This window comes from Streptomyces lothianensis, from assembly GCF_047779955.1.
GTDB lineage: Bacteria > Actinomycetota > Actinomycetes > Streptomycetales > Streptomycetaceae > Streptomyces.
The window spans coordinates 57,672-115,342 of the sequence record NZ_JBLMKT010000041.1; the positions used below are offsets into that span (position 1 = coordinate 57,672).

Here is a 57,671-nt window from a genome sequence, read left to right on the forward strand (position 1 = left end):
CGATGCTATGCGGGCGAATGCGGCCGGGGCGCTCCGGTTTTGGTCGCGTACTACGAGCCGGATGTGGCCGCGGGGTACGCCATGACCGGTGGCGACGTACGCAGTCGGCGACGACCCGAGGTTCGATCTGCCCGAGCACTGGACGTAGAGGGCGGCGCTTGGCGGCACGACGACTGCCCGGAGCGGGAGAGCTGAGCCGGCGACGCGATGAGGGCCTTCCCCCGCGGGACGGGCAGAGGCCCTCATCGCGCAGGTTCACCGAGGGCTCAGGTGCCGGGGAGAAGGCTGCCGTTGAGGTGGTCGAGAACGACGTGGGCGTGGAGGCGCACGCCGGTGGCCAGGGTGTCGTCGTCGACGTAGAAGTGCGGGTTGTGGTTGAACGCCATGCCGCGCCCGCCCTCGGTCGGCGTCGGTACGCCCTCGCTGTCGAACTCCAGGTCCTGGACGCCGAGCAGGACGTACAGGCCGCCGTACTCGTTGACGAACTCGGAGACATCGTCGTAGCCGAGTGTCGGCGGGGTCCGCGCCACGTTGTGTTCGCCGACGACGCGACGGAAGGTGGGAAGCGCGGCGGCCACCCACTCCCGGTGGTTGTGCACGGCGGGCACGTCCTGGAGGTATTCCGTGGTGCCGGTGCAGCGATATGCCTGCGCGGTGTGCTCGACCAGCGTGGAAAGCCGCTTCTGCACCTGCGTCATGTCCGCCTCGACGCTGCAGCGGACGGTGCCCCACAGTGTGACCGTCTGCCCGATGATGTTGAAACGGCCGACGTCCTCGATGTGGCCGATGGTGACCGTGATCGGGTCGAACGCGGTGATCTGCCGGTAGAGCTGCCCGATGCCGGTGAGGACGGCGCCGACCGCGGGCATCGGGTCGATGCCCTGCCACGGCGTGGAACCGTGCACCTGCCGACCGGTGATCACGATCTTGATCAGGCAGGAGGCGCCGAACTGGTTGCCGACCCGGTAGCCGACGGCCCCCTTGGGGAACGGGGCCACGTGCATGCCGAAGGCCATGGTCGGTACGGGGTCGTCGCACGCGCCCTCCTTCAGCATCTGGAGGGCGCCACCCTGTTCGTCGACGGGCGGTCCTTCCTCGGCGGGCTGGAACACGAACAGAACGGTTCCCGGGAGCCGGTCGCGCACCCCGGCCAGCACGGTGGCCGCGCCCAGCAGCATCGCGGTGTGCGCGTCGTGACCGCAGGCGTGCGAGACCGGGAAGGGACCACCGGGGTAGTCCTGGTCGACCGTCCGGGAGGCGAACGGCACCCCGCACAAATCCTCGACCGGCAGCGCATCGATGTCGGCCCGCAGCGCGACGACACGGTCGCCCGGTGCACCGCCGCGCAGGACACCGACCACGCCGTGACCGGCGAGACCGGTGCGCACCTCGTCCAGGCCGAGCGAGCGCAGGTGGTCCTCGATGAGCTTCGCCGTCGCACTCTCGCGGTTCGGCAGCTCCGGATGGCGGTGCAGGTGTTGACGCCAGGCGATCACCTGCCCCGCCACCTCCGTGACCCGGCGGTCCAGCTCGTCAGGGCCGAGATCGGGCATGCGGGCCTCCGTGGTCATCGACGAGGCTTCGAACGTAGCCGTGGCGGTGACCGTCCGGCCTGCCGCATTCGTACGAACGGGCGGTGCAGATCGGACGGAGTCGATGGAGCCGTGCCGATGGGGCGGTGCCGATGGAGCCGTGCCGATGCGGCGGGTGGAGGGCGGGCTGGTCGTAGGGGGGTCGCGGTCTCTGTCGGAGTGCCTCGCCTGCCGGGATCGCCCCGGTCCCTCGCGACGGCCTCACTCCCCCTCGGAGCCCAGCGCCTCCACAACCCCCGCGAACGCCGGATGCCCCACGACCTCGCACGACAGGCGCAGTTTGCGGCGGACGGTCGCGTAGCGCTGGGCGAGTTGGATGCCCGGTTCGCCGTTGTTCTCCCATGCCTGCACGACCACCGCGTCGGAGCGTTCCTGGTCGACGGTGAAGTACCCGTCGTGTGCCAGCGCATAGCGCAGACAGTCCGTACCGGCCTTCCGCAGCTGCTCCCGGGCGATCTCCGCCTCCCGTTCGAACGTGTCCGCCCGGCAGCGCACGAGCTTGCGGCCGTCCGCGTACTCGATCAGCACGAATGTCGTCAGACTCTGCCCCTTGGTCTCCCGCAGGGATTCGACGGCGTGATGGATGGCGGCGAGAGCGAGGGCGAGCAGCTCCTCGGGGGCGTCGTCGAGTGCAGACGTAGACATGCCCCCAGCAAACCACGCGGCGAGCGAGCGCCTTCCCGGCCCCCGCCGCGGGGCGGCTGCAGGACGGCCACTGGGTTCATACGGCAGTGACCGTGCTCGATCAACTACGGGAGTACGGAGCGGTCGGCGTGAGCGAAGGGCGCGATCCCGCCGGCCTGATGCCGCATGGGTCGCGTAGCTGATCGGCAACCGTGCATCGAACGGCCGTGGGCCGTGGCCTCCTCCTCGACGGGGAAGGACACGGCCCACGGCTCACGGCCCGCATGCGGCGCAGAGCGTTGGAATCCGGCGCCGGCCTGTGCGTTTTTTAGATGTCGAAGTACAGCTCGAACTCGTGCGGGTGCGGGCGCAGCTGGATCGGGGCGATTTCGTTCGTGCGCTTGTAGTCGATCCAGGTCTCGATCAGGTCGGAGGTGAACACACCGCCGGCCTGCAGGTACTCGTTGTCCGCCTCGAGGGCGTCGAGGACCGCGGGGAGCGAGGTCGGGACCTGCGGGACGCCCGCGTGCTCCTCGGGGGCCAGCTCGTAGAGGTCCTTGTCGATCGGCTCGGCCGGCTCGATCTTGTTCTTGACGCCGTCGAGGCCCGCGAGCAGCAGCGCCGAGAAGGCGAGGTACGGGTTCGAGGACGGGTCCGGGGCGCGGAACTCGACGCGCTTGGCCTTCGGGTTCGAGCCCGTGATCGGGATACGCATGGCCGCGGAGCGGTTGCGCTGCGAGTAGACCAGGTTGACCGGGGCCTCGAAGCCGGGGACCAGGCGGTGGTACGAGTTCACCGTCGGGTTCGTGAAGGCGAGCAGCGACGGGGCGTGCTTGAGGATGCCGCCGATGTAGTAGCGGGCGGTGTCCGACAGGCCCGCGTAACCGGCCTCGTCGTAGAAGAGCGGGGAGCCGCCCTGCCACAGCGACTGGTGGACGTGCATGCCCGAGCCGTTGTCACCGAAGATCGGCTTCGGCATGAAGGTCGCGGTCTTGCCGTTCTGCCAGGCGACGTTCTTCACGATGTACTTGAAGAGCATCAGGTCGTCGGCCGCGGCGAGCAGCGTGTTGAACTTGTAGTTGATCTCGGCCTGACCGGCGGTGCCCACCTCGTGGTGCTGGCGCTCCACCTGCAGGCCCTGGCGGTCCAGCTCCAGGGAGATCTCGGCGCGCAGGTCGGCGAAGTGGTCGACCGGCGGGGCCGGGAAGTAGCCGCCCTTGTAGCGGACCTTGTAGCCGCGGTTGTTCTCGACCGCGCCGGTGTTCCAGGCGCCCGCCTCGGAGTCGATCTCGTAGATCGACTTGTTGGCGGAGGTCTCGAAGCGCACCGAGTCGAAGACGTAGAACTCGGCCTCGGGGCCGAAGTAGGCGGTGTCGGCGATGCCGGTGGAGGCGAGGTAGGCCTCGGCCTTCTTCGCCACGTTGCGCGGGTCGCGGGAGTACTGCTCGCCCGTGATCGGGTCGTGGATGAAGAAGTTGACGTTCAGCGTCTTGTCCCGGCGGAACGGGTCGACACGGGCCGTCGACAGGTCGGCGCGCAGCGCCATGTCGGACTCGTGGATCGCCTGGAAGCCGCGGATCGACGAACCGTCGAAGGCCAGCTCCTCGTCCGGGTCGAACGCCGCCGCGGGCACCGTGAAGTGCTGCATCACACCCGGCAGGTCGCAGAACCGGACGTCGACGAACTTCACGTCCTCGTCTGCGATGAACTTCTTGGCGTCGTCGGCGTTCTGGAACATCCAGCTCCTCCTACTCCCGGTCCGGGGTGGAGCCGGGGCTGTCTTCCTCGTGGTGCGGCCGGTGCGGTGGCCCACGTTGGACCCGACCATAAGGACGGCGGATTTCTCAAGCATGACCCATTTGTTTCGCCCAAGTTAACCGGCGCAGGGGTGACGGGGGGCTCACACGGGGTGACAGGGGCGTTGGCAGGGCGGTGACAGGGTGGTGACAGGGGTGCCGTCGCGGTCCCGATCGGCACCCGACCGGGTCGCGACGAATCGGGGCGCAGTACCGTTGTCGCGTGGACAACAGGCAAGCAATCGGATCGTGGCTCTCCGGCCCCCGGCAGACCGCCGAGGACATGGGTGTCGACTTCGGCTACCGCGGCCAGCAGCTCGGCCTGCCCGAAAACGGACCCGGGTCGATCGCGCGGCCCGGCCGCAGGATCGCGGCGCTGTTCATCGACTGGGCCCTGTGCATGCTGATCGCATACGGACTGCTCGCGCGCGGTGAGGCCCAGACCGCCGGGAACTGGGCGGTCCTCGTCCTCCTGGTGATGAGCGTCCTGACCGTCGGCACCATCGGCTCCACCCCGGGCAAGCGGATCATGGGTCTGCGGGTCCTCGCCGAGGACGGCGACCGGCTCGGCTTCCTCCGTGTGATCGTCCGCAGTGTGCTGCTGTGCCTGGCGATCCCGCCGCTCGTCTGGGACCGCGACGGCCGCGGGCTGCATGACCGGCTGGCCCGGGCGGTTCAGGTCCGGATCTGAGGAGGGTCCGGTCCGGTTCGCCCGAGGTGGGGCGCGGACGGTTCAGGGGCCGAAGGTCTCAGGCGTGCGCCGAAGGTCTCAGGCGTGCGCCGAAGGTCTCAGGCGTCCAGCGTCCGCCCCATCAGTACGTCGTCCACGTACGTCCCGCCGAGCAGGAACTCCTGCGGCAGCACCCCCTCCACCCGGAACCCCTCCGACTCGTACAGCCTGCGCGCCGGAGTGTTGTGGCCGAGGACCCGCAGGGTCATCCGCCGGGCGCCGCGGTCCAGCGCCCAGTCGCATGCCGCGCGGATGAGCGCGCGGGCCACACCCTTGCCGCGGGCGGAATCGGCGACGGCGATGCCCTGGATCTGGCGGACGTGGGCGTTGCTGGGCAGCGGGGTGGGCGGCACCACCCTGATGTAGCCGGCGACCTCGCCGTCGACCTCCGCGACCAGGTACTCGTCGGTCCCGTGCCGCTCGTCGAAGAACGGCTGGTCCGGCGAGGGCCGCGGCGCCACCGCGTGCAGCGTCGACCAGGTGGCGTGGTCGATACGGGCGAGCGCGGACTCGTCGGTGCGGCGGGCGGAGCGTATGAGAGGCGAGGACATCGGATCACTGTACGACTCGCCCACGGCCGGGCGCCGCGCCTTTTCGAGGCGTGACCCGGAGGGTGCCGGGCGGGCAGGATGGCGGCATGACGCAGCCCTCGCAGCAGTCACAGCCCTCGCGGTCATCACAGCCCTCGCAGCCCTCGCAACTCCGTGTCGCCGTCGCCGGGGCCTCCGGACTCATCGGCTCGGCCCTGACCCGCTCGCTGCGGGCCGACGGCCATGAGGTCGTACGCCTGGTGCGCCGCCCCGCCCGTACCGCGGACGAGGCCGAGTGGGATCCGAAACGGCAGTACGTGCAGGCCTCCGGCCTCGTCGGCTGCGATGTGGTGGTCAATCTGGCCGCGGCCGGTGTCGGCGACCACCGGTGGACCGCCGCGTACAAGAAGGAGCTGCGCGACAGCCGCGTCCTGGGCACGGCCGCGCTGGCCGAGGCCGTCGCCTCCCTCGACGAGCCGCCGCGGGTCTTCGTGAACGGCAGCGCGATCGGCTACTACGGCGATACGGGGGACCGTGCCGTGGACGAGAACGCGCCTGCGGGGGAGGGGTTCCTGCCCTCGCTCTGCGTGGCCTGGGAGGAGGCGGCGGGCGCCGCGGTCGAGGCCGGGGTCCGTACGGTGTTCACCCGCTCGGGGCTTGTCGTGGCGCGGCGCGGTGGGGCGTGGGGGCGGATGTTCCCCCTGTTCAAGGCGGGGCTCGGGGGGCGGCTCGGCAGCGGGCGGCAGTACTGGAGCTTCATCGCGCTGCACGACGAGGTCGCCGCGCTGCGGCACGTCATCGACACGGAGGAGCTGTCGGGGCCGGTGAATCTGACCGCCCCCGAGCCGGTCACCAACCGGGAGGCGACGGCTGCGATGGGGCGGGTGCTGCGGCGGCCGACGGTGTTCGCGGTGCCGCGGGTGGCGTTGCGCGTGGTCCTCGGGGAGATGGCCGGGGACGTGCTGGGCAGTCATCGGGTGCTGCCGGGACGGCTGAGCGAGTCCGGGTTCAGGTTCGCGTTTCCGACGATCGAGGAAGCGGTGCGGGCGGCGGTCGCGGAGAAGGGTTAGCGGTCGATACTCAGCGGGCGGACGGGCGGACGGGCGGACGGGCGGACGGGCGGACGGGCGGACGGGCGGCGGTGGCGGGGGAGGGGTGGCGCCCCGGCATCCGACGGGGGCGGCTCGTTCCGTACGGGCTGATCGCGCGCCCCCATGCGACCACTCCCCGCACCCGCGGGACTACTCCCCGAAGCCGGGCGCGCCTACCCTTCGAAGCCGAACTCGGGTATTCCCCGCCGGAGTTGCGGAAGAACCCTGGTGGGCAGGAGTACTCCGGTCACGACGCTTCCGGGAGGCACACGTGCTGGACCGCGCGCACCACGCCGACGTCATCATCGTGGGGGCCGGAGCCGCCGGCCTCTCGGCCGCCCTGCGGCTGACCGGCGCGGGGGTGCGCACCCTCGTGGTGGAGGCGGCGCCGGACGTGGGCGGGCGGATGGCGACCGAGCAGGTCGACGGCTTCCGGCTCGACCGGATCGGCCGGCTCCTGTCCACGTCGTATCCGGAGCTGCGCCGTACGCCGGGCCTCGGCGCACTCGAACTGCGCCCCTTCTCGTCGGGCGCACTCGTATACAACGAGGGCCGTCTTCAGCGGGGTTGGGAGCCGCCGTCCGCACTGCGGACGGGCGCACGGCCCCGCCGGAGCGCGAGGGGCGCACTGACGGCTGCGCGCGCCCTCGCGAGCGCCCCCCGGGTCCGCTCCCGCGCGGCACGGCCCCCGCTCGGCGGAGCGCTCGACCAAGCGCGGCTGGGCGCTGCCCTGGCCCGTCTCGCCGGCACGTCGACGGAGCGCGTCCTGGCCCGCCCGGAACTCCCGGCCCTGGAGGCCCTGTTGGCCCGCGGCCTGCCCGCACGCACCGTCGAAACGTTCCTGCGCCCCCTGCTCTCCGCCCTCCTCTGCGACCCCGCGCTCACCGCCACATCGAGCCACTGCGGTGATCTCGCCCTGCGCGGCTACGCCCGCGGCCGCCTCTGCGTCCCCGCGGGCGGCGCCCGCAGCCTGCCGCGGCTGCTCGCCGCCGCACTGCCGCCCGGCACGGTCCGTACGGGGGTGAAGGCAGTCGACATAGCGACGACCTCCGTGCGCACCGCGGGCCACGGCGAACTCACCTGCCGCGCCGTCGTCCTCGCCACCGGCGCCCGCCAGGCCGCCGAACTGCTGCCCGGCCTGCGGATGCCGGACTTCCACCCCGTCACCGTCCTGCACCACACCGCCGAGCAGTCCCCGCTCGCCGAACCCGCGCTGGTCCTGGACGCCGAGCGCTCGGGACCGGTCGCGCACACCGCGGTGCTCAGCGAGGTCGACCCCTCGCGCGCCCCCGCGGGCCGCCCCCTGATCACCTCGGTCGTCCTCGGCCCGCCGCCCCCGGAGCGCGAGGTCCGCACCCACCTCGCCCGCCTCTACGGAACGTCCACCGCCGGCTGGGAACTGCTCGCCGTCCACCACGACCCCGAGGCCGTGCCCGCGATGCCCGCCCCGCACGATGTCCGCCGCCCGGTGCGGCTTCTGGCCGGCCTGTACGTCTGCGGCGACCACCGCGACACCGGCACGGTCCAGGGCGCCCTCCACTCCGGCCGCAGGGCGGCCCACGCCCTGCTCCGCGACTTCGGCATCGAGCCCACCGCGGAGACCGCCCCGGCCGCCGCCTGACCCCGCGACCACCGCCGCCCGCCCCGCCGTCCCGTCCCCCTGGCGTCCCGTCCGTCCCAGGCCGGCTACCCGAGCGCCGCCACGCGGTCCCGGTACCCCCGTACGGGAGTGGCATCGCGGTACGGCTCAAGACGGCGCTCGAAGTCCCGTACGTATTCGAGAGCCCGCACCGAACGCATCTCCGAGGCCTGCTGGGCCGCCTCCGCGCCGAGCGCGCAGGCCTGGTCGAGCTCGCCGAGGCCCAGGCGCGCGGTGGCAAGCACGACCCGGCAGAACAGGCGCGAGCGCGCGAAACCGGGCGCGCGCAGCTGCAGCGAGCGCTCCGCGTTCTGGGCGGCGGCACGGAACTGCTGCAGATCCCGGTGGCAGTGCCCCAGATCGTCGGCGAGCTGCGCCTCGTCGAAGGAGCGGGCCCAGTACGGGACGTCGTCGCCGGGCCGTGCCGCGTCGAGCGCGCGCTCGGCCCGTACGAGGGTGGCTGTGCAGGCCCGCACATCGCCGAGCACCCCGTGCCCGCGCGCCTCCACCGCGTGCAGCAGCGCCTGGACGGCCGGCGGCGCGGAGGGGCCGATGCCCTGCTGCGCGACCCGCGCCAGCTGCACCGCCTCCCGGCCGTGCCCGAGATAGACGGCCTGGCGGCTCATGGTCACGAGCACATACGAGCCGTACGCGCGGTCCCCGGCCGCCTGCGAGAGCCGTAGGGCCTGCACGAAGTACCGCTGGGCGAGGCCATGCGCCGCGATGTCGTACGAGGTCCAGCCGGCCAGCCGGGTCAGATCGGCCGCGGCGGCGAACAGGCGGCGGCCCGCGGCCTCGCCGTAGACGCCGCGCAGCATGGGCTCCGCCTCGTGCTCCAGATAACGCACCAGGGCCTGGCGGGCGTGCCCGCCGCCGTAGGCGTGGTCGAGGGCACGGAAGAGCTCGCCGACCGAGCGCAGCGCCGCGATGTCGCCGCCGCTGACCTTCAGGCCGGGGCTGCGCTCGGACTGGCGGCGCTGCTGCGGCACGTTCTGGCGGCCCTGCTCGGGGACACGCGGCGTCTCCGTGTCGAGCCGGCCGACGCGTTCGTCGGCCCGGCCGATCAGCCAGTCACGGCTGGGCACGACGAGTCCCGCCGGGGTGAAGGCGATCTTCCGTAACTCGGCGTGGCTGCCGGAGTCCTTGCGCCACAGACCGCTGACGATGTCGACGGCCTCCTGCGGGGTGGCGGCGAACTCCAGGCCCGCGTAGACGGGCGCGCAGGCGTCGAGCCCCAGGTCCTGGGCGGTGAGGCGGCGGCCGAGGCGGCGCGTGAACACCTCGGCGATCAGCGCGGGCGTCGTGCCGCGCGGCTGCTGGCCGCGCAGCCAGCGGGTCACGGAGGTTTTGTCGTAGCGCAGATCGAGGCCGTGCTCCAAGCCGAGCTGGTCGACCCTGCGGGCCAGCCCGGCATTGGAGAACCCGGCCTCGGCGATGAGCGCGGCGAGCTGGCGGTTGGGCGTGCGCTGCTGAGGTCGTTCCGTCATCAGCTCTGCGGTCTCCTGCCGTTCGGGTCCGGCGGCAAGGGGCTGGGTGGGCTGGTGGGCTAGGTCGGTGGGCCAGCCGCTGGACGGCGCGAATGTAACGGGGTGAGTGGGGTGTGTTGGGCTGATCCGGGCGCATTCATCCGATCGTGTGAGCACGGGTCCCTCCCGGGGCGGGGCGCCCTCGCCTTCCGGCAGGCCGCGGGTGCACGCGGCCCGTGGGGCAACTGCCAGCCCGTCCAGGGGGCACCTCCCACGCCCTTGAGGCAGTGGGGGGGGAGTTTGAGGACGAGCGCGTTCAGCGCGATCGGGGGCAAGGGGCGAAGCCCCGGAAGGGGGTCCAGGGGCGAAGCCCCGGGTGGCCCGCTCATCCGTGGGTTCCCGCGCAATCGGGCCCGCCCACCCTGGGCCCCCACCCCGTTGGGTGCCCGAACCGACGCACACCGGAGGCGTCGTACAGTTGCACGGTAGGCGAAGCGTGCATCGTGCAGGCAAGGCGTGCCCTCAGAGGGGCAGGCAAGATCGTGGAGGCACCGACGTGAGCGAGTTCCAGTTCGTCCGGATGGGATTCGGCGAGGACAGGGTCGACTACCAGGTCGCCTGGGACGAACAGCGCCGCGTGCACGCCGCCCGCTTCGCGGACGAGATCCCCGACACCTGTCTGCTCCTGGAGCACCTGCCCGTCTACACCGCGGGCCGCCGCACCGCCCCCGAGGAGCGCCCCCTCGACGGCACGCCGGTGATCGACGTCGACCGCGGCGGCAAGATCACCTGGCACGGTCCGGGCCAGCTGGTCGGCTACCCGATCCAGAAGCTGCCCCGCCCGGTCGACGTGATCGCACACCTGCGGCGTCTGGAGGACGCCATGATCGCGGTCTGCGCCGAGTTCGGCATCGCCACCTCGCGCGTCGAGGGCCGCGCGGGCGTCTGGGTGCTCGGCGACCCCGTCGAGGACCGCCCGAGGTTCGGCGGCCTCACGCTGGACTTCGACCCGCGCTCCACGGACCCCGAGTTCGATCCGCGCCTGAACGGCCCTGAGTACGCGCCGTCCAACGCGGGTCAGCGCGCCGAGGACCGCAAGATCTGCGCGATGGGCATCCGCGTCGCCAAGGGCGTCACCATGCACGGCTTCGCCCTCAACGTGAACCCGGACACCTCCGAGTTCGACAAGATCATCCCGTGCGGCATCCGGGACGCGGGCGTGACTTCGCTCTCGTACGAACTCGGCCGCGAGGTCACGATCGAGGAGGTGCTGCCGTTCGCCGAGAAGCATCTGCAGGCCGTTCTCGGGGAGGCGGAGCTCAGGCCGCGCGAGGTCGAGCCCGCCGTGTGAGGCCTTACAGGCCGCGCAGCCGCTCGGGCGGCATCCCGGGCGCGGGATGCGATCCTCCGTACGGGGGAATGCGGGATGGCAGCCTGAGGTTGCCCTCGACGTACGGCCGCACAGAGCCTGTTTCCGTACCCCCGTCGTTCGCGCGAAGCGCGGGCGCAGCGGCGGTCGGAGTGCGTGCCGGGCGTCGGGGCGCAGGCGGGGGTGCGGAAACAGGCTCGGAAGCACGGGCGTACCCTGGTGTACGCCGAAGAATCGAAGCTGTAGGGAGCCCGACGTGTCCGCAGTTGCACCCGACGGACGCAAGATGCTGCGCCTGGAGGTCCGGAACTCCCAGACCCCCATCGAGCGCAAGCCCGAGTGGATCAAGACCCGGGCGAAAATGGGCCCCGAGTACACGAAGATGCAGAACCTCGTGAAGGGCGAGGGTCTGCACACCGTGTGCCAGGAGGCGGGCTGTCCCAACATCTACGAGTGCTGGGAGGACCGCGAGGCAACCTTCCTCATCGGCGGTGACCAGTGCACGCGGCGCTGTGACTTCTGCCAGATCGACACCGGCAAGCCCGAGGCCCTCGACCGCGACGAGCCCCGCCGCGTCGGAGAGTCCGTGGTCACCATGGACCTGAATTACGCCACCATCACCGGCGTCGCCCGCGACGACCTGGAGGACGGCGGCGCCTGGCTGTACGCCGAGACGGTCCGCCAGATCCACCAGCAGACCGCCGAGCGCGCCGACGGCCGCACCAAGGTCGAACTGCTCGCCCCCGACTTCAACGCGGTCCCGGAGCTCCTGAAGGAGGTCTTCGAGTCCCGCCCCGAGGTCTTCGCGCACAACGTCGAGACCGTGCCGCGGATCTTCAAGCGGATCCGTCCCGGTTTCCGCTACGAGCGTTCCCTCGGTGTCATCACCGCGGCCCGCGAGTTCGGCCTGGTCACCAAGTCGAACCTGATCCTCGGCATGGGCGAGACCCGCGAGGAGGTCAGCGAGGCGCTGCAGCAGCTGCACGACGCCGGCTGCGATCTCATCACGATCACCCAGTACCTGCGTCCCTCGGTGCGCCACCACCCCGTCGAGCGCTGGGTGAAGCCGCACGAGTTCGTGGAGCTCAAGGAGGAGGCCGAGCAGATCGGCTTCGCCGGTGTCATGTCGGGTCCGCTGGTGCGTTCCTCGTACCGCGCCGGGCGTCTGCACCAGATGGCCATCGAACGGCGTCATTCAGCTGCTCCGCAGCGGGGCGGCTCCATCGTCACCGCGCAGGCGGTCTGACGGACCAGGGCGCACGCGCGGGCCCCGGAGGGTTGTGAGTTCGCGCACAAGAAGTTACTCATACGTAGGACCGTGTGGACGCGGCCCGTACGATCCCCGCAGGCAGGGGCGCCGTACGGGCCGCGCCCGGTTCCCGGCCCGGCCCGACAAGGCTTCATACGTGTTTGACCGACCGGTCACGCGCTGGTAACACCAGTCAGTGAGCCTGAACTCACAGCACGTCATCGCGTCAGGTGATTCACAGCTTGTGATCACGGCACGTGACCGACCCGAGGGGGAGCCACCACCATGCAGGCCGCGCCCGTCCGCGCCACCGCCATCCCGTCCCTGACCGGCGCCCTGCGCGCCATGGAGGCCCTGCTGCTCGGCAGCGGCCAGCGCACCGCACGCCGCAACGCCTGGACGTCCGTGCTCGAGGACCGGCGCCGCGCCAAGGACCGCGTGGAGGCGCAGCGGGTCATGGAAGCCGCGGGTCCCCGCCGCACGGCCCGCCCGTCGTAGTCTCCCCGGCGGGCACGTAAACTTCCCGGTATGGCGAGGAAGGACGACGCAGCGAGCGCTGCGAACGCAGGGCGACTCAAGCAGATCGCCCTCACTTACAAAATGACCCGACGGGCCGATCCGAAGATCGGTCTGATCATTGCCGCGGTGGGAATCGTCACCCTTGGTGTCTTCCTCGCGATCGGCTTCCTGATCGGACACCCGGTCTATCTCGGCATCCTGGGCTTCGTGCTCGCCTTCCTTGCGATGGCGATCATCTTCGGGCGCCGGGCCGAGAAGGCCGCGTTCGGACAGATGGAGGGCCAGCCCGGCGCCGCGGCGGCGGTGCTCGACAACGTGGGACGCGGCTGGACCACCACCCCCGCGGTCGCGATGAACCGCAGCCAGGACGTGGTCCACCGGGCCGTCGGCAAGGCCGGCATCGTGCTGATCGCCGAGGGCAACCCGAACCGGGTCAAATCCCTGCTCGCCGCCGAGAAGAAGAAGATGGCGCGCATCGTCGCCGACGTGCCGGTGCACGACTTCATCGTGGGCAACGGCGAAGGCCAGGTCCCCCTCAAGAAGCTGCGCACCTCGATGCTGAAGCTTCCCCGGGTCCTGAGCGGACCGCAGGTCACCACCACCAACGACCGGCTGCGCGCCATGGGCGACATGATGAGCCGGCTCCCCATCCCCAAGGGGCCCGTCCCCGGCAACGGCAAGGGCTTCAAGATGCCGCCGCGCGGCTGACCTCCCCTCGCCCACAGCCGCTCCGGAGCCGAGAACCGGAGTCAGGGAAAGGCCCGTACCGGCGCATCCAGGCACCGAGCAGACCGCCAGGATTCGCCGGTACGGGCCTTTTGCCGCAGGGTTACTGGTGTGATCCGCCGCGCCCACGACCCCGAGCTGCCCGGGGCGAGGCCGCCCAGGCCGTCGCCGTGGTTCAGGGCGCTGCCCGTCCTGCTCATCGTGCTCCTGGTGATCCTCCAGGAGGTCACGCCGCCCGGCATCGAGCTCGGCTTCCTGCTCGCCGCCACCCCACCGCTCGCCGCTCTCGCCTACGGACCCCTCACGACTTCGCTCTTCGGCGGACTTGTCGTGGTGCTGCTCATGCTGCCCGGCCTGAGCTGGGAGCACCCCGGCAACGGGGACGCCCTCACCGTCGCCTTCGTCGCGGCGCTCAGCGTGGCCATGTCCTCCGTACGCACCCGCCGCGACGCCCAGCTGATGACCGTGCGCTCGGTCGCCGAGGCCGCCCAGCTCGCCGTGCTGCCGCCGCTCGCGCCCCAGGTGGGGCACGTGCGGTGCACGGCGCTCTACCGGGCCGCACAGCGCGGCACCCTGCTCGGCGGCGATCTGTACGACGTACGGGAAGGGCCCCACGGCGTACGGGCGCTGGTCGCCGATGTGCAGGGGCACGGGCTTGCGGCGGTCGGGACGGTCGCGTCGCTGCTCGGGGCGTTCCGCGAGGCGGTGCTCGACGAGCCCCGGCTCGAAGGGGTCGCGGCCCGGCTCGACCGGCGGCTCGTCGTGGACTCCGAGGATTCCGCGGACGAGTACCGCCGTGAACTGTTCGCGACCGCGACGCTCCTGGAGTTCCCGCCCGGTGGGTCGTCGGCACGGATCCTGTCCTGCGGGCATCCGCCCCCGCTGCTGCTCCGCGGCGGCTCGGTCCGGGAGGTCCCCGTACGGCCCGGGGCGCCGCTCGGGCTCGCCCTGGCCGCCTACACGCCCCCGCCCGTGCTCAGCCTCACCCTGCTGCCGGGCGACCGGCTGCTCGCCCACACGGACGGGGTGACCGAGGCACGCAACACGGCCGGGGCGTTCTACCCGCTCGCGGCCCGGCTCGCCGAGCTGGCGGAGACGGGCGACGAGGACCAGGAGGTGCTGGCGGAAGCTGTCTGGCGTGACGTGTGCGATTTCGCGGACGCGATTCGCGACGACGTGGCGCTGCTGCTGCTGTCGCGGGCCCGCCCGAAGGACTGAGCCGGGGCCCGGTCCGCCAAGGGCCGAGCCAAGGCCCGCCCGGAGGACAGAGCCGCGGCCTGTTCCGGGGCATGATCCGCAGGACGGGCCCCCGCGGGCCCTATTCCTCCGCGAACCGCTCCCAAAGCCGCGGGAAGTAGCGGGCGAGCGCCGCGTCGTCCTCGAAGTCGATCGGCGTGCCCTCCGGCTCGGCCCGGGCGGGCGAGATCCCGAGGTCCGGTGCCACGGTGCCGGTGAGCTGTTCGTAGGCCTCGTCCGCCGCGTAGCCGAGTTCCTCGCCGTCGCCGTCGATCTCCTCGTCGAACTCGCCGAGGAGATCCGCGAGCGAGTCCGGATCGTGCAGCGCGCCCTCGAAGACCTCACGTCCCTGGCCGATCAGCCAGCAGCGGAAGTAGTCGAAGGCATCGTCACTGGCACCGTCCAGGAGCACGGTGGCTGCGCCCCACAGATCCCAGCGGTACGCGCGGTTGTAGCGGGCCTCGAAGTGGCGGGCGAAGTCGAGTACGAGATCCGGGTCGAGGCGGAGCAGCCGTTCGACGAGCAGGTCGGCCTGTTCCTCGGGGTCGCCCTCGGCGTCCTCGCGGGTGGAGTCGATCAGCTCCCAGAACTCCGTCTCGTCCATCACGGGTCAAGCATCGGCCCTGCGGACAGCGGGCGCACGCGGAGTGCGTGAACTGGTCCGGAGGTGTCCGGATCGCAAGCGGAACTGCCCCGCTCGAAATGCGTCCGGAGCGACCGGGGAGACCGGAGAGAGGAACCCCGCTCGAAAGACGCCCGGAAAGCCGGACAGAAGATGTCGGGATTGGCTGAGACGGTCGTAGGCATGCAGACGAACAAGGAAGACCTCAGCGCGAAGACCGTCCTCGTGGCCGGGGCGACCCGGGGCGCGGGCCGGGCGATCGCCGTCGAACTCGGACGGGCCGGAGCCACCGTCTACGCCACCGGCCGCACCACCCGGACGCAGGTCAGCGAGGTCGGCCGCCCCGGCGAGACGATCGAGGAGACCGCGGAACTCGTCACCCGGGCGGGCGGCAAGGGCATCGCCGTGCCCACCGACCACACGGACCCCGACCAGGTGCGCGCCCTCGTCGAACGAATCGACCGCGAGCAGGGACGGCTCGACATCCTCGTCAACGACATCTGGGGCGGCAACCACCTGCTCGACTTCGACACGCGGATGTGGGACGTCGACCTGGAGCGCGGCCTGCGGATGATCGAACTCGGGGTGCGCACCCACATCATCACGGCAAGCCTCGCGCTTCCGCTCCTGGTCAGGAATCCGGGCGGCCTGGTTGTCGAGGTCACCGACGGAACCGCCGAATCGAACCGCGGCTTCCGTGAGAACTTCTACTACGACCTCGCCAAGAACGGCCCGATCCGCATGGCGTACATCCTCGGCGAGGAACTGAAGGGGGTCGACTGCAGCGCGGTCGCCCTCACCCCCGGCTTCCTGCGCTCCGAGGAGATGCTCGACATCTTCGGGCTCACCGAGGAGACCTGGCGCGAGGGCATCGCCGAGCAGGAGCTGTGGGACCTGTCCGAGACGCCCGCGTATCTCGGTCGTGGTCTCGCCGAGCTCGCGGCGGATCCGGAGCGGGCGCGATGGAACGGGAAGTCGCTGTCCAGCGGCGATCTGGCGCGCGAGTACGGCGTCACGGACACGGACGGCAGCCGGCCGCACGTCTGGGCGTTCATGGCGGCCCAGAAGCGGGGCGAGAAGCCGCGGGCGGAGGACTATCGCTGAGGGTGGCGGGGCGGCAGGCCAGAGGGCGGAGGGGTGGCGGGGTGGCGGGGCAACAAAGGGGCGGTTGCTCAGCCGCCGCCACTCTCCCGGTCGCTCAGCCGCCGCCACTCTCCCGGTCGCTCCCCCGGGTTTCCCCCCGGTCGGTCTCCGGGCCGCGCTCCCCGCGCCCGTACAGCCGCAGCAGCTCCCGGGCCTCCGTCACGAACCGCTCCCGCAGCCCGGCCGGGGCGAGGATCTCCGCCTCCGGGCCGAGAACGACGAGCTGGCTGTACGCGACCTCCGGGGACTCGACGGCGAGCGTCACCGTCACCCAGCCCTCCGCATCGGGCTCATCGGCGCCCTGCAGCGCCTGTGCGGCCGCTTGCCGGTCGGTGACGTACGGCAGCCTCCGTACGCCCCGCTCGGAGAGCCTGAGCACCACCTCGGCCCGCAGGATCGAACGGGCGAACTGGGCCGCCCGCTCCTCCCAGAAGCCCGGCAGATCGAAGGCTTCGTCGCGCTCGAAACGGTCGTCCTCGGTGGTGATCCGGGTGAAACGGTCGATGCGGTAGACCCGGAAGCCCGAACCGGGGACCCGTGCGCACAGGTACCAGACGCCCGCCTTGAGCACGAGCCCGTACGGCTCCAGTTCCCGCTCCACCTCGGCAGCCTCCGCCACCTCGGCCGCCTCCGCCGCCTCGGTGCCGCGGCGGCCGTAGCGCGCCGTGAGCCGGCGGTCGTCCCAGACCGCCTCGGCGATCGCGGGCAGCAGGTCCGGGGTCTGCGGCTCCTGGTACCAGCCGGGGGCGTCCAGGTGGAAGCGCTGGGCCGCGCTCTGCTGCGCATCGCGGAGCGAAGGCAGCAGGGCGGCGGAGACCTTGAGGCGGGCGGCCGACGCAGTGTCCTCCAGGCCCATCTCCCGCAGCGCGCCCGGCACGCCGGACAGGAACAGCGCCTCCGCCTCGGAACGGCCGAGCCCGGTGAGCCGGGTCCGGTAACCGCCGATCAGGCGGTACCCGCCGAGGCGTCCCCGGTCCGCGTACACGGGGACACCGGCCTCGGCGAGGGCCTGGGCATCCCGGGTGACGGTCCGCTCCGAGACCTCCATCTCCTGGGCGAGCTCGGCGGCGGTCATGCCGGGGCGGGCCTGCAGCAGGAGGACCATCTTGATGAGGCGGGCGGCGCGCATGAGGGCATTCTGCCGGGTGACCCACCCACCGCCCGGACGGGCTGAGAGTTGCCCCGGTGGGCAACTCTCAGCCCGTCGGGGGCTCAGAGCCCGTAGCGCTCCCGGGCCTCCTTCACGGCGGAGGCCGGGACCTCGCCGCGGCGGGCCAGCTGGGCCAGCGCGGCGACCACGATGGACTCCGCGTCGATGCCGAAGTGGCGGCGCGCGGCGTCACGCGTGTCGGACAGGCCGAAGCCGTCCGCGCCCAGCGAGGTGTAGTCCTGCTCGACCCACTGCGCGATCTGGTCCGGCACCTGCCGCATGTAGTCGCTGACCGCGAGCACCGGGCCCTGGGCGCCGTCGAGCGCCTGACGCACGTACGGGACGCGCTCCTCGCCGCGCAGCAGCGCCTCGTCGGCCTCAAGGGCGTCACGGCGCAGCTCGGTCCACGAGGTGGCGGACCACACGTCGGCGCCGACCCCCCACTCCTCGGCGAGCATCCGCTGGGCCATGAGGGTCCAGTGGATGGCCGTACCGGAGCCGAGCAGCTGGATCGCCGGCGCGTTCGCGGGGACCGTCACACCGGCCGACTCGGCGGTGTTGAAGCGGTACAGACCGCGCACGATGCCCTCGTCGACGCCGGCCGGCTTGGCGGGCTGCGGCATGGGCTCGTTGTAGACGGTCAGGTAGTAGAAGACGTCCTCCGGCTGCTCGCCGTACATTCGCTCCAGACCGCTCTTGACGATCGCCGAGACCTCGTAGGCGAAGGCCGGGTCGTAGGTGAGCGCCGCCGGGTTGGTGGCCGCGATCACCGGCGAGTGGCCGTCGGCGTGCTGCAGGCCCTCGCCCGTCAGGGTCGTACGGCCCGCGGTGGCGCCGATCAGGAAGCCCTTGCCGAGCTGGTCGGCGAGCTGCCACATCTGGTCGGCGGTGCGCTGCCAGCCGAACATCGAGTAGAAGATGTAGAAGGGGATCATCGTCTCGCCGTGCGTGGAGTACGCGGTGGCGGCGGCGATGAAGTCGGCCATCGAGCCGGCCTCGGTGATGCCCTCGTTGAGGATCTGGCCGTCCTTGGCCTCGCGGTAGTACATCAGCTGGTCGCGGTCGACCGGCTCGTAGGTCTGGCCCTTCGGCGAGTAGATGCCGAGCGAGGGGAAGAGCGACTCCATACCGAAGGTACGGGCCTCGTCCGGGACGATCGGCACCCAGCGCCTGCCGGTGTTCTTGTCCCGCATCAGGTCCTTGACCAGGCGGACGAACGCCATGGTCGTGGCCACCGACTGCGAGCCGGAGCCCTTGTCGAAGGAGGTGAAGGCCTTCTCGGACTGGGCCGGGAGCGCCTCGACCGCGTGCATACGGCGCGTCGGGGCCGGACCGCCGAGGGCCGCGCGGCGCTCCTGGAGGTAGCGGACCTCGGGGGAGTCGGCGCCCGGGTGGCCGTAGGGCACCTGGCCGTCCTCGAACTGCGCGTCGCTGATCGGGAGATCGAGCAGGTCACGCATGTTCTTGAACTCGTCGGTGGTGAGCTTCTTCATCTGGTGGTTCGCGTTCTTCGACGCGAAGCCCTCACCGAGGGTGAAGCCCTTGACGGTCTGCGCCAGGATCACGGTCGGCGCGCCCTTGTGCTCAAGAGCCGCCTTGTACGCGGCGAAGACCTTGCGGGGCTCGTGGCCGCCGCGGGAGAGCTGGAAGCACTCGATGATCTTGTCGTCGCTGAGCAGCTTCGCCATCTCGACGAGCGCCGGGTCCTTGCCGAAGAAATCCTCGCGGATGTACGCGGCATCGCGGGTCTGGTACGTCTGCACCTGCGCGTCGGGGACCTCGCGGATCCGGCGGACCAGGGCGCCCGTGGTGTCGAGCTGGAAGAGCTCGTCCCAGGCGTTGCCCCACAGCGTCTTCACGACGTTCCAGCCTGCGCCGCGGAACTGGGCCTCCAGCTCCTGCACGATCTTGAAGTTGGCGCGGACCGGGCCGTCGAGGCGCTGCAGGTTGCAGTTGATGACGAAGGTCAGGTTGTCCAGACCCTCACGGCTCGCGAGAGCGAGGGCCGCGGTCGACTCGGGCTCGTCCATCTCGCCGTCACCGAGGAAGGCCCACACGTGGGACTGCGAGACGTCCTTGATGCCGCGGTTGGTCAGGTAGCGGTTGAAGCGCGCCTGGTAGATCGCGGACAGCGGGCCGAGACCCATGGAGACGGTGGGGAACTCCCACAGCCAGGGAAGGCGGCGGGGGTGCGGGTAGCTGGGGAGGCCCTTGCCGCCGGCCTCCTGGCGGAAGTTGTCGAGGTGCGACTCGTCCAGACGGCCGTCGAGGAACGCGCGGGCGTAGATGCCGGGCGAGGCGTGGCCCTGGACGTAGATCTGGTCGCCGGAGCCGTCCTGCTCCTTGCCGCGGAAGAAGTGGTTGAAGCCGGTCTCGTAGAGCCAGGCGGCGGAGGCGAAGGTGGCGATGTGGCCGCCGACGCCGTGCTTCGATCCCCGGGTCACCATCGCGGCCGCGTTCCAGCGGTTCCAGGCGGTGATCTTCCGCTCCATCTCCTCGTCGCCGTCGACGGCGGGCTCCGCGGAGGTGGGGATGGTGTTGACGTAGTCCGTCTCCAACAGGCGGGGCAGGGCCAGGCCCGCGTCCTCGGCGTGCTGGAGGGTGCGGCGCATCAGGTACTCGGCGCGGTGCGCACCGGCGTGCTCGCTGACCGCGTCCAGGGAGGCCGCCCACTCGGCGGTCTCCTCCGGGTCGCGGTCCGGCAGCTGGTCGAGCTGGCTCGGGAGCTTGCCTACGGGGTCGGTCATGTTCGCCGCCTTCCGGACAGGATCTCCTCCTGTCCGCGGGCGGCCGGTGCTCGGCCGTGCGTCAGGAGAGACGGGGTGTTGATGGGCCCTGACTGGCAGGACAGGGCGGTGGACTGGGTGCAGTCCGGCGTCGAGAGTAAGCCGCTGATCGATGATCGATCAAAGTGTCGGGGGCAAAAATTCTTCGATCCGGTGAAGTCGGCACGGGGTGTCAGCTTGACGTGCACAGGGTGCCGGGCATATCGCCCGTAAACGGGCGCTAGTTTGTTTGCGCCTCGGCGCACTTGAGCGCACGCTGACCCCACCCTCCAGCCCCGCCGGCGTGTGAGGCGATCCGAGCGGAGCTCGGATGCGGGGGCCGGGGCGGAGCCCCGGGGAAACGGTGAAAGGGCGGGTGGGGGAAATCAGTCTCTCGCCGGAGCGGGTGCACAGCCGAGGACGTGGTCCTTGACCAGTTGGCCGATCCCCGGATCACGCCGCTGGAACGCCTCCACCAGCGCCTGGTGCTCCTCCGCGTAGGACTGCTGGACCGTGCCCAGCCAGCGGATCGACAGGGCCGTGAAGACCTCGATGCCGAGGCCCTCCCACGTGTGGAGCAGGACCGAGTTCCCGGCCGCCCGCACAAGCTCCCGGTGGAACGCCACCGTGTGCCGCACCTGGGCCGTGCCGTCCGTGGCCCGGTCGGCCACGTACAGGGCGGCGACGTGCGGCTCCAGGGCCGAGCAGTCGACGGCCAGCTTCTCCGCCGCCAGCTCCGCCGCGATCTGCTCGAGCCCCGCCCGCACGGGATAGGACTCCTCCAGATCGGCCGCGGACAGATTCCGCACCCGTACGCCCTTGTTCGGCGCCGATTCGATCAGGCGGAGCGACTCCAGCTCACGCAGCGCCTCGCGCACCGGCGTCTGGCTGACCTCCAGCTCGACGGCGATCCGGCGCTCCACGATGCGCTCACCGGGCTTCCAGCGGCCGCTGACGATCCCCTCCACGATGTGCTCGCGGATCTGCTCGCGCAGCGACTGGATGACGGGGGCGGTCATGCGGTGCTCCTTAGGGGAGGGCGCGATCCCTGCGTGAGCGCGGGTTCGACCCTCAAACAATACGGCGGTGCCCCCGTCCGGACGCGTCCGGACGGGGGCACACATGGCACTGAGTGACAAGGCTTACACGGCCGTCACCCCATTTGGGCGGATCAGAGACCCAGCTCGACCTCGAACTCGCCGGCCTCGAGGATCTGCTTGACCGTGCTCAGGTAGCGGGCGGCGTCCGCGCCGTCCACCAGGCGGTGGTCGTACGACAGGGTCAGGTAGACCATGTCGCGCACGGCGATCGTCTCGCCGAGCTCCGGGTGGCTGATGACCACCGGGCGCTTGACGGTGGCGCCGATGCCGAGGATGCCGACCTGGTTCGGGGGCACGATGATCGTGTCGAACAGCGCGCCGCGCGAACCGGTGTTGGAGATGGTGAAGGTCGCGCCGGACAGCTCGTCCGGGGTGATCTTCGAGGCGCGGACCTTGCCGGCCAGGTCGGCGGTCGCCTTGGCGATACCGGCCAGGTTGAGGTCGCCCGCACCCTTGATGACCGGGGTCATCAGGCCCTTCTCGGAGTCCACGGCGATGCCGATGTTCTCCGAGTCGTGGTACGTGATGGTGCCGTCTTCCTCGTTGATCCGGGCGTTGACGACCGCGTGGGCCTTCAGCGCCTGGGCCGCGGCCTTGACGAAGAACGGCATCGGGGACAGCTTGACGCCCTCACGGGCGGCGAAGGAGTCCTTGGCCTTGGCACGCAGCTTCATGATCTTGGTGACGTCCACCTCGACCATGGAGGACAGCTGGGCCTGGCCGTGCAGCGCCTTCATCATGTTGTCGCCGATGACCTTGCGCATGCGGGTCATCTTGACGGTCTGACCGCGCAGCTCGGAGGCCTCGATGGCCGGAGCCTTCGCAGCGGCGGCCGGGGCGGCGGAGGGAGCCGCAGCGGCCGGAGCGGCAGCCTTCGCGGCCTCGGCGGCGGCGATGACGTCCTGCTTGCGGATACGGCCGCCGACGCCGGTGCCCTTGACCGCGGCCAGGTCGACGCCGTTCTCGGCGGCGAGCTTGCGCACCAGCGGGGTCACGTACGCGCCGTCGTCGGCCGGCTGAGCAGCGGCCGGAGCGGCAGGCGCGGCAGGCGCGGCCGGAGCCGGAGCCGCCGGGGCCGCCGGAGCGGGCGCCGGAGCGGCCGGAGCCGGGGCGGTGGCCTGCGGGGCCGGGGCGGCGGGAGCCGGAGCCTCCGGGGCCGGAGCCGGGGCGGTGGGGGCGGCCGGAGCAGCGGCCGGGGCCGGGGCGGCGGGGGCGGCCGGGGCAGCCGGAGCGGCACCCGGTGCACCGATGACGGCGAGCTTCGCGCCGACCTCGGCGGTCTCGTCCTCACCGACCACGATCTCCAGCAGCACACCGGCGGTCGGCGCCGGGATCTCGGTGTCGACCTTGTCCGTGGAGACCTCGAGCAGCGGCTCGTCGGCCTCGACGGACTCGCCGACCTCCTTGAGCCAGCGCGTCACGGTGCCCTCGGTGACGGACTCGCCCAGGGCGGGCAGCGTCACGTCGGTGCCCGTGGCACCACCCGCGGGAGCGGCGGCCGGGGCGGCCTCGGCGGCCGGAGCCGCGGGTGCCTCGGCCTGCGGGGCCTCGGCAGCCGGAGCCGGAGCCTCGGCGGCGGCCGGGGCGGGGGCGGCCGTGGGGGCACCGCTGCCGTCGTCGATCAGGGCCAGCTCGGCGCCGACCTCGACCGTCTCGTCCTCGGCGACCTTGATGGACGCGAGCACACCGGCGGCGGGGGAGGGGATCTCGGTGTCGACCTTGTCGGTGGACACCTCGAGCAGCGGCTCATCGGCCTCTACGCGCTCGCCCTCGGCCTTCAGCCAACGGGTGACAGTGCCCTCGGTGACGCTCTCGCCGAGCGCCGGAAGGGTTACGGAAACCGCCATGGTTTCTGTTGCTCCTTATGGAAGTGCGGGAAGTTTGTGGGGCGGCACCTCGGCGTTCCGCCCGAGGGCTGCTAGTCGTGCGAGTGCAGCGGCTTGCCGGCCAGCGCCAGGTGAGCCTCGCCGAGCGCCTCGTTCTGCGTCGGGTGCGCGTGGATGAGCTGCGCGACCTCGGCGGGCAGCGCCTCCCAGTTGTAGATCAGCTGGGCTTCGCCGACCTGCTCGCCCATCCGGTCACCGACCATGTGGACGCCGACGACGGCGCCGTCCTTGACCTGGACCAGCTTGATCTCACCGGCGGTCTTGAGGATCTTCGACTTGCCGTTGCCCGCCAGGTTGTACTTCAGTGCGACGACCTTGTCCGCACCGTAGATCTCCTTGGCCTTGGCCTCGGTGATGCCGACGGAGGCGACCTCGGGGTGGCAGTACGTCACCTTCGGCACACCGTCGTAGTCGATCGGGACGACCTTCATGCCGGCAAGACGCTCCGCCACAAGGATGCCCTCGGCGAAGCCGACGTGCGCGAGCTGGAGGGTCGGGACGAGGTCACCCACGGCCGAGATCGTCGGCACATTGGTCTGCATGTACTCGTCGACCAGGACGTAGCCGCGGTCCATCGCGACGCCCTGCTCCTCGTAACCGAGACCGGCCGAGACCGGGCCGCGGCCGATGGCGACCAGAAGCACCTCGGCCTCGAAGGTCTTGCCGTCGGCGAGGGTCACGCGGACGCCGTCCTGCGTGTACTCGGCCTTCTCGAAGAAGGTGCCGAGGTTGAACTTGATCCCGCGCTTGCGGAAGGCGCGCTCCAGGAGCTTGGAGCTGTTCTCGTCCTCGACCGGGACGAGGTGCTTGAGGCCCTCGACCACCGTGACCTCGGTGCCGAAGGACTTCCACGCCGAGGCGAACTCGACGCCGATGACGCCGCCGCCCAGGATGATCGCGGACTCGGGGACGCGGTCCAGGACGAGCGCGTGGTCAGAGGAGATGATCCGGTTGCCGTCGATCTCCAGACCCGGCAGCGACTTCGGCACGGAGCCGGTCGCCAGAAGGATGTGGCGGCCCTGGATGCGCTGGCCGTTCACGTCCACCGAGGTGGGCGACGAAAGACGGCCCTCGCCCTCGATGTACGTCACCTTGCGGGAGGCGACGAGACCCTGCAGGCCCTTGTACAGGCCGGAGATCACGTCGTCCTTGTACTTGTGGACGGCCGCGATGTCGATGCCCTCGAAGGAGGACTTGACACCGAACTGGGCGCTCTCGCGCGTCTGGTCCGCGACCTCACCGGCGTGCAGCAGCGCCTTGGTGGGGATGCAGCCGTTGTGCAGGCAGGTGCCGCCGAGCTTGTTCTTCTCGATCAGGGCGACGTCCAGACCAAGCTGAGAGGCGCGCAGGGCCGCGGCGTAACCGCCGCTACCGCCGCCGAGGATCACTAGGTCGAAAACGGTGCTGGCGTCGTTCGCCACGTCACGTCCTCCATGCATGTGCGCCGTACGCCGGTCCTCACTGACCGCGCGGCGGCTGGTGTTCGGCCGCTTGTACCTTCGGCCCTCTGGTGGGGCCCTGTCCTGCCACAGGCCATCTTCGCACTTGTCGGCGGCGCGCGGGACGTCGGGCCGCGGTGCGAGACGTCTGATCGATCACACCGGCTGTCTTCGTGCAGCGTAGTGGGGGTGCGGGAGCTTCGGCCGCCGACGCGAACGGCCCCGGGCACACGCCCGGGGCCGTCGGTATGCGCTGCGGCGCGGAGGCAGCCTCAGCCGAGGTCGCCGGAAGCCGTGCGCTCCGCGAGGGCGACCAGCGTGCGCATCGCCGCGCCGGTGCCGCCCTTCGGCGTGTAGCCGAACGGCGAGCCGTCGTTGAAGGCCGGACCGGCGATGTCCAGGTGTGCCCAGGTGATGCCCTCGCCCACGAACTCGCGCAGGAACAGCCCGGCCACGAGCCCGCCGCCCATCCGCTCGCCCATGTTGGCGATGTCGGCGGTCGCCGAGTCCATGCCCTTCACGAGGTGCTCGGGAAGCGGCATCGGCCAGGCCGGCTCCCCGGAGGCCTCGGCGATCTCGTACAGCGAGGTACGGAACGCGTCGTCGTTCGCCATGACACCGAACGTGCGGGAGCCGAGCGCCACCATCATCGCGCCGGTCAGCGTCGCCACGTCCACGATCGCGTCGGGCTTGTCCTCGGAGGCCTTGGCGAGCGCGTCGGCCAGCACGAGCCGGCCCTCGGCGTCGGTGTTGAGCACCTCGACGGTCTTGCCGGAGTACATCCGCAGGACGTCACCGGGGCGCGTCGCGGAGCCGGAGGGCATGTTCTCGGCGAGCGCGAGCCAGCCGGTGACGTTGACCTCGAGGCCGAGCCGCGCGGCGGCCATGACGGAGGCGAACACGGTCGCGGCACCGGCCATGTCGCACTTCATCGTCTCGTTGTGCCCGGCCGGCTTCAGCGAGATGCCGCCCGAGTCGTACGTGATGCCCTTGCCGACGAACGCGAGGTGCTTCTTCGCCTTGGCATGCGTGTACGAGAGCTTCACCAGACGCGGCGTGGAGGCCGAGCCCGCGCCGACGCCGAGGATGCCGCCGAAGCCGCCCTTGACGAGCGCCTTCTCGTCGAGCACCTGCACCTTGACGCCGTGTTCCTTCGCGGCGGCCTGCGCGATCGCGGCGAAGGCCTCCGGGTTGAGGTCGTTCGGCGGGGTGTTGACCAGGTCGCGGGCGCGGTTGAGCTCCTCGGCGACGGTGGCGGAACGCTCAAGGGCGGCCTTCGCGGCCTTGTCGCGCGAGCCGAGGATCACGGCCTCGCCGAGCGGGCCCTTGGCACCCTTGCCCTTGCCCTTGGCGGCCTTGCCGTTCGCCTGGGCGCCGGTCTTGTCGGGGGTCCCCTTGTACGCGACGAAGGAGTACGCGCCGAGCAGCGCACCCTCGCCGATCGCCTGCACCTCGGCGGCCCCGTCCACGGGCAGCGCGAAGGCGGCCTTCTTCGAGCCGGCCAGGGCACGGGCGGCGGCGCCCGCGGCGCGGCGCAGTGCCTCGGTGTCGTACGAGGAGTCCTTCTTCGGCGCCGCACCGAGCCCGACCGCGAGGACGAGCGGGGCCTTCACGCCGTCGGGCGAGGGAACCTTGGTCACCTCGCCCTCGCCGCCCGAGGCGCCGAGGGTCTCGAGGACGGCGGCGAGCTTGCCGCCGAAGGCCTTCTCGACGGCTTCGGCGCCGGGGGCGACGACCGGGCCCTTGTCGCCCTTGGCGACTCCGACGACGAGTGCGTCGGCCTTCAGGCCGACAGCGGCGGCGGTGCTGAGGCTCAGAGCAGTCACGGTGGTGAGTTCTCTCTTCCGTTGGTTTGTGGGGTGGTGTCCCTCCGTGAGCCTACGCTTGCGGTGGTCGTGAGGTGCCTGCGGTGTGCGTCATCGCTGGAGGAGACGCCGCCGACACCGTCGTACGACGTGGGCCGGCACCCTCGTAGGACCTGGCCGCCACCCCTCGTAGGACATGGCAGCCACCCCTCGTACGACATGGCGGGCGGCCTCGTGGGGCAGGCTCTCAGCCCAGCGCGAGGGCCACGAGCGCCGCCGTGACCGCGACCTCCGCCGCCGCCCCGAAGACATCGCCGGTGATTCCACCGAACCGCCGCACGCACCGCCGCAGCAGCAGCTCGGCCACGGCCAGCGCACCCACGACGGCGAGCATCGCGTGCACCGGCCCCACCGTGCCGTAACCCGCCGCGCCCGCGAGGCACATGACCAGCGCGGCGACCACTGCCGCGGACCGCGGCGGCACCGTTCCGGCGACCGCCGCGCCCAGCCCCTCCGGCCGCGCGGCGGGCACCGAAGGACGCGAGGCGAGTACGAGGGCGGTGCGCCCGGCGACATGAGCCACCGTCACCGCGACGGCACCGGCCGCCCAGCCCTGCTCCCCGTACACCTGGACAAGCACCGCGACCTGGGCGAGCAGCACGAACAGCAGCGTGATGACGCCGAACGGGCCGATGTCGGAGCGCTTCATGACCGCCAGCGCCGCATCGGCCGGTTTTCCGCTGCCCAGGCCGTCCGCCGTGTCCGCGAGCCCGTCGAGGTGCAGCGCCCGGGTGAGGAGCGCGGGCACGGCCGCCGTCGCGACCGCGGCGAGCAGTGGGCCCGCACCCAGGAGGAGCAGCGCCCCGCCGGCCGTGGCCGAGCAGAGCCCGACGACCAGGCCCGCGAGCGGCGCGCACAGCATGCCGACACGCGCGGCCGCCCGGTCCCAGCGCTCCACCCGCACCGGGAGGACGGTCAGCGTGCCGAAGGCGAAGCGCAGTCCGGCGGAGAAGGGGGCGGGGTCGGCGGGGTCCTGTTGCGTCACCGCGGCAGGCTAACCGTCGACGACGGGCGTTAAATGGCGCGTATGGCATGAATCCCGGGCAGAGCGGATCAGGTATTTCGGGAGGGCGTGGCGTGGGTCACTGGTGGTACCGGAACATCGTCGAACCGGGAAAGCTGCCGCTGCTGCTCGCGCTGGTGTCGTTCGTCCTGGCGTTCCTGGTGACGCGGGTCATCACCCGGATGATCCGGGCGGGCAAGGGCCCCTTCGGGAACGTGAAGGCCGGCGAGCTGCACATCCACCATGTCGTGCCCGGCATCATCCTGACGATCATCGGCGGCTTCGGCGCCGTCGCCGCCGGGCGGCACAACTTCGCCTCCCTGCTCTCCGCGGTCCTCTTCGGGCTCGGCGCCGGTCTTGTGCTCGACGAATTCGCGCTGATCCTGCACCTCGACGACGTGTACTGGAGCGAGGCGGGCCGCAAGAGCGTCGAGATCGTGGTGCTCACCGCGGCCCTGGTGGCGCTGGTGCTCGGCGGATTCCTGCCGTTCGGCGTCGACGAACTCACCCCCGAGGAACGGCACAGCCGGGTCCTCGTCGTGATGAACACCGCGTTGAACTTCTTCTTCGCCCTGATCGCCCTGGGCAAGGGCAAACCACGCCTCGCGATGATCGGGATCGTGGTGCCGCTCGTGGCGCTGATCGGCGCCGTCCGGCTGGCCCGGCCCGGTTCGCCCTGGTGGAAGCTCTTCTACCGCCACCGTCCGCGCGCCCGCTCCAAGGGCGGCCTGCGCGCCTACCGTCACGACCGCCGCTGGGCGAAGCCGCGGCGCAGGTTTCACGAACTCCTTGGCGGCCGCTTCGAGCCGGAGCCGAAGGGGCCCGCCCCCGAAGACCGCGGCTGACGCCATTCAGATACGCCGCACAGCACCAGCACCACGAGGATCGCCGCCAGATGCTCCCGGCCCGCGAGATTGTCCTCGACCACCAGCTCGACGGCCATCGCGCCGATCACCACGGCCATCGTGAACCAGGCCCGGTGGCGCCAGCACACACAGACGGCAAGCCCCACCACCGCGGCCGAGGGGCCCGTGTCGACCACCTGCGCGTACGAGGCGGGCAGCCCCAGCGGCCGGTCCTCGCCGAGCCGGATCCCCAGCCGCGCGTACAGCGTTCCGGCCAGCGTCGCCGCGTAGGCGAGGGCGAGCATCCGCCGGCGGCCGAGCGTGATCTCCGCGATCCCGAAGACCAGGAGAAGCTGGCCGAGCGCACCCCAGGCGGGCAGGTCGAGCGCCGGTACGAAGAGCGAGAGCGGGGTGCGCAGGAGGGCGAGCCAGAGCGGGTCCTCGGCGCGTACGGAGCCGATGTCCTGCACGAACCGGTAGCCCGCCGGGCCGTGGTTCTGCACGTAGTGCAGCAGCGCCGTGAGGCATACGGCGGCCAGCGTCACCGGGATCGCACGCCACCGGTCGGCGGCGATCCCCTCGCGTACGGCCCGGTACAGCGGGCCCCACTCCGCGGCGGCGAGCTTCCGTGCGCGCGTCACCAGCGCCCGTACGCGCGCCATCCGTGCGCGTGCGGACGCCGGCGGCGGGCGGTGTGGGGCGCCGCCGGGGTGCGGCTCGCGTCCGGCCTCTCCCATGAGGGGCGATCCTATGGGGTGAACCGGATGATATGGGGTAAATGGGCGCTGTGCGGTGCGGGGTGACGGACGCTCAGACGGTGTCCGCGACCTTGGTGTCGGTGTCGGTGTCGGTGCTGGTGCCGGTATCGGTATCGGTATCGGCGTCCTCGGCCGTGGGCGCGGGCGCCGCTTCGGGCACCGGGAGCTCGGCCGCCAGAGCCGCCGCCGCCTGGACGAGCGGCAGGGCGAGCAGCGCGCCCGTGCCCTCGCCCGCCGTGACACCGTGCGCGAGCAGCGGGTCGAGGGCGAGACGGTCGAAGGCCTTCGCCTGCCCCGGCTCGCCACTCGTCTGTCCGGCCAGCCACCAGTCGGGCGAACGGAACGCGATCCGCTGGGCCACCAGGGCCGCGGCCGCCGTGACCACGCCGTCCAGGATCACCGGCGTATGCCGGACCGCGCTCTGCAGCAGAAAACCGGTGAGCGCGGCGAGATCGGCGCCGCCGACCGTCTGCAGGAGAGTGAGTTGATCGCCCAGTACGGGACGGGCGCGGCGCAGCGCGTCACGGATCGCGGCGCACTTGCGCATCCACGCCAGATCGTCGATGGGGCGGCCGCCGCGGCCCGTCACCACTGAGGCGTCGGTGCCGCAGAGAGCCGCGATCAGGACCGCGGCCGGGGTGGTGCCGCCGACGCTGAGATCGCCGAGTACGACCAGGTCCGTGCCCGCGTCGGCCTCCTCGTCGGCGATCGCCATACCGGCGCGGAAGGCAGCCTCGGCCTCCTCGGCCGTGAGGGCGTCCTCGACGTCGATCCGGCCCGATCCGCGTCGGACGTGGTGACCTGCGGTCTCGGCGGGGAGTGTGCCGGGCTCGCAGTCCAGGGAGATGTCCGCGACGCGCACGGGTACGCCGGACTGGCGGGCGAGTACGGCGACGGGGCTCGACCCGTCGAGTACGGCGCGCACCAGATCCTGCGCGCTGCCGGGGCGCCGTACGGAGACGCCGGCCTCGGCGATGCCGTGATCGCCCGCGAAGAGCAGCACCTTGGGGTGGCGGACCGGCCGCACCGGAACGGCGCCCTGTGCGGCGGCGAGCCAGCCGCCGAGGTCGTCGAGGCGGCCGAGCGCGCCGGGGGGTACGGCGAGGCGGCCGCGGCGCTCCTCGGCATCGCGGCGTACGCCCCCGTCGGGGCGCTCGACCAGATCGGCGAAGTCATCGAGATTCAGCGCGCTCATCGGCGTCTCTCCTCCGTGGATACCCCGTCCTTTGCGGCGGGGAGCAAACGAAGCTCCTGTGGAGCAGGGCGGGGAAGGTCGAGTTCGCCGCCAGGGTGGAGCCGGCGACTTTCCTCAACCAACGGAACTCTGTCACAAGCTGATGGGCTAGCATGTGAGCCGTGAAGGCCGTTCCTGTGAAGCGGGCTTTCAAGTACCGCTTCTATCCGACCGATGCTCAGGCGGCTGAGCTGTCGCGCACGTTCGGCTGCGTGCGGAAGGTCTACAACCTGGCGCTCGCGGCGCGCACGGAGGCGTGGGCGCGGCAGGAGCGGGTGAACTACAACCAGACGTCGGCGATGCTGACGGCCTGGAAGAAGACCGAGGAGCTCGCGTACCTCAATGACGTCTCCTCCGTGCCGTTGCAGCAGGCCCTGCGGCACCTGCAGACGGCGTTCCATAACTTCTTCAGCAAGCGGGCGAAGTACCCGCGCTTCAAGTCGAAGAAGAAGTCGCGGAAGTCGGCGGAGTACACCACCAGCGCCTTCCGATTCCGCGATGGCTGGCTGACACTGGCGAAGATGACTCGGCCGCTGGACATCGTCTGGTCGCGTCCGCTGCCGGAGGGTGCGTCGCCGTCCACGGTGACCGTGTCGCAGGACGCGGCCGGACGCTGGTTCGTGTCCCTGCTGTGCGAGGACCCCACCGTCCAGCCGCTGCCCGCCACCGGCACGGCGGTCGGTATCGATATGGGCCTGGACCACCTGCTGACCCTTTCGACCGGTGAGAAGGTCTCCAACCCCCGGCACGAGCGCCGCGACCGCGACCGTCTCGCCAGGGCCCAGCGTCAGCTTGCCCGCAAGGCCAAGGGGGACGGGGCGAACCGGGCCAAGGCGCGTCGGAAGGTGGCCAAGATCTACGCCCGGATCGCCGACCGCAGGCGTGACCACCTGCACAAACTCACCACTCGGCTCGTTCGTGAGAACCAAACGATCGTGATCGAGGACCTCGCCGTTCGGAACATGGTGAAGAACGGCAGTCTGGCCCGCGCCATCTCCGATGCCGCCTGGTCGGACTTCCGGAACATGCTGGAGTACAAGGCGGCCTGGTACGGCCGAGAAGTGATCGCGATCGACCGCTTCTTTCCCTCCTCCAAACTGTGCTCCGCCTGCGGCACCTTGCAGCGCAGGATGCCGCTCACCGTCCGCACCTGGACGTGCGACAACTGTGGCACGACCCATGACAGGGACGTGAACGCGGCGAACAACATTCTGGCCGTCGGGCTGACGGCGTCTGTCTGTGGAGCCGGTGTAAGACCTCAACGGAGCGCTCCGGGCGGGCAGTCGGCGGCGAAGCAGAAAACCCCACGGCGCGAGCCGTAGGAACCCCCCCTCCTACTGGGAGGGGGAGGGAGTCAAGCGGGTGAACGTTACCGGGCCGGGGGGCACCCCGATCGTCCCGGGTCCGCGAGCAAGAGCTCAGCGAACCCGGCCGATTCGAGTCCCCACATGCGCTGCCAACCTGAGCGTCGTGCGAGGGAGACCGGAGTGGTCTCCCTCGCACGGCAGGTCGGGCTGTTAGGGCCTGCCTGGAGTTCCCCCGCGGCGTCGCGGCGCCTGGCACCTCCCCCAAGCTCTTCGAGCAGGGGGTACCCCCGGCCTCCTGCGTTGTCGTCAGTCGCCATGTTCCCCAAGCTCTCGGCTCCGCTCGAGCAGGGGAGGCCCCATTCGCCATGACTCCCTCCTCCGCCTTGGATTCGACGGCGCCAGGCGTCGCTCCTTGCTCCACGGGGGAACTCCAGACACGCCCTAGATGCCGAAGGGTGCTGCGTAGCGGACGGTGCCGCTGGGGAGTGGGTGGGTCTCGTCCAGGGTGAGGGCCATCATGGCCTCGTCCGGGACGTCAATGGTCAGGCCGATGCCATGAGTTGAGGCGCGGGTGAAGCCGAAGCGCGGGTAGTACGTCGGGTGTCCAAGGACGGTGACGTAGTTCTCGCCCATGCCCTTGGCGGCCTGGAGGGCGGCGCGGATGGCGGCCGAACCGGCGCCGCTCTTCTGGTACTCGGGCCGTACGGCGCACGGGGCCAGGCACAGGCCCGGGGTGTCGCCGATGTGGCAGCGGGTCAGCAGGGCGTGGCCGACGGGGGTGCCGTCCGCGCCGGTGGAGACGAGGGAGAGGCCGTCGATCCAGGAGGAGTCGGCGCGCAGGGCGTCGACGAGGTCGGCCTCCATCGGCGTCTCGAACGCGGCGAGGTTGATCCCACGGATGGCGGCGATGTCGGCGCCGGTCTCGGCGCGGGTGATCCAGTTGCTGTGGGTACGCATGACGGGATGAATCCGTTTCATGGTGAGGTTCGTGCAGGGGAATGCCGCGCGAGCTCACGCTCTCAGCGGGGCAGGGATGACGAGGTCAGACCGTCGCCCGGGACGTGAGGGCGGTCCGGGCGCTGCGCATCGCAGTGGCCTTAAGCGCGGCCATCAGCCCCACCTCCCTTTCATCCTCAACCTGGATCAACACGAACTCGTCGAACGTACCACACGCCCGGGTGCTCGCCCTTCGAATTGAAGGCGGGTTCCAGTCTGGCCCTGCGTCCGACAACTCGTTGACGTCCTATCCAGTCGCCGCAGGCCAGCGAGCTGCACACGACTAGCTTCGCCGTCAAAGGACATCGCATTACGCCGCTGCCCCATGGCGCGGGTGTGGGTGGGGTCGGGGTGGTTACGCCATGCGAAGCACCCGACCGGGGGGTCTGGGCGTGGCGGTCGGGGGATCACTGTGGGGGCGGGTTGAGTTGGATTGTCGTATTACGTGCCCGGAACAGAGGAGCCCGCTCCGTGACGCAGACTCTCATCGGTGTCAGCCCGTTCGGTGAGCCCAACGTGCGTCTCGCCGCCGCCGTTTCCCGAGCCGGCGGACTCGGGGTCCTCGACCTCGGCAGCGGCGGCCCCGAGGCCCGCGAGGCCCTCGCGCTCGCCCGCCGCCAGTCGCCCGGGACCTTCGGTGTCCGCATCGGGGCGCGCTGCACCCTGCAGCCGGAGGCGCTGCGCGACTCCGCAGGCCCGCACACCGTCCTCCTCGCCCCCGACGCCCCCTGGAGCGCACGCCAGTTCCCCACCCACACCGTGCTCGCGGAGGTCCGCAGCGCCGCCGAGGCCGCACGCGCGGTGCGCGAGGGTGCCGCTGGACTGGTCGTACGGGGCAGTGAGTGCGCGGGCCCCTGCGGCGAGCTGTCGACGTTCGTCCTGCTGCAGCAGGTGCTCGCCGACCTCGGCGGCACCGTCCCCGTATGGGCCTGCGGCGGCATCGGCCCGCACACCGCGGCCGCCGCCGTACTCGCGGGCGCGGAGGGCGTCGTACTCGACGTCCAGCTCGCGCTGCTCGGGGAAGGGGAGGGAGAGGCGGCCGGCGAGAGCGAGGGTGCGGACGTGGGCGTGGGTGCGGGCGTGGGCGTGGGTGCGCTCGCTCCCGACATCGCCACCCTGCTCCGTGCCGCCGACGGCAGCGAGACCGTCGTCGTCGGCGGCGAACGCGTACTCGACCGCCGCCGTCCCGGACTGCCCCCGGCCCTGCACGGGAGCGGTTTCCTGCCGCTCGGTCAGGACGCCTTCCTCGCGGCCCGGTTCGCCGACCGCTACGGCACCGTCCCCGCCGCGCTCGCGGCCCTCACCCGGGCGATCGACGAGGCCGTACGCACCGACCCGGCCGCCCTGCGCGGAGGCAGCGGCATGTGCCGCGCGCTCGGCACCACGCTGCCCATCGCCCAGGGGCCCCTGACCCACGTGAGCGACCAGGCCCGCTTCGCCGAGGCCGTCGCGGACGGCGGCGCGCTGCCGTTCCTCGCGCTCGCCCTCGCCGGGCCCGAGCAGACCCGCACGATGCTGGAGCGGACCCGCGCCGCGCTCGACGGCCGCCCCTGGGGTGTCGGCCTCCTCGGTACGGCGCCCGAAGCGGTTCGTACCGCCCAGCTCGATGCCGTACGCGCACTGCGTCCCAGCCACGCCGTCATCGAGGGCGGCCGCCCCGAACAGGCCGCCGCACTCGAAGCGGACGGCATCGCCACGTTCCTGCACGTCCCCTCGCCCCGACTGCTCGAGGACTTCCTGGCGGCAGGCGCGCGACGGTTCGTCTTCGCGGGGGCGGAGGGCGGCGGGGTGGTCGGGGCGCTGGGCAGTTTCCCGCTGTGGGAGGCCCAGCTTGCCGTACTGGAGGACTTCCTGGCCGCCGGTCGGGAGAGCCGGGATGGCCTGGATCCGGCCGAGCTGCAGATCCTCTTCGCGGGCGGAATCCACGACGAACGCTCCGCCGCGATGGTTGCCGCCCTCTCCGCGCCGCTCGCCGCGCGCGGCGTCTCCACCGGGGTCCTGATGGGGACCGCGTATCTCTTCACCGAGGAGGCCGTGAGCCGCGGTGCGATCCGGCCGCGGTTCCAGGAGGCCGTGCTGGACGCCAGGTCCACCACACTCCTGCACACCGCACCCGGGCACGCCACCCGCTGCGTACCCAGCAGGTTCACCGCCGCGTATCCCTCGTACCAGGACGACCTGCGGGAACAGGGTGTGCCGGAGCGGCAGGCCCGGCAGGAGCTGGAACGGCTGATCGCGGAACGGCTGAGGATGGCCGCCAAGGGCATCGAACGCGCCGGCGAGGAACTCGTCGACGTGGACGAGCAACGCCAGACCGCCGAAGGGCTCTTCGCGGCCGGCGAGGTGGCGGCACTGCGCGCGACGACCACGACGGTCGCCGCACTGCACGACGGGGTCGCCGAACGGGCGGCGGACTTCTACGCACGGCGCGTACGAGGGCTTCGCACGGGTGCGGTGACCGAGGCCCCGCCTGCGAACGGACCCACGGCCGCGTCCCCGACCGCACCCGAGCACGCGACGGCAACTCCGGCCGAGGCACCGGTGGCGTACGGCATGGGGTCCTTGTACGGCACGGGGTCCTCATACGGGGCCGAGCCCGAGCACGGCACCGAGCCCGCGCACGGGGCGAGCGAGCCCGAGCCCTCGTACGGGCCGCCCGAGACTGCGGATGCGGCCGCGACGGGGGCTCCGCCGGCCCCTGAACCGGTAGCCGGGACGGGCTCTGAACCGGCACCCGGGACGGCCCCTGAACCGGCACCCGGGACGGGCTCTGAACCGGCGTCGGAGGTGACGCTCCCCGCGCCGGACGTCGCTGTCGTCGGCATGTCCGCGGCCCTCCCCGGGGAACCGGGGCTCGACGCGGAGGTACGGGTCCACCTCGCGGAGCCGACCGACGCGCCGGCGCCCTTCGCCGAGCGGGTCGAGGCGATGTACGAGGCGGGGGCGCGCGTCTTCGTCACGGCCGGGCCCGGCACGGAGCTCACCGTCCGGGTCGGCCGGATCCTGGGCGAACGCCCCCACACGGTCGTGCCTTTCGAACCCGGCGCCGAGGCCGGGCTGCGCGGTCACGTCGAAGTGCTGGCACGCCTGTTCGCTGCCGGAGTGGCGGTCACTCCGTCCCGCCCGCACCTGAACGCCGGGCCCACGCCCGCCACTTCGCTGGCCGAGCCCACCCTCGCCACTTCGGGTGCCGAACCCGCCCCCGTTCCCGTGGGGGCCAAGCCCACACCTGCTTCCTCGCGGGCCGAGCCCCGCTCCGTCGCCCCGCTCGCCGAGCCGCCCCGTGCGGCCGACGACCACCCCGACCGCACGGCCACCGGCCTCCCCCGGCGCCCGACTCGCCACCACCCGACAGCGAGTCCGGCAGCTTTCTGGCTCCCGGCGACCGCGGCGACTCCCGTGGTCTCGGCGCCCGCGACCGACCCGGGGGTCTGGACGCCCGGGACGCCCGCGGGGATTTCGGTCCCTGTGCCGGGTCCGGAGTCTGCACCTGCGCCGGACCTCACGGTCCCGGCCCCTGCGACGACCTCAGCTCTCCCGGCCCCTGCGACCGGACTCGGGGCTGCGGAGCCCGGCTCGGAGCTCGGGGACTCTGCGCCCGAGGCAGATTCCATGGTCTCAGCGATCTCAGCGATCTCAGCGATCTCAGCGATCTCGGCGATCTCGGCGGGCCTCGCGGCTTCCGTGGATGTGCCGGAGGCTGAGATGGCGGAGCCGGCGCATGGCCCTGAGGCCGCAGAGCCTGCGGCAGACCTCGCGGACTCGGCGCCTGTGACGGACCCCGAGGTCTCGGAGCACGAGGCAGATTCCATGGTCTCGGCGATCCCGATGAGCCTCGCGTTTCCCGTGGATGCGCCAGGCCCTGGGACGGCGGAACCCCTGCTTGGCCCCGAGGCCTCCAGGCCTGCGGCGGTCCCCGCAGTCCCGGCGCCCGCGACGAACCCCGCGGACCCCGCACCCACGACAGGCACCGAGGCTTCGCTGCCCGAAGCGGGGCCTGAGGCCTCGTCATCTTCTGCAGACGGCATCGAGGGCGCCTTCGCCCCGGACGGCCTCCTCGTCGGCGACCCCACCGAGGACCCCGCCTGGATCACCCCCGCGCCCGTCACTCCCGGGGCGGACGGAGCCCCGAACGCCACAGCCGCCGACCCGCACGCCGCTCCCGCTGCCATGGAGCCCACCGCCGTACGGCCGGTGCCCGCCCATCCGGTACCGCAGCCGGGCGCCGAGCCCGTACGCGAGGAGGAAGCGTCTCCCGTACGCGAGCAGGACGCGTCCCCCGTACGACGACAGGACCTCACCCCCGTACGACCGCAACCCACCCAGCCGCAGGACGGCGAGCAGCCGGCGGGGCCCACCGCACCGGAGCTGCCCCGGGCCTCCGCGGGCGCTGACCGCCTCACCACCCCGGACCAAGCCCTGGGAACTGCACACCTAGACGCCTCGGCCGCCCCGGCTGCCCAACCCGAACTCGCGCCCGACCCGGCCGCCACGGCCGCGGTCGCCCAACCCGCGCAGGCATCCGACCCAACCACCCCTGACCAGCCCGACCAGCCCCTCTTCGCGACGGCCCCGACCGGTCCGGAGCTGTCCGAGGAGTCCGTATCCGAGGTGGACCCGACCAGCTCTGATCGCGCTCCCGGGACCACCTCCGCAACTGATCCCACCGGCCCGGAACCGGCTCCGGAGCGAGCCCCCGCCGGGGAGCCATCTGCCCTGCGTCAGCCCTCCGAACCGGCCCGCGCCGAGGACCGCACGTCCACAGCCCCCACCACCCCGGACCTGAGCTCCTCCACCACCGAACCAGACGCCGCCTCTTCCTCCACCGAACCAGACGCCGCCTCTTCCCCCACCGAACCCGCCGCCCCCTCCTCCACGCCCACCGAACCCGCCCCAACCCTCACCACCCCCAGGCGCTACCTCCTCACCCCCACCCCCCTCACCAACGCCCCTGCCCCCCGAACCGGATCCGCCGCCGATGTGCGGGGACGGCGGTTTCTGGTGGTCGGGGACGGGAGTGCCGTGGCGCAGGCGGTGGTGACGCGGCTGACCGTGCTGGGGGCCGTTGCGCTGAGGGGCGTCGACGGCGGCGGGGTCGACGGGGTCGTGCATGTCGGGGCGCTGGGGGAGGGCGCCGGGCCCGTGCTGCCGGACGCGTTCCCGCTGTTCCGGGACGCCCTGCGCGGCGGCGCCCGCTGGCTGCTCGCCGTGCACGACGGCAACGACGCCTGCGGACTCGCCGGCTTCTTCCGTACGGTCGCCCGCGAGCATCCCGACACCATCGCCCGGAGCGTGGAGGTGGACCCCGCCCGCGGGCCCGCCGAGCAGGCCGAGGTGATCGTCGAGGAACTGCTCGCGCCCGACCGGGAGCCCGTCGTTCTGCGCGCCACCCCGTCGGAGGGCATCGGCCGCGCGCGGCGCGAACGCTTCGGGCTCTCCCCGCAGGCCCAGGATCTCGGCGCCCAGGCCGAGACGGGCGCCGCCGCCGCGGCGAGCGCCCTCGGGCTCGGCCCGGATTCCGTGGTCCTCCTGGCCGGCGGCGCCCGAGGCATCACCGCCCGCTGCGCGGTCGCCTTCGCCGCCGCCGCACGCTGCCGTATCGAGCTGCTCGGCCGGACCGAACTGCCGCAGTTCCCGGATGAGTTCACGGACGCGCGCGATCCGGCGGCGCTGCGTGAGGCGCTGAGCGGGCGTGGTGGCCTCGGCTCCGACGAGGTCGAGCGGGCCGTCCGCCGGATCCTCGCCCAGCGCGAGATCGAACGCACCCTCGCCGAGATCCACGACGCGGGCGGTACGGCCGGTTACCGCGCGGTCGACCTGCGGGACGCGGCGGCCGTACGGCAGGCGGTCAAGGAGACGTACACGACGTACGGACGGATCGACGGCGTCGTGCACGGTGCCGGCGCCACCGAGGACCGGCTGCTCGTCGAGAAGGACGAGGACTCGTTCCGGCGGGTGTACGGGACGAAGGCCGACGGCGCGCGGATCCTGCTCGCCGCCCTGCACCGGATGCCGCAACTGCCGCGTTTCACCGTCCTGTTCGGCTCGCTCGACGCCGTACTCGGCAACCGCGGCCAGGCCGATCACACCGCGGCGGACGACGCCCTCGCCCGGCTCGGCCGCCGCTGGCTGCATGCCACCGGCACCCGCACGCTGACCGTGCACTGGGGGCCGTGGGCGCCGGTGGGAGGGCGTGGCGGCGAGTTGGCGCGCGCGTACGCACGGCGCGGGACCGAGGTCATCGCCCCCGAGGCGGGCACGCTCGCCCTCCTGCGTGAACTGGCCTGGGGCGCGATGGAGACGGACGAGGTCGTGTACACGGCGTCCGGCTGCTGAGAGCGGCGAGTACACGGCGTCCGGCTGCTGACAACGGCGCGTGCTGCGGGGGGGGGTGAGGCGGGGTGCGAACGAAACCCCGCCTCACCCGCGCAGCACCATCACCTGCCCCGCCACCACAAGCAGCACATGCTCGCACTCACCCGCGAACGCCGCGTTCAGCCGCCCGAGTTCATCGCGGAAGCGCCGCCCCGAAGCGGTCGCGGGTACGACACCGGAGCCCACCTCGTTCGAGACCGCCACGACCGTCCGGTCCGACTGGCGTACCGCGTCCACCAGTTCGGCCACATGCTCGCGCAGGGCGCGGTCGCCGCCCGCCGCCCACTTCGCGTCGTCCCAGGCCTCGACCTTGTCCATCGCGTCGGTGAGCCACAGCGACAGACAGTCGATGAGCAGTGGCGGCCCGTCCTCCTGCAGCAGCGGCACGAGATCGCAGGTCTCCGTCGTACGCCATGAGCCGGGCCGGCGTTCGCGGTGCAGCCTGATCCGCTCGGCCCATTCCGAGTCCCCGCCGCGCACGCCACCCGTGGCCACGTACACGACCTCCGGGAACGACTCGAGCCTGCGCTCGGCCTCCACGGACTTGCCCGATCGCGCCCCGCCGAGCACCAGCGTGCGCCGCGGCAGATCGGGTACGGCGTGGTACTCGCCGACCACGACCGTCGTACCGTCGCGCACGGCCCGCGCGCCCGCCGCGGCGAGCCGGCGGTCGAGTTCGGGCCCGGGCGGGGTGTCGTGGTCGATGTGGACCGCGAGGACGTCCGTGGTCGCTGTCACGGCGCCGCCCGCCCGCAGCTTCGCGAGGGCGTCCGGGCGGCCGAGCACGTCGGCCACCACCATGTCGTACGGCTGTCGCCGCTCGGCCACCCCGGAGGGCGCGGTACCGGGCGGCAGATACAGCACCGACTCGCCGTCGGGGCCCGTGACCTCGTAGCCCGTGCCGGGGGAGTCGAGGGAGATCGCCCGTACCCGGTGTCCCTCGAGCAGCGCCAGCTCACGCCCGTCGGGTACGCGTCCGGCGGTCGGGAGTCCGGCCGGGTGCTCGACGGCGGGGCCGTCATGCGGGTGCGAGAGCAGTACCTGCTGCACTCCGGCGAGGGAGTGGCCGGAGCGGGCCGCGGCGAAGGCGGCACCCGGGGTGAGGTCGAGCAGGAGGACACCGTCCACGAGGACCGCGGTCGCCGCGCGCGCGTACGCGCCGAGCGCCGCGGCGCAGGAGGCGCAGGGGCAGCCGGGCCGGGGCAGGCCGGCGGGTGCGCCGGTGCCGAGCAGAGTCATTTCCACAAGGCGATCCTCCCGCGTCCTCCGCGCTGATGCGCGCCCGGTTAGGCTGCTCTTCGGCCTGGTGGCCCTGTCACTTGGCCCTCGGATGCTGTGACGGATCTTTGGAGGCTGGCGTGAGCGCATGGACGTGGCGGTTCGAGAAGGCCGATGGCACCGAAGTGGAACCGGCCGTGGCGCCCGAGGAGTTCACGACGCAGGGCGATGCGGAGTCCTGGATCGGCGAGCACTGGAAGGACCTCCTGGAGGGCGGCGCGGACCAGGTGCATCTCTTCGAGGATGCCACGAGCATCTACGGGCCGATGAGCCTGCACGCGGACACCGAAGCCGAGTCCGGCGAGGCCGCCGGGGCCGAGTGACCCGGGGCCTGCCCGGAGGCGCGGGCGGTCCATGACCGCCCGCCCCCGTGACTGCCCGCCCTGCCATATGCCATCGGCCCCCGCCGCAGCGGGGGCCGATGGCATATGGCAGGTGTACACGGTGTGGACAGGACCGAGCCGCCGTGGCGGGACGCAGGCCGTCAGCCGGGGATGAGCCCGTCGTCGCTCAGCAGCTCGCGGACCTCTTCGAGGCTCGCATCCGGCGGAGGCAGGATCAGCTCCGACGGCTGCAGCTCGTCGTCCGCGAGCGGCTCCCCCAGTTCGCGGACCTTGTCGAGGAGCGCGTGGAGGGTGACGCGGAAACCGGGCCCGTCGCCGTTCTCCATCTCCTCCAGGAGCTCGTCGTCCAGCTTGTTCAGCTCGGCGAAGTGGCTGTCGGCCAGCTTCACCTGACCCTCCCCCATGATCCGTACGATCATGTTGCTCTCCTCCTGAGATCCTGAGCCTGAGCCTGAGGCAGGGGGTGCCTACTGCTTGTCGAAACGGGGGGTGTCCTGCGGCTGCTGTGTCTGCTGCTGGCCGTTCGCCCCGCCTTCGAGTGCCTGCTGCTGCGGCGAGCTGCCGCCGGCCAGTTCGGCCTTCATACGGGCCAGCTCCAGCTCCACATCCGTACCGCCGGAGATCCGGTCCAGCTCGGACTGCAGATCGTCACGGGCGAGACCCGAGGCGTCGTCGAGGGCGCCGGAGGCGAGCAGCTCGTCGATCGCGCCGGCCCGGGCCTGCAGCTGCGCCGTCTTGTCCTCGGCGCGCTGGATGGCCGTACCGACGTCGCTCATCTCCTCGGAGATGCCCGAGAAGGACTCCGCGATCCGGGTCTGCGCCTGGGCCGCGGTGTAGGTGGCCTTGATGGTCTCCTTCTTCGTGCGGAAGGCGTCCACCTTGGCCTGCAGGCGCTGCGCGGCGAGGGTGAGCTTCTCCTCCTCGCCCTGCAGCGTCTGGTGCTGCGTCTCCAGGTCCGTGACCTGCTGCTGCAGCGCCGAGCGCCGGGAGAGGGCTTCGCGGGCCAGGTCCTCGCGGCCGAGCGCGAGCGCCTTGCGGCCCTGGTCCTCCAGCTTGGAGGACTGCGACTGCAGCTGGTTGAGCTGCAGCTCGAGGCGCTTGCGGCTGGTGGCCACGTCGGCAACGCCGCGGCGCACCTTCTGCAGCAGCTCCAGCTGCTTTTGATACGAGTAATCGAGGGTCTCGCGCGGGTCCTCGGCCCGGTCAAGGGCCTTGTTCGCCTTCGCGCGGAAGATCATCCCCATACGCTTCATGACACCGCTCATGGGCTTCGCGCGCCCCCTTCTTGACTGATCCAGCCGACTGTCCGCTCCAGCACTCCTAGGAACCCAGCCTACGGGCCCTGCCTCCATTACCGCACTGTTCGCGTGCGGATGCGCTCCTCCCCAAGGACGAAGTGCGGCCCTCCCTGCTCCGGCGCAGGGAGTAGATGCCACTCAGGGCCCGAGCGGTAAGGACCCTTACGTCCCTGATAGAGACGTCCGGCGTTGTCGGATCGTTCCCTCGTAGGCTGTGGTCCATGCGCCGAAGGCCGTACCCTTGGGTTCCGTGTTCGGTAGCCGCTCCAAGAACGAGAAGACCCCCGCCCCCGCGGCGCCGGTCGACTCCAAGACGCCCCGCGACCCTCAGGCACCCAAGGGCCGCCCCACCCCCAAGCGCAGCGAGGCCCAGTCGCAGCGCCGCAGCGTGGCCAATACGCCGATGACCCGCAAGGAGGCGGCCAAGCGCACCCGCGACGCGCGCCGCGCGGACATGGCAAAGCAGCGCGAGGCGCTGGCCAGCGGCGACGAGCGCTATCTGCCGGCCCGCGACAAGGGGCCGGTGCGCAGGTTCGCCCGCGACTTCGTCGACTCGCGCTTCTGCATCGCCGAGTACTTCCTGCCGATGGCCGTGATCATCCTGGTCCTCAGCATGCTGCGGAACCCCGGCCTGCAGAACATCGCGCTGCTGCTCTGGCTCGGTGTGATCGTGCTGATCATCATCGACTCGGTGGGCATCGGGATCCGCCTCAAGAAGCAGCTGAAGCAGCGCTTCCCCGACGAGCCGAAGCGCGGCGCCGTCGCCTACGCCCTGATGCGTACCCTCCAGATGCGCCGCCTGCGCCTGCCGAAGCCGCAGGTCAAGCGCGGAGAGCGGCCCTGAGCGCCGAGTCGGGCACCGAGTCGTTCACGGGCGGCTCCGACAAGTGGCTCGAGCTCGTGGGCGGACTGCGTGACGCGGTCCGCCAGGAGCTCGTGGCCCGGCAGCTCGACGAACAGCTGGCCCAGCGCTTCCCCGTCGGCCGCCGGCTGCGGGTCCTCGACGTCGGCATGGGCCAGGGCACCCAGGCGCTGCGCCTGGCCCGGGCCGGCCATGAGGTGACCGGCCTGGAATCCGATCCGTCGATGCTGGCCGCCGCCCGCAAGTCGCTGGAGTCGGAGCCTTCCGGGATCCGCGCACGGGTCAGGCTGCTGCAGGGCGACGGCCGCGAGACCGGGGTGCACTTCCTGCCCGGCGCCTTCGACGTGGTGCTCTGTCACGGCGTCCTGATGTACGTCGAGGAGCCCGACGCGCTGCTCGCCGGGCTCGCCCGGGTGCTCGCGCCCGGCGGGCTGCTCTCGCTGCTCGTACGCAACGCGGACGCGCTCGCGATGCGGCCCGGCCTCTCGGGCGACTGGGACACCGCGATCGAGGCCTTCGACTCGCCCGTGTACGAGAACCGGCTCGGCCTGTCCGTACGAGCGGACCGCCGCGCCGCCCTGACGGCCTCCCTGGCCGGGATCGGGGCGCCGCTGCACGCCTGGTACGGCGTGCGGGTCTTCACGGACCTCGCCGGCGACTCGGCGCAGCCGCCCGCAGGCGAGGAGCTGGAACGTCTCCTCCTCGCGGAGGAGCGGGCGGGTCGCACGGACCCGTACCGCCAGGTCGCGGCGCTTGTCCATCTCTGCGGCGTACGGGGCTGAACTTGCCGGCACCGGCACCGGCACCGGCACCGTGCTCCGTCGCTCCGCGACGGTGAGAGTTTGTGGGGGCTGACGCCCCACGCGCCCACGCCCCCGCGGCGAAACGGTGGCTGGGGCTGACGCCCTCCGCGCCCGGGCGGTGCAGCGGGGCTGGGGCCGATGCCCGATCCCGTCTCCGGGCGAAGCCCGGATGTTCACGGAGGTGACCGAGGCGGTGTCCGTTGAAACCGAAACCGGTACCGTTCGCGGCGTGACCTCCCTCGTCCGTCTCCGGGACTGGCTGACCGCCCACCCTCTGGCCTTCGACGCCACGCTGGCCGCAGCAGTCCTCGCCGTCATGGTCGCCGCCTCCTTCGTGGAGCCGTACGGCGTGCAGGGGCCGCACTTCGGCCGGGCGCCGGAGGGGATCAGCGTCGCCCTGATGTTGATCGGTGCCGCCGCGCTGGTGTTCCGGCGCCGCGCCCCGTACCTCGTTCTGGTGATCACCGTCGCCGCCACCCTCGGCGAACTCGTCACCGGCGAGCAGCGGGCCCCGGTGATGATGGCCGTGGTCATCGCCCTGTTCACGGTCGCCTCCACCACGGACCGCCCCACGACCTGGCGCTTGGCCCTGCCGATCATGGCCGCCATGACGGCCGTCGCCATGCTGACGAGCAAGCTGCCCTGGTACGCGCAGGAGAACCTGGGCGTCGTCGCCTGGGCCGGTCTGGCCGCCGCGGCCGGCGATGCCGTGCGCAGCCGCCGCGCCTTCATCGACGCGGTCACGGAACGCGCCGAGCGTGCCGAACGCACCCGTGAGCAGGAGGCCCTGCGCCGCGTCGCGGAGGAGCGGCTGCGCATCGCCCGGGATCTGCACGATGTCGTCGCGCACCACATCGCCCTCGTCAACGTCCAGGCCGGCGTCGCATCCCATGTCATGGACAAGCGCCCCGACCAGGCCAAGGAGGCCCTCGCCCACGTACGCGAGGCGAGCCGTTCCGCGCTGAACGAACTGCGCGCCACCGTCGGCCTGCTGCGCCAGTCCGGCGATCCCGAGGCGCCCACCGAACCGGCCTCGGGCCTGGCCCGACTCGACGATCTGCTCGACACGTTCCGCGCCGCCGGGCTGCCCGTGACCGTCGTGGCCGCCGACCGGGAGCAGCGGCTGTCCGCCGCCGTCGATCTCGCCGCGTACCGGATCATCCAGGAGGCCCTGACGAACGTGCAGAAGCACGCGGGCCCCGGCGCCGAGGCCGAGGTCAGCGTGCTGCGCGTGGGCCGAAACCTGGAGATCACCGTCCTCGACGACGGCGGCGCCGGACACACGTCGCCGCAGGAGGCGGCGGATGAGGCCCCCAAGGATCCCGCCCTGCGCACCGAAGGCGGCCATGGTCTCGTCGGCATGCGCGAGCGGGTCTCGGCGCTCGGCGGCACCTGCACCACCGGGCCCCGGTACGGGGGCGGCTTCCGCGTCCATGCGATCCTGCCCCTGAGCACCGAGGGGGAGAAGCCATGAGCATCCGTGTCCTGCTCGCCGACGACCAGGCCCTGCTGCGCAGCGCGTTCCGGGTTCTCGTCGACTCCGAGCCCGATATGGAGGTCGTGGGCGAGGCATCCGACGGCGCCGAGGCGGTGGCGCTCGCGCGTTCGGAGCGGGCCGATGTCGTCCTGATGGACATCAGGATGCCCGGTACGGACGGTCTCGCCGCCACCCGCATGATCAGCGAGGACCTCGGACTCGCCCACGTACACGTGGTGATGCTCACCACCTTCGAGGTCGACGAGTACGTCGTGCAGTCGCTGCGCGCCGGCGCCTCCGGCTTCCTCGGCAAGGGCTCCGAACCGGAGGAACTGCTGAACGCGATCCGTGTCGCGGCCGCCGGCGAGGCGCTGCTCTCGCCGGTCGCGACGAAAGGGCTGATCGCCAGGTTCCTCGCAGGCGGCAGCCCGGATCCGAAGGACGGCGAGGACGGCGCGCACGCCGAACGCCTCGCCCAGCTCACCGGGCGTGAGCGCGAGGTGCTCGTCCAGGTCGCGAGCGGCCTGTCCAACGACGAGATCGCCGAACTCCTCACCGTCAGCCCGCTCACCGTGAAGACCCACGTGAACCGCACCATGGCCAAGCTCGGCGCCCGTGACCGGGCGCAACTCGTCGTCATCTCCTACGAGTCGGGTCTTGTCCGCCCGAGGACGGACTGACCGGGCGTCACCGGGTACGAGAATGGGGCGTCCCTGGAAACCGCCGCGCAGGGGCGCCCCACTCGTAAAGGTACCCATACCCGTACGGGTACCTGTACCCGTGCCGAGCCCGTACCCGTGCCGAGCCCGTACTCGTACGGATGCTGTGGCGTGCTGCTACGGCAGCGCCAGCATCCGCTCAAGGGCCAGCTTCGCGAAGCTCTCCGTCTCGCGGTCGACCTCGATGCGGTTGACGAGGTTGCCCTCGGCCAGTGACTCCAGGGTCCACACCAGGTGCGGCAGGTCGATCCGGTTCATCGTCGAGCAGAAGCAGACGGTCTTGTCGAGGAAGACCACTTCCTTGCCCTCGGGCGCGAAGCGGTTGGCCAGGCGGCGCACCAGGTTGAGCTCGGTGCCGATGGCCCACTTGGAGCCGGCCGGGGCGGCTTCGAGGGTCTTGATGATGTACTCGGTCGAGCCGACGTAGTCCGCCGCGGCGACGACCTCGTGCTTGCACTCGGGGTGCACCAGGACGTTGACGCCCTCGATGCGCTCGCGCACGTCGTTCACGCTGTCCAGGCTGAACCGGCCGTGCACCGAGCAGTGGCCGCGCCACAGGATCATCTTCGCGGCGCGCAGCTCTTCGGCCGTCAGGCCGCCGTTCGGCTTGTGCGGGTTGTAGACCACGCAGTCGTCCAGCGACATCCCCATGTCGCGTACGGCGGTGTTGCGGCCGAGGTGCTGGTCCGGCAGGAACAGCACCTTCTCGCCCTGTTCGAAGGCCCAGTCAAGCGCCCGCTTCGCATTGCTCGACGTGCAGATGGTGCCGCCGTGCTTGCCGGTGAAGGCCTTGATGTCGGCGGAGGAGTTCATGTAGCTGACCGGTACGACCTGCTCGGATATCCCGGCCTCGGTGAGCACGTCCCAGCACTCGGCGACCTGCTCGGCGGTGGCCATGTCGGCCATGGAACAGCCCGCGGCGAGGTCCGGCAGCACGACCTTCTGGTCGTCGCCGGTCAGGATGTCGGCGGATTCGGCCATGAAGTGCACACCGCAGAACACGATGTACTCGGCCTCCGGCTTCGCGGCGGCATCGCGGGCGAGCTTGAAGGAGTCACCGGTGACGTCCGCGAACTGGATGACCTCGTCGCGCTGGTAGTGGTGCCCCAGCACGAAGACCTTGTCGCCGAGCTTCTCCTTGGCGGCGCGGGCGCGCTCGACCAGGTCGGGGTCGGACGGGGAGGGCAGATCGCCGGGGCAGTCCACGCCGCGCTCGCTCTTGGGGTCGGCTTCGCGGCCGAGCAGCAGCAGGGCGAGCGGAGTCGGCTGCGGCTCAACGCTGTGGGCAAGGTCCTGGGCCGTGGTCACGTCACGCACCCTTTCTTCTTCCGGCCTGCAGACCCACCGTCCGGGCCTGCTTTTCGTCGAATTGACGCTATCTATCATATCTGGTTCATGTCAGATTGACGACACCTGATGTCGTCGATGTGACGCATTCCCCTCCGGTGGCACGTCCCGCCCGGCCCACGCCCCGCACCGCGGGGATGCTCTCCGCGGGCGGTGCGGGCACTGCGGGCCCTGTGCCCGTAGTGCCCCACGTATGCGAGCATGAAGGGGCCAGGCCGCGCGGCCGAGAAATTCGTTCCCCTCCGCGGGAATGATTCGGTGCCCACCGAGGTTGGCCGAAGCGGAAGCAGTCTCCGTACTACCCGGGAGAGATGTAGATGTCCGTTCAGGACGACAAGACCACCGTGAGCGACGGCATCATCCTGTCCGACGCCGCTGCCCTCAAGGTCAAGGCTCTGCTCGACCAGGAAGGCCGTGACGACCTGGCCCTGCGTGTCGCGGTCCAGCCCGGCGGCTGCTCCGGCCTTCGCTACCAGCTGTTCTTCGACGAGCGCTCGCTCGACGGCGATGTCGTCAAGGACTTCGACGGTGTGAAGGTCGTCACCGACCGCATGAGCGCCCCGTACCTGGGCGGCGCCTCGATCGACTTCGTCGACACCATCGAGAAGCAGGGCTTCACGATCGACAACCCCAACGCCACCGGTTCCTGCGCCTGCGGCGACTCCTTCAGCTGAGCCGCGCCGCGGCACGAAGGCCCGGGCCGCCGCGGGCGGCCCGGCGGGTGTGACATGCGACCCAGGCCACCCGCCGCGGTACGAAGCGAACGAGGGCGGCACCCCGCAAGCCGGGGTGCCGCCCTCCTCGTATGCCCGGAGGCGTCACATCCTCCGCAGGCCGGGATTCCTCGCTCGGCCACATCCTCACTCGGCCGGTATCGGCACGCCGTCCGCACCGACGACCACCCGGTCGCCGAGCGGCTGCTCCAGCTCCACCGTCGCCGTCAGCTCCTTGGCGATCATGATGCAGTACGTGCCGGGCTTCTGAGGCGTCCCGGTCACCGTCACCTCGACCCGCTCGGGACTCTCCCGCACCGAGGCCGAGTAGTCGCTGCACACCCCGCCCCAGAACCGCACGGTGAGCGTACGGTCCGAGGCGCTGTACGAGATGACCGCCGCGCTCCGCGACTCGTCCGCCCCGTCGTTCCCGTCCCCCGAGTTCCCGTCGCCGGGCCGGTCGGGCGACGGCGGCTGCGCGGAGCCGGGCGGCTGGTCCGTGGGCCCGGGCCGTTCCGTCGGTGCCGCGGGGGAGCGCAGATACTGCTTCTCCACCGCCGGATACGTCACCGTCACCATCTCGGGCCCCCGCGCCACCGTGAACAGCCACGACGGCACCAGAACCTGCCGCCCCGACTCGCGGTACGCCGCGAGCCCGAGCTCGGCGGACTCGACCACCACCACCCGCGGCTTCGGCGGCACCGGCTTCCCGCCCGGCTCGCAGGGCTGCTGCGGCTCGCCCCCGGTGAGATCGTCCTGGTGCGGTACGGCACTGGAACAGCCGCCGATCCGCCCGGGCACCGCCGTCCCCGACGACGTGGCGTTCAGCTGCTTCAGCGCCTCCTTCGCGCCGATGACGGGATACGCATGACCGGCGACCGGCTCCGCAAGCTGCCCGCTCGCCCCGGAGATCTCCCCGTCAGGACCGACCTCGATGCCGGCCGGGATGCCGTACGTCGGCAGCCCGGCCACCACCGGATCGGCGTTGACCACCCGCACCGCACCCATGGTCCGCGAGGCGTCGATCTTCGCCTCGTCCTGCCCGAGCGCCTTCAGGACCGGAGCGGCGGCGGCCTTCGCCTCCGCCTCGTCGACGGGCGGCAGGCCCACCGGAGCGGAGGAGCCGGCCGAGTCGCAGCCGCCCTCGCGCGGACAGTTCTCCTCGCCGCCCGGCGTATGCGTCACGTAGGTCCAGGCCCCCGGCGCCTGCTTGGTGACCGTGAGACCCGGCCCGCCGGCCTCGCCGACCCGCCACTCGGTGCCCTGCGCGGACACGGTCCCCGGCAGCTTCAGGGCCTTCGCCAGATCGGCCACCTGCGCTGCGGTCACCTCACCGGAAGGCCGGTGGACGCGCACCGTGTCCGGTGCCTTCGGCAGCTCGCCCTGCGCCTTGAACACCGGGCCGCCCGGCACCGGTTCGCCGCCGGACTGCGAGGCGTAGCCGTCGAGCGTCAGCGGGGGCGGGTCACCCGCGGGCGCGGCGGAATCCTCGCGGCCGCCGCCGGAACTGCTCGTGGCGAGGTAGGCCCCGCCGCCGCCCGCGAGCAGGACGGCGGCCGCGACCGAGGCCACCACGAGGCGTGAGGTCGGCCTGCGGGTTTCCTCATCCAAGCCTTCGCTGCTCACTGCTCAACTCCCCTGTTCGCGGCCGGGCCGTCGCCGCTCGTGCGGCCCTCACCGATCGCCTCGCGTGGCGATGACAGCGGTGTGACGGCTGGGGGGAGTGTTCGGTTCCCCCCCCAGCGGTGGGGTGCGGCGGGCTGGGGTGTGTGCGGTGTGTGCGGTGTGTGCGGTGTGTGCGCTGCGTGCGGTGTGTGCGGTGTGTGCGCTGCGAGTGCGGGGGAGGCTCAGTCGCCGTACTCCGACATCCCCTCCAGCATCCGCGCGGACGCCGGCGGTACGACGACCCCGTGGATGAGGGAGGCGGGCACGGGGGACGGGGGCTTGGCTGCGGAGGGCGGCGTGGCCCAGCGCGGCGCCATGCGGGCGCAGTCCCCCTGGAGCTGCTTCAGCGTGAAGTCCTGGGAGGCGGGCGCGGGCTCCGTGTGCTTCGACATATCCGCACCGTACGCACGGCATGACCGTCAGAAAAGGTCTACTTTACGGTAATTTCGAGTGTTCGGACTTGCGTCGACTTCCCGGTAGCGTGAAGCGTCAACCCTCACCCACGCCAGGAGACCTCCGTCGTGCGTATCGCAGTCACCGGCTCCATCGCCACCGACCACCTGATGACCTTCCCCGGCCGATTCGCCGACCAGCTGGTCGCCGACCAGCTGCACACGGTCTCCCTGTCCTTCCTCGTCGACAACCTCGACGTCCGCAGGGGCGGCGTCGCCGCGAACATCTGCTTCGGCATGGGACAGCTCGGCACCTCGCCGATCCTGGTCGGCGCGGCGGGCTCCGACTTCGACGAGTACCGGGCGTGGCTCGACCGCCACGGGGTCGACACCGCCTCGGTCCGTATCTCCGAGACGCAGCACACGGCCCGTTTCGTGTGCACCACGGACGAGGACCACAATCAGATCGGGTCCTTCTACACCGGGGCGATGAGCGAGGCGCGGCTGATCGAGCTGAAGACCGTCGCCGACCGGGTGGGCGGGCTCGACCTCGTCCTCATCGGCGCGGACGACCCGGAGGCGATGCTCCGGCACACCGAGGAGTGCCGCTCGAGGGGCATCCCCTTCGCGGCCGACTTCTCGCAGCAGATCGCGCGGATGGACGGGGACGAGATCCGTACGCTGCTCGACGGGGCCGCGTACCTGTTCTCCAACGAGTACGAGAAGGGGCTCATCGAGTCCAAGACCGGCTGGAGCAACGAGGAGATCCTCGGGCGGGTGGGGCACCGGGTGACCACGCTCGGCTCGCGCGGGGTGCGCGTCGAGCGCGTCGGCGAGGAGGCCATCGAGGTCGGCTGCCCCGAGGAGGAGGGCAAGGTCGACCCCACGGGCGTCGGCGACGCGTTCCGCGCCGGGTTCCTGTCGGGCCTGTCCTGGGGCGCCTCCCTGGAGCGGGCCGCCCAGATCGGCTGCATGCTCGCGACCCTCGTCATCGAGACCCTCGGCACGCAGGAGTACACGCTGCGCCGCGCCCACTTCATGGACCGCTTCACCAAGGCGTACGGCTTCGAGGCGGCGGCGGAGGTCCAGTCCCACCTTTCGTAGGACGCCGCGGCACCTTGGTCCGGGCGTTCCGGCTCTGCGGCCCGGGGCTGCTGCGCCGCTCCGCGGCGCGGGTGGATTCGGGGGCTGAAGCCCCCGGGCCCCCGTTCGGGGCTGTGCCCCGGACCCCGGCGGGGGCTACGCCCCCTGCACCCCCTGAGGCTCCGTTCCCTGACACCTCCAGGGGCCTCCCCTGCACGCCCGGGACTCCGCCCCTGCACCTTTGGCGCTTGTCCTGAGCGCACCCCCACGGGGCCTGTCCCATGAGTCCGGTGGTGCTCCGCTTCTTGGGCGGGTCTTCGGTGGGATCCGTGTGCCGCTCACCCCTGCGCCAGTCGGCGGACCACGTATGCCCACCCCCGCTCCGCCTCTTCCTCGCCCACGTACTCGTGTCCCCGGAGGTGGCACCAGGCGCGGATGTCGAGTTCGGCCACCTCGTCGTCGGAGAGGACGGTCACCGTGCCGCCCACGCGGACCCGGGGGATGGCCTTGGCGAGTTCGATGACCGGGAGCGGGCAGCGTTTGCCCAGCGTGTCCAGGTGGAGGGAGTCGAGGGAGGGGGAGAGCGGTGCGGCCGTCGGGGCGTCCAGCTTTTCGCGGACCGAGGAGACCGTGCCCGGGAGGACCTCCAGGAAGCGCTCCACGTCCTCGCGTCGCGTGCCGGGGGGGAGGGAGACCCGGACGTTTCCCTCGCTGAGGACGCCCATCGCCTTCAGGACGTGGCTCGGCGTCAGCGTGGAGCTCGTGCAGGAGGAGCCGGAGGAGACCGAGAAGCCGGCCCGGTCCAGCTCGTGCAGGAGCGATTCGCCGTCGACGTAGAGGCAGGAGAACGTGACGATGTGGGGGAGGCGCCGGGAGGGGTCGCCCACCACCTCCACGTCCGGGACGAGTTCCGGCACGCGCGCGCGGATCAGGTCCGTCAACTCGCGCAGGCGTGCCGCCTCCTGGGCGGCCTCGGCGCGTACCGCCCGCAGCGAAGCGGCCGCCGCGACGATCGCGGGCAGGTTCTGGAAGCCCGGCGCCCGCCCCGATTCGCGCTCGTCCGCGGGGCCTTGCGCGGAGAACCGCACCCCCTTGCGTACGGCAAGGAGCCCCACCCCGGCCGGTCCGCCCCATTTGTGCGCGCTCGCGGTGAGCAGCGACCACGCACCCTCCACCGGCCCCCAGGCCAGCGACTGCGCCGCGTCGACGAGCAGCGGCACCCCGGCCGCCCGGCAGACGGAGGCGATGTCGTCGACCGGTTGCACCGTCCCCACCTCGTGGTTCGCGGACTGCAGGCAGGCGAGCGCGGTGTCGGGGCGCAGCGCGCGTACGAACAGGGAGGACTCGACCCGGCCGTCCCGGTCCACCGGGATCCGGATCACCGTGCCGCCCTGCTCCTCATGGGCGGCGGCCGAATGGAGTACCGCGGAGTGCTCGACGGCTGACACGATCAAGTGATCCCCGGCGCGCCGCCGTCCGGCGAGCGCCCCGGCGATGCCGGTGTGCAGCGCCTGCGTCCCGGAGGCGGTGAACACCAGCTCGTCCGGGCGGCATCCCACCGCCTCGGCGGCGGCCTCCCGCGCGGCGTCGAGCAGCATGCGGGCCCTGCGGCCCTCGCGGTAGAGCCGGGCCGGGTCGGCCCAGCCCTCGTCGAGCGCGGCGAGCAGGGCCTGGCGCGCCACCGGGTGCAGGGGAGCCGACGTGGCGGAATCGAAGTACGGCACGTCATCACGCTACCCGCGCACCCGCGGCCGCCTGACTTGGGCAGTGGCCAGGGGGTGTCCGACCCGGCAAGCACCGGCCGCCTGCCGTGTCGGTCGAGGGTGCGTCAGTTGGCCGCACAAGGGCGATTCTTGTCCGGCCGGGGGTGCGGGGTCGCCCCCCGGGGAAGCGCGGCCCACCCCTTCGGGTCGACGCCCGGCGCGTTGGGCACCCTCCCCGCGCGACCCCAAATAGCGTCCAGTAGGGTTTGGTCCGCATAAACATCCAAACCCCTGCCCGTACACGGGCCGGCGCCCGACCAAGCTTCACGGCCGAGCCCGGTCGAGCGGGCGAGACTCTCGGGAAGGCGCTACGTGAGTCCCAACGGCTCCGACCGCTCGTCGCGGCGCCCGATGCGGCGGAAGCTGCCGCAGGTGCTGACTGCGGGCCTCATTCTGGTAACCGCTACCGGTTGCACATATGAGGATTTTCCCCGCCTAGGAATGCCTACTCCGGTGACGGAGGAGGCCCCCAGGATCCTCTCCCTGTGGCAGGGCTCGTGGGCGGCTGCGCTCGCCACGGGTGTCCTCGTCTGGGGCCTGATCCTGTGGAGTGTCTTCTTCCACCGGCGCAGCCGCACCAAGGTCGAGGTTCCTCCGCAGACCCGGTACAACATGCCCATCGAGGCGCTGTACACGGTTGTTCCGCTGATCATCGTCTCGGTTCTCTTCTACTTCACGGCGCGCGACGAGTCGAAGCTCCTCGCCCAGTCCGAGAAGCCCGCCCACACCATCAACGTGGTCGGCTTCCAGTGGAGCTGGGGCTTCAACTACGTCGAGGACGTGCCGGGTGTCTCCGGTGACGCCAGGACGGACGAGAACCTCGCGGACATTCCGGACAAGTACCGCGAGGCGTTCCCCGCGGACGCCGGCGGTGTCTACGACATCGGCACCCCGGGCACCCGGAACCCGCAGAACAACAACCCGGGTCCGACCCTGTGGCTGCCCAAGGGCGAGAAGGTCCGCTTCGTGCTGACCTCGCGCGATGTCATCCACTCCTTCTGGGTCGTGCCGTTCCTGATGAAGCAGGACGTCATCCCCGGGCACACCAACGTCTTCGAGGTGACCCCCAACAAGGAGGGCACCTTCATGGGCAAGTGCGCCGAGCTCTGCGGCGTGGACCACTCCCGGATGCTGTTCAACGTGAAGGTCGTTTCCCCCGAGAAGTACCAGGAGCACCTGGAAGAGCTCGCGGAGAAGGGCCAGACCGGGTACGTCCCGGCCGGCATTGAGCAGACGGACAATGCCAGGAATTCGGAGAAGACCCAACTGTGAGCATCCTCAACGAGCAACCAAAGGGTGCCGCCGCAGCTGACGACTCGTACGAGAACGAGCTTCCGGTTCGGCGCAGGCAGCCCGGCAACGTCGTGATCAAGTGGCTGACCACCACCGACCACAAGACGATCGGCACGCTGTATCTGGTCACGTCGTTCGCGTTCTTCTGCATCGGCGGTCTGATGGCGCTCTTCATGCGCGCCGAACTGGCCCGTCCCGGCACGCAGATCATGTCGAACGAGCAGTTCAACCAGGCGTTCACGATGCACGGCACGATCATGCTGCTGATGTTCGCGACGCCGCTGTTCGCCGGTTTCGCGAACTGGATCATGCCGCTGCAGATCGGCGCGCCCGACGTGGCGTTCCCGCGGCTGAACATGTTCGCCTACTGGCTCTACCTGTTCGGCTCGCTGATCGCGGTCGCCGGCTTCCTCACCCCGCAGGGTGCCGCCGACTTCGGCTGGTTCGCCTACTCGCCGCTCTCGGACGCCGTCCGCTCGCCGGGTATCGGCGCCGACATGTGGATCATGGGTCTGGCCTTCTCCGGCTTCGGCACGATCCTCGGTTCGGTCAACTTCATCACCACGATCATCTGCATGCGCGCCCCGGGCATGACGATGTTCCGTATGCCGATCTTCACCTGGAACGTGCTGCTGACCGGTGTCCTGGTCCTGCTGGCCTTCCCGGTGCTCGCGGCCGCGCTGTTCGCCCTGGAGGCGGACCGCAAGTTCGGATCCCATATCTTCGACGCCGCGAACGGCGGCGCGTTGCTGTGGCAGCACCTCTTCTGGTTCTTCGGGCACCCAGAGGTGTACATCATCGCCCTGCCGTTCTTCGGCATCATTTCCGAGATCATCCCGGTGTTCTCGCGCAAGCCGATGTTCGGTTACATCGGTCTGATCGGTGCGACGATCGCGATCGCGGGTCTGTCCGTGACGGTGTGGGCGCACCACATGTACGTCACCGGCGGAGTGCTGCTTCCGTTCTTCTCCTTCATGACGTTCCTCATCGCCGTGCCAACGGGTGTGAAGTTCTTCAACTGGATCGGAACGATGTGGAAGGGGTCCCTGAGTTTCGAGACCCCGATGCTGTGGACGATCGGCTTCCTGATCACCTTCACCTTCGGTGGTCTGACCGGTGTCATCCTGGCCTCGCCGCCGATGGACTTCCACGTCTCGGACTCGTACTTCGTGGTGGCGCACTTCCACTACGTGGTGTTCGGCACCGTCGTCTTCGCGATGTTCGCCGGCTTCCACTTCTGGTGGCCGAAGTTCACCGGCAAGATGCTCGACGAGCGCCTCGGCAAGATCACGTTCTGGACGCTGTTCGTCGGCTTCCACGGCACGTTCCTCGTCCAGCACTGGCTGGGTGCCGAGGGCATGCCGCGCCGTTACGCGGACTACCTCGCGGCCGACGGCTTCACGGCCCTGAACACGATCTCGACGATCAGCTCGTTCCTGCTCGGCATGTCGATCCTTCCGTTCTTCTACAACATCTGGAAGACCGCGAAGTACGGCAAGAAGATCGAGGTCGACGACCCGTGGGGTTACGGCCGCTCGCTGGAGTGGGCCACGTCCTGCCCGCCGCCGCGGCACAACTTCCTCACCCTGCCGCGTATTCGCTCCGAATCCCCGGCGTTCGACCTGCACCACCCGGAGATCGTCGCGATGGAGCAGGAGCAGCTGGCCGCCTCCGGCCACGGTGACAAGGCCCTCGCGGGCGGCAAGGAGGCAGGCAAGTGAAGGTCCAAGGAAAGATGTTCATCTGGCTGAGCGTCTTCGTGCTCGCCATGGCGATCATCTACGGCGTGTGGTCGAAGGAGCCCGTCGGTACCACGGCGCTCTTCCTGTCCTTCGGTCTCTGCATCATGATCGGCTACTACCTGGCCTTCACGGCCCGGCGGGTCGACGCCATGGCGCAGGACAACAAGGAGGCCGATGTCGCGGACGAGGCCGGCGAGGTGGGGTTCTTCTCCCCGCACAGCTGGCAGCCGCTCGCGCTCGCCATCGGTGGCGCCCTCGCGTTCCTGAGCATCGCCATCGGCTGGTGGCTGCTCTACTTCTCGGCCCCAGTCATCCTGGTCGGCCTGTGGGGCTGGGTCTTCGAGTACTACCGCGGTGAGAACCAGACCCAGTGAGGCGCTAGCACGCTGAGCTGTTCCAGGGGCCCGGACACTCCGTCAGGAGTCGTCCGGGCCCCTCTTTTGCAGGAGTTTGGGCTTCCCGTACGGAGCACTCCGCGCGCCGTTCCCGGCGGGTCTGCCTAGCGTGTGCTGCATGAGCCACTCACCGCGTACCCGCACCGTAATAAGCTGCACCGTCCTTGTGGCCGCGCTCGGCGCGAGTGCCACCGGCTGCGGCTCCGAGAGCCACCCGCTCTCCGCCAAGCCGTACGACGCGGCCGGTCAGATCGCCTTCAACGGGCCCGCGGGCAGCAAGAAGGCCGATCCGGACAAGCCCCTCGAAGTGACCGCCCAGGGCCGGGGCTCACGGATCACCGACGTCACCGCGAGGGACTCCCTCGGCCGCTACGTGGCCGGTGAGCTGGCCGCAGACGGCAGCCGCTGGCACACCACCAAGCCGCTGGCCGCGGGCGCCGCCTACACGGTCAGGGTGAGCACCGAGGACGAGGACGGCGCGCCCGGGCGCAAGGTCCTCACCTTCGAGACCCGGCAGGCGGCCGAGAAGGCGCGCGTGGACGTCACGTTCGGTCCCGGGTCGGGCGAGTACGGCGTCGGCATCCCGATCACCGCCAAGCTGAGCCGTCCCGTCAAGGACAAGAAGGCCCGCGCCCTCATCGAGCGCTCCCTGCAGGTGCGTTCCGAGCCCGCCACCACGGGCAGCTGGCACTGGTTCGAGGACGACAAGCTGCACTACCGGCCCAAGGACTACTGGCCGACCGAGGCGAAGATCCATGTCACCTCCCACCTGGAGGGCGTGAAGCTCGGCGAGCGGCTCTGGGGCGGCGAGGGCAAGCCGCTGAAGCTGACCACCGGCAGCAAGCTGGAGGCCGTGGTCGACGCGGGCGCGCACCACATGACCGTGTACCGCAACGGCGAGAAGATCAAGTCCGTCCCGGTGACCACCGGCATGCCCGGCTGGGAGACCCGCAACGGCACGAAGATCGTGCTGGACAAGTCCTACGTGGTCCGGATGACCAGCTCCGCCATCGGGGCCGCCGAGTTCTACGACAAGCAGGTCTACTACTCGACCCGGCTCACCGACTCCGGCGAGTACGTGCACGCCGCGCCCTGGTCGGCCGGCTCACACGGGTGGGCCAACGTCAGCCACGGCTGTGTGGGAATGAGCACAAGCAACGCTGCCTGGTTCTACGGGATAGTCCAGCCCGGCGACATCGTCCGCACCGTCAACAGCTACGGCGAGGACATGCCGACGTACGGCAACGGTCTCGGCGACTGGAACATGGAGTGGAAGGACTGGCGCGAGGGCAGCGTCGTCAACGCGGGGCTGCGCGAGGGCCGGAGCCCGCATGACGAGGCCAGACTGCGCCCTCGGGTGTGAACGAGTGTGCCGGGCGTCCACCGCGGAAGGGTTTCCGACCCGAACGTGTGACATGTCTGGAGCCCGTACGGACCCCCGT

Annotated in this window: 46 protein-coding genes; 23 read left to right on the forward strand and 23 right to left on the reverse strand. The window is 71.4% G+C overall.

Features of this window, described 5'->3' with window-relative positions:
• Positions 1-266: 266 nt before the first annotated feature.
• The 3 genes from ACLF6P_RS14950 to glnA form a co-directional block, all read right to left on the reverse strand.
• Positions 267-1,571 (reverse strand): M20 metallopeptidase family protein, encoded by a 1,305-nt coding sequence (locus ACLF6P_RS14950; RefSeq protein ID WP_415950744.1) that lies wholly within the window; start codon positions 1,569-1,571, stop codon positions 267-269.
• Positions 1,572-1,793: 222 nt separating this feature from the next.
• Entirely contained in the window at positions 1,794-2,237 is a 444-nt protein-coding gene (locus ACLF6P_RS14955) for a hypothetical protein (protein WP_415950745.1), read from the reverse strand.
• 307 nt (positions 2,238-2,544) lie between these two features.
• On the reverse strand, positions 2,545-3,954 hold the full coding sequence (gene glnA, locus ACLF6P_RS14960; protein WP_415950746.1) for a type I glutamate--ammonia ligase: 1,410 nt from the start codon (positions 3,952-3,954) through the stop codon (positions 2,545-2,547).
• Between the two features lie 281 nt (positions 3,955-4,235).
• Between glnA and ACLF6P_RS14965 the strand changes: the two genes are divergently transcribed.
• Positions 4,236-4,703 (forward strand): RDD family protein, encoded by a 468-nt coding sequence (locus tag ACLF6P_RS14965; protein WP_415950747.1) that lies wholly within the window; start codon positions 4,236-4,238, stop codon positions 4,701-4,703.
• Between the two features lie 98 nt (positions 4,704-4,801).
• Here ACLF6P_RS14965 and ACLF6P_RS14970 read toward each other — a convergent pair whose 3' ends face one another.
• Positions 4,802-5,293 (reverse strand): GNAT family N-acetyltransferase, encoded by a 492-nt coding sequence (locus ACLF6P_RS14970; protein ID WP_415950748.1) that lies wholly within the window; start codon positions 5,291-5,293, stop codon positions 4,802-4,804.
• 86 nt (positions 5,294-5,379) lie between these two features.
• Between ACLF6P_RS14970 and ACLF6P_RS14975 the strand changes: the two genes are divergently transcribed.
• Complete coding sequence (locus tag ACLF6P_RS14975; RefSeq protein ID WP_415950749.1) at positions 5,380-6,342, forward strand: TIGR01777 family oxidoreductase; 963 nt, start codon at positions 5,380-5,382, stop codon at positions 6,340-6,342.
• Between the two features lie 292 nt (positions 6,343-6,634).
• Positions 6,635-7,984: an NAD(P)/FAD-dependent oxidoreductase gene (locus ACLF6P_RS14980; protein ID WP_415950750.1), complete on the forward strand. Its 1,350-nt coding sequence runs from the start codon at positions 6,635-6,637 to the stop codon at positions 7,982-7,984.
• 65 nt (positions 7,985-8,049) lie between these two features.
• Here ACLF6P_RS14980 and ACLF6P_RS14985 read toward each other — a convergent pair whose 3' ends face one another.
• Positions 8,050-9,489 carry a regulator gene (locus tag ACLF6P_RS14985; protein ID WP_415950751.1) on the reverse strand — a complete coding sequence of 480 codons (1,440 nt, stop codon included), beginning with the start codon at positions 9,487-9,489 and terminating at the stop codon, positions 8,050-8,052.
• Positions 9,490-10,024: 535 nt separating this feature from the next.
• On the opposite strand from ACLF6P_RS14985, the gene lipB reads away from it, so the two are divergent.
• The 5 genes from lipB (at position 10,025) to ACLF6P_RS15010 (ending at position 14,549) form a co-directional block, all read left to right on the forward strand.
• Positions 10,025-10,819 carry a lipoyl(octanoyl) transferase LipB gene (gene lipB / locus ACLF6P_RS14990; protein WP_415950752.1) on the forward strand — a complete coding sequence of 265 codons (795 nt, stop codon included), beginning with the start codon at positions 10,025-10,027 and terminating at the stop codon, positions 10,817-10,819.
• Between the two features lie 274 nt (positions 10,820-11,093).
• Complete coding sequence (gene lipA, locus ACLF6P_RS14995; RefSeq protein WP_415950753.1) at positions 11,094-12,083, forward strand: lipoyl synthase; 990 nt, start codon at positions 11,094-11,096, stop codon at positions 12,081-12,083.
• Positions 12,084-12,371: 288 nt separating this feature from the next.
• Positions 12,372-12,584, forward strand: a complete 213-nt coding sequence (locus tag ACLF6P_RS15000; RefSeq protein WP_415950754.1) for an SCO2195 family GlnR-regulated protein — start codon at positions 12,372-12,374, stop codon at positions 12,582-12,584.
• 30 nt (positions 12,585-12,614) lie between these two features.
• Complete coding sequence (locus tag ACLF6P_RS15005; protein ID WP_415950755.1) at positions 12,615-13,313, forward strand: DUF4191 domain-containing protein; 699 nt, start codon at positions 12,615-12,617, stop codon at positions 13,311-13,313.
• Between the two features lie 129 nt (positions 13,314-13,442).
• The gene (locus ACLF6P_RS15010) at positions 13,443-14,549 is read left to right on the forward strand and encodes a PP2C family protein-serine/threonine phosphatase (RefSeq protein ID WP_415950756.1); all 1,107 of its coding nucleotides are present in this window, start codon (positions 13,443-13,445) and stop codon (positions 14,547-14,549) included.
• 100 nt (positions 14,550-14,649) lie between these two features.
• Here ACLF6P_RS15010 and ACLF6P_RS15015 read toward each other — a convergent pair whose 3' ends face one another.
• A complete protein-coding gene (locus ACLF6P_RS15015; protein ID WP_415950951.1) occupies positions 14,650-15,171 on the reverse strand; it encodes a DUF4240 domain-containing protein in 522 nt (173 codons plus the stop codon).
• A gap of 201 nt (positions 15,172-15,372) precedes the next feature.
• Between ACLF6P_RS15015 and ACLF6P_RS15020 the strand changes: the two genes are divergently transcribed.
• A complete protein-coding gene (locus tag ACLF6P_RS15020; RefSeq protein WP_415950757.1) occupies positions 15,373-16,293 on the forward strand; it encodes an SDR family oxidoreductase in 921 nt (306 codons plus the stop codon).
• 94 nt (positions 16,294-16,387) lie between these two features.
• Here the strand turns inward: ACLF6P_RS15020 and ACLF6P_RS15025 are convergent, their stop codons facing one another.
• The 7 genes from ACLF6P_RS15025 to ACLF6P_RS15055 all read right to left on the reverse strand — a co-directional run bounded on the left by ACLF6P_RS15025 (position 16,388) and on the right by ACLF6P_RS15055 (position 27,522).
• Positions 16,388-17,461, reverse strand: a complete 1,074-nt coding sequence (locus tag ACLF6P_RS15025) for a helix-turn-helix transcriptional regulator (protein ID WP_415950758.1) — start codon at positions 17,459-17,461, stop codon at positions 16,388-16,390.
• An 83-nt stretch (positions 17,462-17,544) separates the two neighbouring features.
• The gene (gene aceE / locus ACLF6P_RS15030) at positions 17,545-20,229 is read right to left on the reverse strand and encodes a pyruvate dehydrogenase (acetyl-transferring), homodimeric type (protein WP_415950759.1); all 2,685 of its coding nucleotides are present in this window, start codon (positions 20,227-20,229) and stop codon (positions 17,545-17,547) included.
• 404 nt (positions 20,230-20,633) lie between these two features.
• Entirely contained in the window at positions 20,634-21,266 is a 633-nt protein-coding gene (locus ACLF6P_RS15035; RefSeq protein WP_415950760.1) for a GntR family transcriptional regulator, read from the reverse strand.
• Positions 21,267-21,418: 152 nt separating this feature from the next.
• On the reverse strand, positions 21,419-23,194 hold the full coding sequence (gene sucB / locus ACLF6P_RS15040) for a 2-oxoglutarate dehydrogenase, E2 component, dihydrolipoamide succinyltransferase (RefSeq protein WP_415950761.1): 1,776 nt from the start codon (positions 23,192-23,194) through the stop codon (positions 21,419-21,421).
• 71 nt (positions 23,195-23,265) lie between these two features.
• A complete protein-coding gene (lpdA, locus tag ACLF6P_RS15045) occupies positions 23,266-24,654 on the reverse strand; it encodes a dihydrolipoyl dehydrogenase (protein ID WP_415950762.1) in 1,389 nt (462 codons plus the stop codon).
• A 290-nt stretch (positions 24,655-24,944) separates the two neighbouring features.
• Positions 24,945-26,498, reverse strand: a complete 1,554-nt coding sequence (locus ACLF6P_RS15050) for a leucyl aminopeptidase (RefSeq protein WP_415950763.1) — start codon at positions 26,496-26,498, stop codon at positions 24,945-24,947.
• A 226-nt stretch (positions 26,499-26,724) separates the two neighbouring features.
• Positions 26,725-27,522, reverse strand: coding sequence for an adenosylcobinamide-GDP ribazoletransferase (locus tag ACLF6P_RS15055; RefSeq protein WP_415950764.1), 798 nt, complete (start codon positions 27,520-27,522; stop codon positions 26,725-26,727).
• Positions 27,523-27,614: 92 nt separating this feature from the next.
• Between ACLF6P_RS15055 and ACLF6P_RS15060 the strand changes: the two genes are divergently transcribed.
• Positions 27,615-28,385, forward strand: coding sequence for a hypothetical protein (locus tag ACLF6P_RS15060; protein WP_415950765.1), 771 nt, complete (start codon positions 27,615-27,617; stop codon positions 28,383-28,385).
• Here ACLF6P_RS15060 and ACLF6P_RS15065 read toward each other — a convergent pair.
• Together ACLF6P_RS15065 and cobT are read right to left on the reverse strand one after the other, a co-directional pair.
• The gene (locus tag ACLF6P_RS15065; protein ID WP_415950952.1) at positions 28,319-29,047 is read right to left on the reverse strand and encodes a hypothetical protein; all 729 of its coding nucleotides are present in this window, start codon (positions 29,045-29,047) and stop codon (positions 28,319-28,321) included. The genes ACLF6P_RS15060 and ACLF6P_RS15065 overlap by 67 nt on opposite strands.
• A gap of 148 nt (positions 29,048-29,195) precedes the next feature.
• Positions 29,196-30,338 (reverse strand): nicotinate-nucleotide--dimethylbenzimidazole phosphoribosyltransferase, encoded by a 1,143-nt coding sequence (gene cobT / locus ACLF6P_RS15070; RefSeq protein ID WP_415950766.1) that lies wholly within the window; start codon positions 30,336-30,338, stop codon positions 29,196-29,198.
• Between the two features lie 161 nt (positions 30,339-30,499).
• On the opposite strand from cobT, the gene ACLF6P_RS15075 reads away from it, so the two are divergent.
• A complete protein-coding gene (locus tag ACLF6P_RS15075) occupies positions 30,500-31,699 on the forward strand; it encodes an RNA-guided endonuclease InsQ/TnpB family protein (RefSeq protein ID WP_415950767.1) in 1,200 nt (399 codons plus the stop codon).
• A 426-nt stretch (positions 31,700-32,125) separates the two neighbouring features.
• On the opposite strand, the gene ACLF6P_RS15080 is transcribed toward ACLF6P_RS15075, so the two are convergent.
• Positions 32,126-32,641 (reverse strand): GNAT family N-acetyltransferase, encoded by a 516-nt coding sequence (locus ACLF6P_RS15080; protein ID WP_415950768.1) that lies wholly within the window; start codon positions 32,639-32,641, stop codon positions 32,126-32,128.
• A gap of 510 nt (positions 32,642-33,151) precedes the next feature.
• On the opposite strand from ACLF6P_RS15080, the gene ACLF6P_RS15085 reads away from it, so the two are divergent.
• A complete protein-coding gene (locus ACLF6P_RS15085; protein ID WP_415950769.1) occupies positions 33,152-39,016 on the forward strand; it encodes an SDR family NAD(P)-dependent oxidoreductase in 5,865 nt (1,954 codons plus the stop codon).
• Positions 39,017-39,100: 84 nt separating this feature from the next.
• On the opposite strand, the gene ACLF6P_RS15090 is transcribed toward ACLF6P_RS15085, so the two are convergent.
• Positions 39,101-40,300 carry a bifunctional adenosylcobinamide kinase/adenosylcobinamide-phosphate guanylyltransferase gene (locus ACLF6P_RS15090; RefSeq protein ID WP_415950770.1) on the reverse strand — a complete coding sequence of 400 codons (1,200 nt, stop codon included), beginning with the start codon at positions 40,298-40,300 and terminating at the stop codon, positions 39,101-39,103.
• A 113-nt stretch (positions 40,301-40,413) separates the two neighbouring features.
• On the opposite strand from ACLF6P_RS15090, the gene ACLF6P_RS15095 reads away from it, so the two are divergent.
• On the forward strand, positions 40,414-40,656 hold the full coding sequence (locus tag ACLF6P_RS15095; protein ID WP_415950771.1) for a hypothetical protein: 243 nt from the start codon (positions 40,414-40,416) through the stop codon (positions 40,654-40,656).
• 161 nt (positions 40,657-40,817) lie between these two features.
• Here ACLF6P_RS15095 and pspAA read toward each other — a convergent pair whose 3' ends face one another.
• Entirely contained in the window at positions 40,818-41,096 is a 279-nt protein-coding gene (gene pspAA, locus ACLF6P_RS15100; RefSeq protein WP_415950772.1) for a PspA-associated protein PspAA, read from the reverse strand.
• A 48-nt stretch (positions 41,097-41,144) separates the two neighbouring features.
• Complete coding sequence (locus tag ACLF6P_RS15105) at positions 41,145-41,942, reverse strand: PspA/IM30 family protein (protein WP_415950773.1); 798 nt, start codon at positions 41,940-41,942, stop codon at positions 41,145-41,147.
• Between the two features lie 247 nt (positions 41,943-42,189).
• Here ACLF6P_RS15105 and ACLF6P_RS15110 point away from each other — a divergent pair, with 247 nt between their 5' ends.
• The 4 genes from ACLF6P_RS15110 (at position 42,190) to ACLF6P_RS15125 (ending at position 45,797) form a co-directional block, all read left to right on the forward strand.
• Positions 42,190-42,819, forward strand: coding sequence for a DUF3043 domain-containing protein (locus ACLF6P_RS15110; RefSeq protein ID WP_415950774.1), 630 nt, complete (start codon positions 42,190-42,192; stop codon positions 42,817-42,819).
• A gap of 56 nt (positions 42,820-42,875) precedes the next feature.
• Complete coding sequence (locus ACLF6P_RS15115; protein WP_415950775.1) at positions 42,876-43,619, forward strand: class I SAM-dependent methyltransferase; 744 nt, start codon at positions 42,876-42,878, stop codon at positions 43,617-43,619.
• A 250-nt stretch (positions 43,620-43,869) separates the two neighbouring features.
• Positions 43,870-45,114, forward strand: a complete 1,245-nt coding sequence (locus ACLF6P_RS15120; RefSeq protein WP_415950776.1) for a sensor histidine kinase — start codon at positions 43,870-43,872, stop codon at positions 45,112-45,114.
• Positions 45,111-45,797, forward strand: coding sequence for a response regulator (locus ACLF6P_RS15125; protein ID WP_415950777.1), 687 nt, complete (start codon positions 45,111-45,113; stop codon positions 45,795-45,797). Before ACLF6P_RS15120 ends, ACLF6P_RS15125 begins: the two co-directional genes overlap by 4 nt.
• A 156-nt stretch (positions 45,798-45,953) precedes the next feature.
• Here ACLF6P_RS15125 and nadA read toward each other — a convergent pair whose 3' ends face one another.
• Positions 45,954-47,153, reverse strand: coding sequence for a quinolinate synthase NadA (gene nadA / locus ACLF6P_RS15130; protein ID WP_415950778.1), 1,200 nt, complete (start codon positions 47,151-47,153; stop codon positions 45,954-45,956).
• Positions 47,154-47,500: 347 nt separating this feature from the next.
• On the opposite strand from nadA, the gene ACLF6P_RS15135 reads away from it, so the two are divergent.
• Complete coding sequence (locus tag ACLF6P_RS15135) at positions 47,501-47,857, forward strand: HesB/IscA family protein (protein WP_415950779.1); 357 nt, start codon at positions 47,501-47,503, stop codon at positions 47,855-47,857.
• A gap of 186 nt (positions 47,858-48,043) precedes the next feature.
• Here the strand turns inward: ACLF6P_RS15135 and ACLF6P_RS15140 are convergent, their stop codons facing one another.
• Together ACLF6P_RS15140 and ACLF6P_RS15145 are read right to left on the reverse strand one after the other, a co-directional pair.
• Positions 48,044-49,507 carry a hypothetical protein gene (locus ACLF6P_RS15140; protein WP_415950780.1) on the reverse strand — a complete coding sequence of 488 codons (1,464 nt, stop codon included), beginning with the start codon at positions 49,505-49,507 and terminating at the stop codon, positions 48,044-48,046.
• Between the two features lie 236 nt (positions 49,508-49,743).
• Positions 49,744-49,953 carry a hypothetical protein gene (locus ACLF6P_RS15145; RefSeq protein ID WP_415950781.1) on the reverse strand — a complete coding sequence of 70 codons (210 nt, stop codon included), beginning with the start codon at positions 49,951-49,953 and terminating at the stop codon, positions 49,744-49,746.
• A gap of 129 nt (positions 49,954-50,082) precedes the next feature.
• Between ACLF6P_RS15145 and ACLF6P_RS15150 the strand changes: the two genes are divergently transcribed.
• Positions 50,083-51,057 (forward strand): carbohydrate kinase family protein, encoded by a 975-nt coding sequence (locus ACLF6P_RS15150; RefSeq protein ID WP_415950782.1) that lies wholly within the window; start codon positions 50,083-50,085, stop codon positions 51,055-51,057.
• 317 nt (positions 51,058-51,374) lie between these two features.
• On the opposite strand, the gene ACLF6P_RS15155 is transcribed toward ACLF6P_RS15150, so the two are convergent.
• Positions 51,375-52,760, reverse strand: coding sequence for a cysteine desulfurase/sulfurtransferase TusA family protein (locus ACLF6P_RS15155; protein WP_415950783.1), 1,386 nt, complete (start codon positions 52,758-52,760; stop codon positions 51,375-51,377).
• A 351-nt stretch (positions 52,761-53,111) separates the two neighbouring features.
• Here ACLF6P_RS15155 and ctaC point away from each other — a divergent pair, with 351 nt between their 5' ends.
• From ctaC to ACLF6P_RS15175, 4 genes are all read left to right on the forward strand, one after another.
• Positions 53,112-54,071, forward strand: coding sequence for an aa3-type cytochrome oxidase subunit II (ctaC, locus tag ACLF6P_RS15160; RefSeq protein ID WP_415950784.1), 960 nt, complete (start codon positions 53,112-53,114; stop codon positions 54,069-54,071).
• Positions 54,068-55,813 carry an aa3-type cytochrome oxidase subunit I gene (gene ctaD / locus ACLF6P_RS15165; protein WP_415950785.1) on the forward strand — a complete coding sequence of 582 codons (1,746 nt, stop codon included), beginning with the start codon at positions 54,068-54,070 and terminating at the stop codon, positions 55,811-55,813. Before ctaC ends, ctaD begins: the two co-directional genes overlap by 4 nt.
• Positions 55,810-56,208 carry a cytochrome c oxidase subunit 4 gene (locus ACLF6P_RS15170; protein WP_415950786.1) on the forward strand — a complete coding sequence of 133 codons (399 nt, stop codon included), beginning with the start codon at positions 55,810-55,812 and terminating at the stop codon, positions 56,206-56,208. Before ctaD ends, ACLF6P_RS15170 begins: the two co-directional genes overlap by 4 nt.
• A 139-nt stretch (positions 56,209-56,347) precedes the next feature.
• The gene (locus ACLF6P_RS15175) at positions 56,348-57,592 is read left to right on the forward strand and encodes a L,D-transpeptidase (RefSeq protein WP_415950787.1); all 1,245 of its coding nucleotides are present in this window, start codon (positions 56,348-56,350) and stop codon (positions 57,590-57,592) included.
• The last annotated feature ends 79 nt before the right edge of the window (positions 57,593-57,671 follow it).

Excerpts from the sequence above, each read along its gene's own strand:
- ACLF6P_RS15135 (WP_415950779.1), top strand. The coding sequence starts at position 47,501 with ATGTCCGTTCAGGACGACAAGACCACCGTGAGCGACGGCATCATCCTG.
- ACLF6P_RS15145 (WP_415950781.1), bottom strand. The coding sequence starts at position 49,953 with ATGTCGAAGCACACGGAGCCCGCGCCCGCCTCCCAGGACTTCACGCTG.
- aceE (WP_415950759.1), bottom strand. The coding sequence starts at position 20,229 with ATGACCGACCCCGTAGGCAAGCTCCCGAGCCAGCTCGACCAGCTGCCG.
- ACLF6P_RS14950 (WP_415950744.1), bottom strand. The coding sequence starts at position 1,571 with ATGACCACGGAGGCCCGCATGCCCGATCTCGGCCCTGACGAGCTGGAC.
- ACLF6P_RS15080 (WP_415950768.1), bottom strand. The coding sequence starts at position 32,641 with ATGCGTACCCACAGCAACTGGATCACCCGCGCCGAGACCGGCGCCGAC.
- pspAA (WP_415950772.1), bottom strand. The coding sequence starts at position 41,096 with ATGATCGTACGGATCATGGGGGAGGGTCAGGTGAAGCTGGCCGACAGC.
- ACLF6P_RS15020 (WP_415950757.1), top strand. The coding sequence starts at position 15,373 with ATGCAGACGAACAAGGAAGACCTCAGCGCGAAGACCGTCCTCGTGGCC.
- ACLF6P_RS14975 (WP_415950749.1), top strand. The coding sequence starts at position 5,380 with ATGACGCAGCCCTCGCAGCAGTCACAGCCCTCGCGGTCATCACAGCCC.
- glnA (WP_415950746.1), bottom strand. The coding sequence starts at position 3,954 with ATGTTCCAGAACGCCGACGACGCCAAGAAGTTCATCGCAGACGAGGAC.
- ACLF6P_RS14970 (WP_415950748.1), bottom strand. The coding sequence starts at position 5,293 with ATGTCCTCGCCTCTCATACGCTCCGCCCGCCGCACCGACGAGTCCGCG.
- cobT (WP_415950766.1), bottom strand. The coding sequence starts at position 30,338 with ATGAGCGCGCTGAATCTCGATGACTTCGCCGATCTGGTCGAGCGCCCC.
- ACLF6P_RS15175 (WP_415950787.1), top strand. The coding sequence starts at position 56,348 with ATGAGCCACTCACCGCGTACCCGCACCGTAATAAGCTGCACCGTCCTT.
- ACLF6P_RS15005 (WP_415950755.1), top strand. The coding sequence starts at position 12,615 with ATGGCGAGGAAGGACGACGCAGCGAGCGCTGCGAACGCAGGGCGACTC.
- ACLF6P_RS15105 (WP_415950773.1), bottom strand. The coding sequence starts at position 41,942 with ATGAGCGGTGTCATGAAGCGTATGGGGATGATCTTCCGCGCGAAGGCG.
- sucB (WP_415950761.1), bottom strand. The coding sequence starts at position 23,194 with ATGGCGGTTTCCGTAACCCTTCCGGCGCTCGGCGAGAGCGTCACCGAG.
- ACLF6P_RS15000 (WP_415950754.1), top strand. The coding sequence starts at position 12,372 with ATGCAGGCCGCGCCCGTCCGCGCCACCGCCATCCCGTCCCTGACCGGC.
- ACLF6P_RS15065 (WP_415950952.1), bottom strand. The coding sequence starts at position 29,047 with ATGGCGCGCGTACGGGCGCTGGTGACGCGCGCACGGAAGCTCGCCGCC.
- ACLF6P_RS14985 (WP_415950751.1), bottom strand. The coding sequence starts at position 9,489 with ATGACGGAACGACCTCAGCAGCGCACGCCCAACCGCCAGCTCGCCGCG.
- ACLF6P_RS14955 (WP_415950745.1), bottom strand. The coding sequence starts at position 2,237 with ATGTCTACGTCTGCACTCGACGACGCCCCCGAGGAGCTGCTCGCCCTC.
- ACLF6P_RS15025 (WP_415950758.1), bottom strand. The coding sequence starts at position 17,461 with ATGCGCGCCGCCCGCCTCATCAAGATGGTCCTCCTGCTGCAGGCCCGC.
- ACLF6P_RS15125 (WP_415950777.1), top strand. The coding sequence starts at position 45,111 with ATGAGCATCCGTGTCCTGCTCGCCGACGACCAGGCCCTGCTGCGCAGC.
- ACLF6P_RS15015 (WP_415950951.1), bottom strand. The coding sequence starts at position 15,171 with ATGGACGAGACGGAGTTCTGGGAGCTGATCGACTCCACCCGCGAGGAC.
- ACLF6P_RS15035 (WP_415950760.1), bottom strand. The coding sequence starts at position 21,266 with ATGACCGCCCCCGTCATCCAGTCGCTGCGCGAGCAGATCCGCGAGCAC.